Source organism: Corallococcus silvisoli (assembly GCF_009909145.1).
In the GTDB taxonomy this organism is placed as follows: Bacteria; Myxococcota; Myxococcia; order Myxococcales; family Myxococcaceae; genus Corallococcus; species Corallococcus silvisoli.
This window is the reverse complement of record NZ_JAAAPJ010000004.1, coordinates 1-55,506: the sequence shown is the minus strand read 5'-3', so window position 1 is coordinate 55,506 and position 55,506 is coordinate 1. Positions and strand designations below refer to the sequence as shown.

At 70.9% G+C, this 55,506-nt stretch carries 46 protein-coding genes and 1 pseudogene; 29 read left to right on the top strand and 18 right to left on the bottom strand.

The window, feature by feature from the left end; all coding sequences use genetic code 11:
• Positions 1-35: 35 nt before the first annotated feature.
• Both GTY96_RS08970 and ftsZ read left to right on the top strand, forming a co-directional pair.
• Positions 36-5,612, top strand: coding sequence for an Ig-like domain-containing protein (locus GTY96_RS08970; protein WP_328700812.1), 5,577 nt, complete (start codon positions 36-38; stop codon positions 5,610-5,612).
• Between the two features lie 341 nt (positions 5,613-5,953).
• Positions 5,954-7,189, top strand: coding sequence for a cell division protein FtsZ (gene ftsZ / locus GTY96_RS08965; protein WP_143899757.1), 1,236 nt, complete (start codon positions 5,954-5,956; stop codon positions 7,187-7,189).
• 12 nt (positions 7,190-7,201) lie between these two features.
• Here the strand turns inward: ftsZ and GTY96_RS08960 are convergent, their stop codons facing one another.
• Complete coding sequence (locus GTY96_RS08960) at positions 7,202-7,546, bottom strand: hypothetical protein (RefSeq protein WP_255442009.1); 345 nt, start codon at positions 7,544-7,546, stop codon at positions 7,202-7,204.
• Positions 7,547-7,719: 173 nt separating this feature from the next.
• On the opposite strand from GTY96_RS08960, the gene GTY96_RS08955 reads away from it, so the two are divergent.
• From GTY96_RS08955 to GTY96_RS08945, 3 genes are read left to right on the top strand one after another with little or no spacing between them, the layout of a single operon-like run.
• A complete protein-coding gene (locus GTY96_RS08955; protein WP_161664474.1) occupies positions 7,720-9,069 on the top strand; it encodes an acetyl-CoA carboxylase biotin carboxylase subunit in 1,350 nt (449 codons plus the stop codon).
• 50 nt (positions 9,070-9,119) lie between these two features.
• Positions 9,120-9,332 carry a biotin/lipoyl-binding carrier protein gene (locus GTY96_RS08950; RefSeq protein ID WP_143899751.1) on the top strand — a complete coding sequence of 71 codons (213 nt, stop codon included), beginning with the start codon at positions 9,120-9,122 and terminating at the stop codon, positions 9,330-9,332.
• 37 nt (positions 9,333-9,369) lie between these two features.
• A complete protein-coding gene (locus GTY96_RS08945) occupies positions 9,370-10,134 on the top strand; it encodes an enoyl-CoA hydratase/isomerase family protein (RefSeq protein ID WP_161664473.1) in 765 nt (254 codons plus the stop codon).
• Here GTY96_RS08945 and GTY96_RS08940 read toward each other — a convergent pair.
• Positions 10,131-10,724 carry a response regulator gene (locus GTY96_RS08940; protein WP_014398871.1) on the bottom strand — a complete coding sequence of 198 codons (594 nt, stop codon included), beginning with the start codon at positions 10,722-10,724 and terminating at the stop codon, positions 10,131-10,133. The genes GTY96_RS08945 and GTY96_RS08940 overlap by 4 nt on opposite strands.
• A 42-nt stretch (positions 10,725-10,766) precedes the next feature.
• On the bottom strand, positions 10,767-12,575 hold the full coding sequence (locus tag GTY96_RS08935; protein WP_143899746.1) for an FHA domain-containing protein: 1,809 nt from the start codon (positions 12,573-12,575) through the stop codon (positions 10,767-10,769).
• 228 nt (positions 12,576-12,803) lie between these two features.
• Between GTY96_RS08935 and GTY96_RS08930 the strand changes: the two genes are divergently transcribed.
• Complete coding sequence (locus GTY96_RS08930) at positions 12,804-14,237, top strand: rhomboid family intramembrane serine protease (RefSeq protein WP_304503203.1); 1,434 nt, start codon at positions 12,804-12,806, stop codon at positions 14,235-14,237.
• A gap of 47 nt (positions 14,238-14,284) precedes the next feature.
• Here GTY96_RS08930 and GTY96_RS08925 read toward each other — a convergent pair whose 3' ends face one another.
• Together GTY96_RS08925 and GTY96_RS08920 are read right to left on the bottom strand one after the other, a co-directional pair.
• Positions 14,285-15,148: a hypothetical protein gene (locus GTY96_RS08925; RefSeq protein WP_143899742.1), complete on the bottom strand. Its 864-nt coding sequence runs from the start codon at positions 15,146-15,148 to the stop codon at positions 14,285-14,287.
• Positions 15,149-15,155: 7 nt separating this feature from the next.
• The gene (locus GTY96_RS08920) at positions 15,156-16,502 is read right to left on the bottom strand and encodes a hypothetical protein (RefSeq protein WP_161664472.1); all 1,347 of its coding nucleotides are present in this window, start codon (positions 16,500-16,502) and stop codon (positions 15,156-15,158) included.
• Positions 16,503-16,789: 287 nt separating this feature from the next.
• Here GTY96_RS08920 and GTY96_RS08915 point away from each other — a divergent pair, with 287 nt between their 5' ends.
• The 4 genes from GTY96_RS08915 to GTY96_RS08900 all read left to right on the top strand — a co-directional run bounded on the left by GTY96_RS08915 (position 16,790) and on the right by GTY96_RS08900 (position 22,102).
• A complete protein-coding gene (locus GTY96_RS08915) occupies positions 16,790-19,102 on the top strand; it encodes an ArnT family glycosyltransferase (RefSeq protein WP_143899738.1) in 2,313 nt (770 codons plus the stop codon).
• A 14-nt stretch (positions 19,103-19,116) separates the two neighbouring features.
• Entirely contained in the window at positions 19,117-20,058 is a 942-nt protein-coding gene (locus GTY96_RS08910) for an ABC transporter ATP-binding protein (protein ID WP_161664477.1), read from the top strand.
• Positions 20,059-20,060: 2 nt separating this feature from the next.
• Positions 20,061-20,861 carry an ABC transporter permease subunit gene (locus GTY96_RS08905; RefSeq protein ID WP_143899736.1) on the top strand — a complete coding sequence of 267 codons (801 nt, stop codon included), beginning with the start codon at positions 20,061-20,063 and terminating at the stop codon, positions 20,859-20,861.
• 197 nt (positions 20,862-21,058) lie between these two features.
• Positions 21,059-22,102: an SPFH domain-containing protein gene (locus GTY96_RS08900; RefSeq protein ID WP_143899735.1), complete on the top strand. Its 1,044-nt coding sequence runs from the start codon at positions 21,059-21,061 to the stop codon at positions 22,100-22,102.
• Between the two features lie 65 nt (positions 22,103-22,167).
• Here the strand turns inward: GTY96_RS08900 and GTY96_RS08895 are convergent, their stop codons facing one another.
• Together GTY96_RS08895 and GTY96_RS08890 are read right to left on the bottom strand one after the other, a co-directional pair.
• Complete coding sequence (locus tag GTY96_RS08895; RefSeq protein ID WP_143899733.1) at positions 22,168-22,707, bottom strand: FHA domain-containing protein; 540 nt, start codon at positions 22,705-22,707, stop codon at positions 22,168-22,170.
• Between the two features lie 60 nt (positions 22,708-22,767).
• The gene (locus tag GTY96_RS08890; protein ID WP_161664471.1) at positions 22,768-24,507 is read right to left on the bottom strand and encodes a chromosome segregation protein SMC; all 1,740 of its coding nucleotides are present in this window, start codon (positions 24,505-24,507) and stop codon (positions 22,768-22,770) included.
• A gap of 30 nt (positions 24,508-24,537) precedes the next feature.
• Here GTY96_RS08890 and epmA point away from each other — a divergent pair, with 30 nt between their 5' ends.
• The 3 genes from epmA to GTY96_RS08875 are packed head-to-tail and all read left to right on the top strand — an operon-like array spanning position 24,538 to position 27,064.
• Positions 24,538-25,551: an EF-P lysine aminoacylase EpmA gene (gene epmA / locus GTY96_RS08885; RefSeq protein WP_143899730.1), complete on the top strand. Its 1,014-nt coding sequence runs from the start codon at positions 24,538-24,540 to the stop codon at positions 25,549-25,551.
• Complete coding sequence (locus GTY96_RS08880; RefSeq protein WP_235685486.1) at positions 25,551-26,288, top strand: lysophospholipid acyltransferase family protein; 738 nt, start codon at positions 25,551-25,553, stop codon at positions 26,286-26,288. Before epmA ends, GTY96_RS08880 begins: the two co-directional genes overlap by 1 nt.
• Complete coding sequence (locus GTY96_RS08875; protein ID WP_143899726.1) at positions 26,285-27,064, top strand: inorganic pyrophosphatase; 780 nt, start codon at positions 26,285-26,287, stop codon at positions 27,062-27,064. The genes GTY96_RS08880 and GTY96_RS08875 overlap by 4 nt, the downstream gene beginning before the upstream one ends.
• An 80-nt stretch (positions 27,065-27,144) precedes the next feature.
• On the opposite strand, the gene GTY96_RS08870 is transcribed toward GTY96_RS08875, so the two are convergent.
• A complete protein-coding gene (locus GTY96_RS08870; protein ID WP_161664470.1) occupies positions 27,145-27,798 on the bottom strand; it encodes an MmcQ/YjbR family DNA-binding protein in 654 nt (217 codons plus the stop codon).
• A 199-nt stretch (positions 27,799-27,997) separates the two neighbouring features.
• Here GTY96_RS08870 and GTY96_RS08865 point away from each other — a divergent pair, with 199 nt between their 5' ends.
• Positions 27,998-29,443, top strand: a complete 1,446-nt coding sequence (locus GTY96_RS08865; RefSeq protein ID WP_143899723.1) for a nicotinate phosphoribosyltransferase — start codon at positions 27,998-28,000, stop codon at positions 29,441-29,443.
• A 53-nt stretch (positions 29,444-29,496) separates the two neighbouring features.
• The gene (locus GTY96_RS08860) at positions 29,497-30,468 is read left to right on the top strand and encodes a nicotinamidase (protein ID WP_143899721.1); all 972 of its coding nucleotides are present in this window, start codon (positions 29,497-29,499) and stop codon (positions 30,466-30,468) included.
• A gap of 56 nt (positions 30,469-30,524) precedes the next feature.
• Here GTY96_RS08860 and GTY96_RS08855 read toward each other — a convergent pair whose 3' ends face one another.
• The 3 genes from GTY96_RS08855 to GTY96_RS08845 all read right to left on the bottom strand — a co-directional run bounded on the left by GTY96_RS08855 (position 30,525) and on the right by GTY96_RS08845 (position 33,624).
• Positions 30,525-31,637 carry a glycerate kinase gene (locus GTY96_RS08855; RefSeq protein WP_143899719.1) on the bottom strand — a complete coding sequence of 371 codons (1,113 nt, stop codon included), beginning with the start codon at positions 31,635-31,637 and terminating at the stop codon, positions 30,525-30,527.
• Positions 31,638-31,779: 142 nt separating this feature from the next.
• Positions 31,780-32,274 carry a YkgJ family cysteine cluster protein gene (locus tag GTY96_RS08850; RefSeq protein WP_143899717.1) on the bottom strand — a complete coding sequence of 165 codons (495 nt, stop codon included), beginning with the start codon at positions 32,272-32,274 and terminating at the stop codon, positions 31,780-31,782.
• A 60-nt stretch (positions 32,275-32,334) separates the two neighbouring features.
• Positions 32,335-33,624: a class I SAM-dependent rRNA methyltransferase gene (locus tag GTY96_RS08845; RefSeq protein WP_201755956.1), complete on the bottom strand. Its 1,290-nt coding sequence runs from the start codon at positions 33,622-33,624 to the stop codon at positions 32,335-32,337.
• A 60-nt stretch (positions 33,625-33,684) separates the two neighbouring features.
• On the opposite strand from GTY96_RS08845, the gene GTY96_RS08840 reads away from it, so the two are divergent.
• Positions 33,685-34,233: a hypothetical protein gene (locus GTY96_RS08840; protein ID WP_161664469.1), complete on the top strand. Its 549-nt coding sequence runs from the start codon at positions 33,685-33,687 to the stop codon at positions 34,231-34,233.
• Positions 34,234-34,354: 121 nt separating this feature from the next.
• On the top strand, positions 34,355-34,924 hold the full coding sequence (locus GTY96_RS08835) for an FxsA family protein (protein WP_143899713.1): 570 nt from the start codon (positions 34,355-34,357) through the stop codon (positions 34,922-34,924).
• Here GTY96_RS08835 and GTY96_RS08830 read toward each other — a convergent pair.
• The gene (locus GTY96_RS08830; RefSeq protein ID WP_161664468.1) at positions 34,896-36,845 is read right to left on the bottom strand and encodes a FecR domain-containing protein; all 1,950 of its coding nucleotides are present in this window, start codon (positions 36,843-36,845) and stop codon (positions 34,896-34,898) included. The genes GTY96_RS08835 and GTY96_RS08830 overlap by 29 nt on opposite strands.
• Positions 36,832-37,500: an RNA polymerase sigma factor gene (locus GTY96_RS08825; RefSeq protein ID WP_143899709.1), complete on the bottom strand. Its 669-nt coding sequence runs from the start codon at positions 37,498-37,500 to the stop codon at positions 36,832-36,834. The genes GTY96_RS08830 and GTY96_RS08825 overlap by 14 nt, the downstream gene beginning before the upstream one ends.
• A 235-nt stretch (positions 37,501-37,735) precedes the next feature.
• Between GTY96_RS08825 and GTY96_RS08820 the strand changes: the two genes are divergently transcribed.
• Complete coding sequence (locus tag GTY96_RS08820) at positions 37,736-38,962, top strand: hypothetical protein (RefSeq protein ID WP_161664467.1); 1,227 nt, start codon at positions 37,736-37,738, stop codon at positions 38,960-38,962.
• A gap of 20 nt (positions 38,963-38,982) precedes the next feature.
• Here the strand turns inward: GTY96_RS08820 and GTY96_RS08815 are convergent, their stop codons facing one another.
• On the bottom strand, positions 38,983-39,969 hold the full coding sequence (locus tag GTY96_RS08815; RefSeq protein WP_186001831.1) for a class I SAM-dependent methyltransferase: 987 nt from the start codon (positions 39,967-39,969) through the stop codon (positions 38,983-38,985).
• A gap of 85 nt (positions 39,970-40,054) precedes the next feature.
• Here GTY96_RS08815 and GTY96_RS08810 point away from each other — a divergent pair, with 85 nt between their 5' ends.
• From GTY96_RS08810 to GTY96_RS08780, 7 genes are all read left to right on the top strand, one after another.
• A complete protein-coding gene (locus GTY96_RS08810) occupies positions 40,055-40,816 on the top strand; it encodes a crotonase/enoyl-CoA hydratase family protein (RefSeq protein WP_161664466.1) in 762 nt (253 codons plus the stop codon).
• 49 nt (positions 40,817-40,865) lie between these two features.
• Positions 40,866-42,011, top strand: coding sequence for a cystathionine gamma-synthase (locus GTY96_RS08805; protein WP_143899704.1), 1,146 nt, complete (start codon positions 40,866-40,868; stop codon positions 42,009-42,011).
• 151 nt (positions 42,012-42,162) lie between these two features.
• The gene (locus tag GTY96_RS08800; protein WP_328700810.1) at positions 42,163-43,599 is read left to right on the top strand and encodes a purple acid phosphatase family protein; all 1,437 of its coding nucleotides are present in this window, start codon (positions 42,163-42,165) and stop codon (positions 43,597-43,599) included.
• A gap of 93 nt (positions 43,600-43,692) precedes the next feature.
• Positions 43,693-44,139 carry a MaoC family dehydratase gene (locus tag GTY96_RS08795; protein ID WP_143899702.1) on the top strand — a complete coding sequence of 149 codons (447 nt, stop codon included), beginning with the start codon at positions 43,693-43,695 and terminating at the stop codon, positions 44,137-44,139.
• A gap of 106 nt (positions 44,140-44,245) precedes the next feature.
• The gene (locus GTY96_RS08790; RefSeq protein ID WP_143899700.1) at positions 44,246-44,704 is read left to right on the top strand and encodes a hypothetical protein; all 459 of its coding nucleotides are present in this window, start codon (positions 44,246-44,248) and stop codon (positions 44,702-44,704) included.
• Between the two features lie 152 nt (positions 44,705-44,856).
• Positions 44,857-45,255, top strand: a complete 399-nt coding sequence (locus tag GTY96_RS08785) for a hypothetical protein (protein WP_143899698.1) — start codon at positions 44,857-44,859, stop codon at positions 45,253-45,255.
• A 3-nt stretch (positions 45,256-45,258) separates the two neighbouring features.
• Entirely contained in the window at positions 45,259-45,654 is a 396-nt protein-coding gene (locus GTY96_RS08780; RefSeq protein ID WP_143899696.1) for a hypothetical protein, read from the top strand.
• A gap of 86 nt (positions 45,655-45,740) precedes the next feature.
• Here the strand turns inward: GTY96_RS08780 and GTY96_RS08775 are convergent, their stop codons facing one another.
• The gene (locus tag GTY96_RS08775) at positions 45,741-47,108 is read right to left on the bottom strand and encodes a pyridoxal-phosphate dependent enzyme (protein WP_143899694.1); all 1,368 of its coding nucleotides are present in this window, start codon (positions 47,106-47,108) and stop codon (positions 45,741-45,743) included.
• A gap of 302 nt (positions 47,109-47,410) precedes the next feature.
• Between GTY96_RS08775 and GTY96_RS08770 the strand changes: the two genes are divergently transcribed.
• On the top strand, positions 47,411-48,451 hold the full coding sequence (locus GTY96_RS08770) for an aminoglycoside phosphotransferase family protein (RefSeq protein ID WP_161664464.1): 1,041 nt from the start codon (positions 47,411-47,413) through the stop codon (positions 48,449-48,451).
• 4 nt (positions 48,452-48,455) lie between these two features.
• The gene (locus GTY96_RS08765) at positions 48,456-49,484 is read left to right on the top strand and encodes a nucleotidyltransferase family protein (protein WP_161664463.1); all 1,029 of its coding nucleotides are present in this window, start codon (positions 48,456-48,458) and stop codon (positions 49,482-49,484) included.
• A 10-nt stretch (positions 49,485-49,494) separates the two neighbouring features.
• Here GTY96_RS08765 and GTY96_RS08760 read toward each other — a convergent pair whose 3' ends face one another.
• The 3 genes from GTY96_RS08760 to GTY96_RS08750 form a co-directional block, all read right to left on the bottom strand.
• Entirely contained in the window at positions 49,495-50,982 is a 1,488-nt protein-coding gene (locus GTY96_RS08760; RefSeq protein WP_161664462.1) for a hypothetical protein, read from the bottom strand.
• Between the two features lie 83 nt (positions 50,983-51,065).
• Positions 51,066-51,830 carry a Stp1/IreP family PP2C-type Ser/Thr phosphatase gene (locus GTY96_RS08755; protein ID WP_143899685.1) on the bottom strand — a complete coding sequence of 255 codons (765 nt, stop codon included), beginning with the start codon at positions 51,828-51,830 and terminating at the stop codon, positions 51,066-51,068.
• Between the two features lie 146 nt (positions 51,831-51,976).
• Positions 51,977-52,345, bottom strand: a complete 369-nt coding sequence (locus tag GTY96_RS08750; RefSeq protein WP_161664461.1) for a DUF192 domain-containing protein — start codon at positions 52,343-52,345, stop codon at positions 51,977-51,979.
• Positions 52,346-52,362: 17 nt separating this feature from the next.
• On the opposite strand from GTY96_RS08750, the gene GTY96_RS08745 reads away from it, so the two are divergent.
• Together GTY96_RS08745 and GTY96_RS37145 are read left to right on the top strand one after the other, a co-directional pair.
• Positions 52,363-52,866, top strand: a complete 504-nt coding sequence (locus GTY96_RS08745) for a tRNA (cytidine(34)-2'-O)-methyltransferase (RefSeq protein ID WP_143899681.1) — start codon at positions 52,363-52,365, stop codon at positions 52,864-52,866.
• A 154-nt stretch (positions 52,867-53,020) separates the two neighbouring features.
• A pseudogene (locus GTY96_RS37145) lies at positions 53,021-55,506 on the top strand (molecular chaperone DnaJ); the annotation flags it as partial.

The following is a 55,506-nucleotide window of genomic DNA, read 5'->3' as shown; positions in this document are numbered from 1 at the left end:
CGACCACGAGCACGCAGGCCTCCTCCACCTTCACGGTGGCCGGGCCGACGGTGGCCATCACCACGCCGGCCAACGGCTCGACGATCAGCACCTCCTCGGTGACGGTGACGGGCACGGCCGCGAACGCGACCACGGTGACGGTGACGTTCCAGGGGACGAACTACGGCCCCATCACGGTGACGGGTGGCAACTGGACCTACTCGCTGCCGGGCAACCTGACCAATGGCACGTACACCGTGACCGCGGTCTCCTCGAACGGCACCACCAGCAGCACCACGGCCTCCTCCACTTTCACGGTGAACGTGGCGGCGCCGACGGTGGCCATCAGCACTCCGGCCAACGGCTCGCTGCTCAACACCCCCAACGTGACGGTGACGGGTACCTCCACGAACGCGGCGTCCGTGACGGTCACCTTCCAGGGGACGAACTACGGCCCCATCACGGTGAATGGTGCGGGTAACTGGAGCCAGGCGCTGCCGGGTCCCCTGGCCGATGGCACGTACACCGTGACCGCCGTGTCCTCCAACAGCGCGGGCACCAACAGCACCCCGGCGAGCACCACCTTCACGGTGGACCAGACGCCTCCGACGGTGGCCATCAGCACGCCGGTCAACGGCTCCACCATCAACACCCCCAATGTGACGGTGACGGGCACCTCCTCCGGCGCGTCGTACGTGACGCTGACCTTCGAGGGCGCCAGCTACGGCCCCATCTCCGTGGATGCCTCCGGCAACTGGAGCTACGCGCTGCCCGGCCCGCTGGCCGAGGGCGACTACACGGTGACCGCGGTGGCGGTGGACGCGGCGGGCAACACCAGCACGCCCGCGACCTCCACCTTCACGGTGGACGTGACGGCTCCGACCGTGGCCATCAGCTCGCCGGCCAACGGCTCCGTCGTTGGCACCAACACGGTGACGGTGACGGGCACCTCCTCCGGCGCGACGTCCGTCACGCTGACCTACAACGGGACGAACTACGGCCCCATCCCGGTGGATGCCTCCGGCAACTGGACCTACGCGCTGCCCGTCACCCTGGCGGAGGGCACGTACACCGTGACCGCGACGGCCACGGATGCGGCGGGCAACATCAGCACGCCCGCGACCACCACCTTCGACGTGGACCTCACGGTCCCCACCGTGGCCATCAGCACGCCGGCCAACGGCACGTCGGTGAACACGAGCACCGTGACGGTCACCGGCACGACCACGAACGCGACGTCCGTGACGCTCACCTTCGATGGCGCCAGCTACGGCCCCATCGCGGTGGATGGCTCCGGCCACTGGAGCTACGCGCTGCCCGGCCCCCTGGCCGAGGGCTCGTACACCGTGACCGCCGTGTCCATGAACGGCGCGGGCACGAACAGCGCCACGGCGAGCTCCACCTTCACGGTGGACCTGACCCCGCCGACGGTGGCCATCACCACGCCGGGTGACGGCTCCACGATTGGCACCGACACGGTGACGATCACGGGTACGTCCACGGGCGCCACGTCCGTGACCGTGACCTACAACGGGACCACCTATGGCCCCATCCCGGTGGATGGCTCCGGCAACTGGAGCTACACGCTGCCGGTGTCCCTGACCGACGGCACGTACACCGTGACCGCGACGGCCACGGACGCGGCGGGCAACACCAGCACCACGGATGACACCACCTTCACCGTGGACCTCACGGATCCGGAGGTCGGCATCACCACGCCGGCCAACGGCGCCACGCTTGGCACCGACACGGTGACCGTCACCGGTACCTCCGTGGGCGCGACGTTCGTCACGCTCACCTTCGAGGGCACCAGCTACGGCCCCATCTCCGTGGATGGCAACGGCCACTGGAGCTACACGCTGCCCGGCCCGCTGGCGGAAGGCTCGTACACGGTGACGGCGGTGGCCACGGACGCGGCGGGCAACACCAGCACGCCCGCGACCTCCACCTTCACGGTGGATCTCACCGCGCCGACGGTGGCCATCACTGCTCCGGCCAACGGCTCCACGGTGCTCACCAACACGGTGACCGTGACGGGCACGTCCACGGGGGCGACGTCCGTGTCGCTCGTCTTCGACGGGACGAGCTACGGCCCCATCTCCGTGGATGGCTCCGGCAACTGGAGCTTCACGCCGCCGGTCACCCTGACCCAGCGCGCGTACACGGTGACGGCGGTGTCCTCGGACGCGGCGGGCAACACCAGCGCGACCGCGACCTCCACCTTCAACGTGAACCTGACCGTGCTGGCGGTGGCCATCAACGCGCCGGCCAACGGCGCCACGGTCACCACCCCCAACGTGACGGTCTCCGGTTCGACCTCGGGCGGCGCCACGTCCGTGACGCTGACCTTCCAGGGCACCAACTACGGCCCCATCGCCGTGGACGGCTCCGGCAACTGGACCTTCGCGCTGCCGGGCCCGCTGGCGGAAGGCTCGTACTCGGTGACGGCGGTGGCCTCCAACGGCACCAGCACCAGCGCTCCTGCCTCCACCAGCTTCACGGTGGACCTGCCGGCGCCCACGGTGGCCATCACCACGCCGGTCAACGGCTCGACGATTGGCACCTCTCCGGTGACGGTGTCCGGTACGTCCACGAACGCCACGTCCGTGACGCTGACGCTCGACGGGACGAACTACGGCCCCATCGCCGTGAATGGCTCCGGCAACTGGAGCTACGTGCTGCCCATCACCCTGACCCAGCGCGCGTACACGGTGACGGCGGTGTCCTCGGACGCGGCGGGCAGCACCAGCGCCCCCGCGAGCACCACCTTCAACTGGACGGCGGCGCTGGACTCGGATGGCGACGGCCTGACGGACGCGGAGGAGCTCGCGCTCGGCACGGATCCGTTCAACCCGGACACCGATGGAGACGGCATCCCCGACGGCATCGAGGTCAAGGTCGGCGGCACCGACCCGCTCAACCCGGACACGGACGGTGACGGTCTGCCCGACGGCATCGAGGACGCCAACCACAACGGCATCCTGGACCCCGGTGAGACGAACCCCCTGGATGACGACTCGGATGACGACGGTCTGCTCGACGGCAACGAGGACGCCAACCACAACGGGGTCGTGGACCCCGGTGAGACCGACCCGCGCAACCCGGACACGGACGGCGACGGCCTGACGGACGGCCTGGAGCTGGGCCTCACCCAGCCGCAGGGCTCGGACACCGACCCGACGAAGTTCGTCGCGGATCAGGACCCGAACACGAAGACGGACCCGACCAAGAAGGACACCGACGGCGGCGGCGTGTTCGACGGCATCGAGGACGCGAACCACAACGGCCGCGTGGACGTGCTGGAGACCGACCCGAACAACCCCGCGGACGACAAGGACGCGGACGGTGACGGCATCGACAACGCCACCGAGCTGGAGCTGGGCCTGGATCCGTTCGACAACGACACCGACGATGACGGCGTGCCGGACGGCCTGGACGGCATCAAGGACACGGACGGCGATGGCATCATCGACGCGCTCGACCCCGACAGCGACAACGACGGCATCCTCGACGGCACCGAGATGGGTGTCACCGCGGAGACCGCGCCGTCCGGGACGGACAAGTCGTCGCCGAACTTCAAGCCGGACGCGGACCCGACGACGAAGACGGATCCGAAGAACCCGGACACGGACGGCGATAGCCTGAAGGATGGCGAGGAAGACGCCAACCACGACGGCCGCCGCGACGCGACCGAGACGGACCCGAACATGCGGGACACCGACCTGGGCGGCATCGACGACGGCACGGAGGTGCGCGGTGGCACCGACCCGCTGGACGCCAACGATGACTTCCTGGTTGTGGGCCACGGCTGCAGCACGGGGGAGGGGACCGGCTCGCTGGCGCCCTTCGCGCTCCTGCTGCTGGCCCTGCCCCTGGTGGGCCGCCGCTTCCGCCGCGCCGGGGCGTTCCTGGCGCGAGCGGGTGGGGCGCTGGCCGTGTTCGTGACCGCGCTGTTCGTGGGCACGGACGCCCGCGCGCAGGCCACCGCGGTGTCGCAGGCCATCGACGTGCAGCAGTACAAGCCGGGCCCGGGCATCTCGGACGTGCTCGCCGTGCAGGGCGCCAAGGTGCAGCGGCACCTGGGGTGGAACGTGGGGATGTCGGTCAACTACGCCGACAAGCCGCTCAACTTCTTCGACCCCCGCTCGGACACGTACGTCACCTCCCTGGTGAAGAGCCAGGTGGGCGTGGACCTGATGGGCGCCGTCGGCCTCTTCGACCGCTTCGAAATCGGCGTCGTGCTGCCCATCACCGTCCAGGGTTCGGAGGCTTCGCCGGCCGTGGACTCCTCCTTCGCCAACGGGGTGAGTGGCGGCGGCATCGGGGACCTGCGGCTCATCCCGAAGGCGCGGCTGCTGGACGGTGACAACTACGGCCTGTCGGTGGCGGTGCCCGTGTCGCTGCCCACGGGCGGCGCCTCGAACTTCCTCGGCGGGTCCGGCGTCTCCGTCAACCCGCGCCTGGTGGCGGAGTACGGCACGCGCTTCCGCGTGCTGGCCAACCTGGGCGTGGACATCCGCAAGGCGCAGCAGCTGCGCAACCTGAACGTCGGCAGCGCGCTGGCGTACGGGCTGGGCGCGGAGCTGCCCTTCAAGGTCGGGGATGTGCCCCTCGCGGCGGAGGCTTCGCTCGTCGGCGCGCTGGGCTTCAAGCAGCAGGACGCGGAGGAGCGTCCGCTGGAGCTGCTCGCGGCGCTGAAGTACCGCGCGCAGAGCGGGCTGGGCGTCCACCTGGGCGCGGGCCCAGGGCTGACGCACGGCTACGGCACGCCCACCTTCCGCGTGCTCGCGGGGCTCGCCTACAGCACCCCCGAGCGCGCCCCGGCGCCGCCCCGGCCGGTGTGCCCGGAGGGCCCGGAGGACTACGACGGGTTCCAGGACGAGGATGGCTGCGCGGACCTGGACAACGACAACGACGGCATCCCCGACACGGCGGACAAGTGCCCCAACGAGCCGGAGACGTTCAACGGCTTCGAGGACACGGACGGCTGCCCGGACACCGCGCCCCCGCCGCCTCCGCCCGCGCCGGTGGACTCCGACGGCGATGGCATCATGGATCCGGACGACAAGTGCCCCAACGCGCCCGAGGACTTCGACGGCTTCGAGGACACCGACGGCTGCCCGGATCCGGACAACGACAAGGACGGCATCCCCGACACGCTGGACAAGTGCCCCAACGAGCCGGAGACCATCAACGGCGTGGATGACGAGGACGGCTGCCCGGACAAGGGCAAGGTCAAGGTGCTCGTCGAGGGCGAGCGCATCCTCATCCTGGAGAAGGTCTACTTCGCCACGAACAAGGACGTCATCCTGCCGCGCTCGTTCCCCATCCTGAAGCAGGTGGCCGCCGTGCTGCGCGCCAACCCGCAGGTGGAGCTGCTGCGCATCGAGGGGCACACGGACAGTCAGGGCAACGACGCCGCCAACCTGGACCTGTCCAAGCGCCGCGCCGCCAACGTGCGCGTGTTCCTCATCAACGCGGGCATCGCGGGCGAGCGCCTCGAGTCCGAGGGCTACGGCGAGACGAAGCCGGTGGACTCGAACAAGACGGCCGCGGGCCGGGAGAACAACCGCCGCGTGGAGTTCAACATCGCGAGGATGGCCAAGGTCGAGGTGGAGAAGCCCGCCCCGTAACGCGCCATCGCCGTGAGTGAAGTGGAGAGGCCCGGTCCCCCCAAGGGGGAGCCGGGCCTCTTCGTTCCCGGCGTCCGTCCTGTCACGTCACGCACGCTGAAACGGGGCGTGTGACCGACCACGGCGAGTCACCCGGCGCGAGTCAAGAGGGGGGTTGCGCGGGGGCGCTGTCCGCATGCCCGCTGACGCCAGGCCACGTAAGTGGGCGTCAGGACTCGGTCGCGCAGCAGGGCGCTACAGGCAGGTAGCGGAATACTTGCCAAAGGGCCCGACTTCCTGATGATTGTCGAGGGTGGGTGTTTCCGCGGACGGCGCCGCGGTGCTTCCGCCACGAGGACGACATGGACCAGTTCGAGCAGAACAAGCAGGCCGCGAAGATTCGTGTCGTGGGCGCGGGCGGGGCGGGCTGCAACGCGGTCAACACGATGATTCTGTCGAAGCTCGACCGCGTCGATTTCATCGCCGCCAACACCGATGTCCAGGCGCTCGCCGCGAGCAAGGCGCCCACCCGGTTGCAGCTGGGCCAGGCGCTCACCAAGGGCCTGGGCGCGGGCGCCAACCCGGAGATGGGCCGCGAGGCCGCGCTGGAGTCGCGAGATCAGATCGCCGCGGTGCTGGAAGGCGCCGACATGGTCTTCGTCACCGCGGGCATGGGCGGCGGCACCGGCACGGGCGCCGCGCCCATCATCGCGGACATCGCCAAGAGCCTGGGCTGCCTCACGGTGGGTGTCGTCACCAAGCCGTTCCTCTTCGAAGGCAACAAGCGCCGCAAGCAGGCCGAGCAGGGCATCGTGGAGCTCAAGGCCGCGGTAGACACGCTCATCACCATCCCCAACCAGCGGCTGCTGTCGCTCTCCAATGAGCCCATGCCGCTGCTGGAGACCTTCAAGCGCGCGGACGAAGTCCTGCTCAACGCCGTGCAGGGCATCAGCGACCTCATCCAGTACCACGGCTACATCAACGTGGACTTCGCGGATGTGAAGACCATCATGAGCGACAAGGGCCTGGCGCTGATGGGCACGGGCCACGCCTGCGGCGACCGGCGCGCCATCACCGCCATGCAGCAGGCCATCTCCAGCCCGCTGCTGGAGGACGTCTCCATCGACGGCGCCACCGGCCTGCTCATCAACATCACCGGCGGCCGCGACATGACCCTCCAGGAGGTCAACGAGGCGCTGACGCTGGTGCACGACGCGGCGGACGGCGAGGCGGAGATCATCTTCGGGTCGCTCATCGACGAGCAGATCCAGGACGAGGTGAAGATCACCATCATCGCCACGGGCTTCGTGCACCGGGACGCGCAGAAGGTGCGCCCCATGGCGCAGGTGGTCCAGGTGCCGCTGGTGGGCCGCCCCCCCGCGCCGTCGTCCGTGCTGTCCTCGACGCGCGAGGAGGTGGCGAGCCTGGTGCCCGCGAAGAGCACCCCCCGTCCGACCCTGTCCAGCGTGGAGACCCCGAAGTCCTCCATCCAGAGCGCGCGCACGGCGGTGGTGAAGGACGCGGCGCTGCCCCTGGACGAGGATCAGTTCGACATCCCCACGTTCCTGCGCCGCCAGGGCCAGACGGAGCTGCCGTAGGCCCGCGGGGCGTCAGCCGCGGGGGAGGCGGGCGACGCTCGCCGTGCCCCGGCCGGTGAGGCGGTCACAGCGGGTGAAGAGCCCGTCCACCTCGTCGTAGAGCGCGTCGATGCGCTCCGACGCGCTGGGGGCGGGGAGCAGGCCGTCGCCGGAGAGCTCCTCCAGGCGGGTGCCCGCGCGCTGCAGGAGCTGGAGGGCCTTCAGCAGGGAGCGGCCGTGCTTCGTGCCGTCGGGCGTGAAGAGGGTGCCGCCCTCGTAGAGCGTCACCAGGTTGGCGCGGGTGTCCTGCTGCCGCTGGTTGAGCCGGTTCCGGTACAAGTCCAGACGGCGGGCGCGACGGGCACCATGCAGGTCCACGACGCCTTGCGTTCCTGTCGAGGGAGGCTTCACGTCGGGCAAGGTACGCCAGGGGCTCGCAAGCCCGCAAATTTACGGGACTGTACGGACCTGTTGCGCGCCCGTCCGGACGCTTGTCAGTCAACAGGGTGGGGGTTAGTTTGGCCGCCCTTCGCAACGCCAGGGTGCCCTTCATGTTCCAGAAGCTGCTCATCGCCAACCGGGGTGAAATCGCGCGTCGCATCGGGGCGGTCGCCCGGGGCATGGGCGTCAAGACGGTGGCGGTGCACTCGGACGCGGACGTGGGGTTGCCGTTCGTGAAGGAGGCGGACGAGGCCGTGCGCATTGGCCCGGCGCCGGCGAAGGACAGCTACCTGAGCATCCCGGCCATCCTGGAGGCGGCGAAGAAGACGGGGGCGCAGGCGGTGCACCCCGGCTACGGCTTCCTGTCGGAGAACGGCGACTTCGCGCAGGCGTGCGCGGACGCGGGCCTCGTCTTCGTGGGGCCGCCGCCGGAGGCCATGGCGCGGATGAAGGACAAGAGCCAGGCGCGCAAGCTGGTGGCCGCCGCGGGCGTGCCGGTGGTGCCGGGCAGCGACGGTGTGCTGCCGGACGTTCAGAGCGCCCTGGAGGCCGCGGAGCGCATTGGCTACCCGGTCCTGTGCAAGGCGGCGAGCGGCGGTGGCGGCATCGGCATGGCGGCGGCGAGCAACCCCGCGGAGCTGGAGAAGGTGTACCGCCAGTGCACGGACCGGGCGAAGGCCGCCTTCGGCCGTGAGGGCGTGTACCTGGAGCGCTACTTCCCGGCGCCCCGCCACATCGAGGTCCAGATCCTCGGGGACACCCACGGCCACCTCATCCACGGCCTGGAGCGCGAGTGCTCCATCCAGCGCCGGCACCAGAAGGTGGTGGAGGAGGCCCCGTCGGTTCTGTTCGCCAACGGACGCAACGCGGCGCTGGCCGACACGCTGTTCACGGCGGCGGTCACCGCGGCGAAGACGTTCGGCTACGCCAACGCGGGCACGGTGGAGTTCCTGTACTCGGACGGGCAGGTGTACTTCATCGAGATGAACGCCCGGCTCCAGGTGGAGCACCCGGTGACGGAGCTGACCACGGGCCTGGACCTCATCGGCTGGCAACTGCGCATCGCGGCGGGCGAGAAGCTGACGGTGAAGCAGGAGGACGTGAAGCGGAAGGGCGCGGCGCTGGAGTTCCGCATCTACGCGGAGGACCCGGTGAAGTACTTCCCGTCCCCCGGACCGCTGAAGGTGTTCCAGCCGCCCACGGGCGAGGGCGTGCGCCTGGACTCCGGCTACGCCGAGGGCGACGTGGTGACGCCGAACTACGACCCGATGATCGCCAAGCTCATCATCACCGGCGCCACGCGCGACGAGGCGATTGCCCGCGCGGTGAAGGCCCTGGAGTCCTTCCGCATCGAAGGCATCAAGACGAACATCCCGCTCCACCTGCGCATCCTGAAGGCCCCTGCCTTCAGCGCCGGCGAGCTGGACACGCACTTCCTGGATCATCACGCGAAGCCTTAAGGGGCGCGGGGCACCGCGCTCGTTGTTCCCACCCGAGGAGGGACTGGTTCATGGCGGACGTTGCGGCGCACATCACGGGCACGGTGTGGAAGATCGAAGTGAAGGTGGGCGACACGGTGGAGCCCGGCACCACGCTCGTCATCCTCGAGTCGATGAAGATGGAGATGCCGGTGGAGGCCGAAGAGGGCGGCACCGTGAAGGAGATCCGCTGCAAGGAGTCGCAGGCGGTCAACGAGGGCGACGTCCTCGTGGTGCTCGGCTAGCCACGCGGTCCGAAGGGGACGGGGAGCGACGCGAAGGATGAAGCCCACGCTGGAGGTGGAGGATCGCGAGGGCGGCGTCCGGGTGCTGACCGTCTCCAACCCGTCGCGGCGCAACGCGCTGGATGACGCGTTGCTGGCCCGGCTGGACGCGGCGCTGGAGCCCGCCTCCCACGTGCGCGCGCTGCTGGTGCGCGGGCAGGGAGGGCACTTCTGCGCGGGCTATGACTTGACGCACCTGGGGCCACCGGGCGCGGACGGGCGGCTGCCGGATGACGCGCTGGTGGCGTGCCTGCTGAAGCTGGAGCGGCACCCGGCGCCGTCGGTGGCGCTGGTGCAGGGCGGCGCGGTGGGGGCGGGCTTCGACCTGGCGGCCTCCTGTGACTTCCGCGTGGGCGCGCAGGACGCGTTCTTCCTCATGCCTCCGGCCCGGCTGGGCATCGTGTACTCGCCGGAGGGCCTGGCGCGCGCGGTGCGGCTGGTGGGGCTGTCGCGGGCCAAGCAGCTGTTCCTCACGGCGCGGCGGCTGCCGGCGGCGGAGGCGCTCACGTGGGGGCTGCTGGACGAGTGCCCCGAGGACGCGGAAGCCCGCGCGCTGGCGCTGTGCGCGACGCTGGCCGCGGGGGCGCCAAAGGCGGTGTCGGGGATGAAGGAGGCGTTCGGGCTGCTGTCGCGCTCCGGGGTGTCCCCGGAGGACGTCGCGCGGCTGCGTCAGGTGCGCGGCGAGGCGTTTGGCAGTGACGACGCCAAGGAGGGGCGCGCGGCCTTCCTGGAGAAGCGCGCGCCCCGGTTCACCGGTCGCTAGGTGTCGCCGAACAGCTCGCCCATGCGCAGCTGAAGCGCGGAGGCGATCTTGTAGAGCGACGAGATGGACGCGGAGGACTCCGCGCGTTCAATCTGGGACAGCAGCGACACGGACAGGCCGGTGCGGCGGGCGAGCTGCTTGAGCGTGAGCTCTTGCGTCTTGCGCGCGTCGCGGATGGTGCGGCCAATGGCGCGGTGCAGGTCGGCTTCCGGGTCCTGGGACAGGCCCTTCTTCTGCAACGCGTTGCGCACGGCGGCCGTGAACTGCTCCGGCTCCATGGGCTTCTTCACGTAGTCGGACGCCTGCGCCTTGAGCGACGCGACGGCCGTATCCACGGTGGGGTACGCCGTGGCGACGATGACCGCGATGTCCGTGTCGTACTTGCGGATCAGCTCCAGGACCTCGGTCCCGGACATCTGCGGCATCATCATGTCGAGGATGACGAGGTGGAAGTCGGAGCCCCGGAGGATGTCCACCGTTTGAGTGGGGTCCGTGGTGGTGACCACCTCATAGCCTTCACGGGTCAGCACCAGCTTGAGGTAGTCGCAGTTGTCCTGCTCGTCATCAACTACCAGGATGCGAATCTGCACAGCGTCTCCTCGCTGCAGGGTTGAGGGAAGTGCTGCGGGGGTCTATTCGCCATTGCTTGAGGCGGGGGGATTCTGGGTGGGGGCAGATGTCCCGTTGATCTTGGCCAATGCTTTGATCACCAGATCCCGTTTGGGATAGCCGTCTTCGGTGAGCGTGAGGAACTTCGTGTAGTGGTCCACGCTCATCTTGAAGTCCTTGAGCGTGGCGTACGTCACGCCCAGCATCAGGTGGCACTCGGGGAGATTCGGAGCCAGCGCGGCGCAATCCTTGGCGATCGCCAGCGCTCCATTGGCGTCCTCCTTGAGGACAGCCCGCACCTTGGCCTGGATGTCGCCGATGTCCCGGACGACGTCGGCGGCCTTCTTGTTCTTCATGTACTCGGACGCCAGCTGGGGTGGCTTCGCCGAGGTTGCCGCAGCCTCCGCGGCAAGCCGCTGGGCCTCGTCCGCCTGCTTCTTGACCGTCTCGTAGCGGCTGGCGAAGGCCACCGTGTTCGTCGGGAAGCCCTTGAGCGCGCTGCCGGCGTCGGTGGGCCGGTTGCCCTGGAGCGCCGCCTCCGCGGCGTCGATTTGCTGCTTGGCCTTGGTCTCCACGTCCAGCCGTCGCTGGTAGTCCTTGAGCCGGGCGCCCGGGTAGCCCTTCACCTGCTGGAGGGAGGCGATGGCCGCGCCGGCCTTGTCGAGCTCCGCGGCCGCGAGCGTCTTCTCGAACTCTTGTTCCAGCGCCTTCGGGTCGACCGCGGGTGTCTCCGGGGCGGTCTTGTCCGGGGGCGTGGGACGGGTCGCCACGGTCTCCGGCGGCTTCGGGTCCTGCGCCGGCTCCGGGGGCGTCTGTTGTTCGGCGACCACGGGCGGCGTGGCGTCCGGCGGCTTGGGCAGGAGGTCCTGTCCCTTGACCACGAAGAGCGCCGCGCCCGCGCCAATGGACACGAACGCAATCACCGCGGCCACCAGCATCTTCTTGGAGCCGGAGCGGCCCTGCGCGGCGATGTCCTCCGCCAGCGAGCCCGGACCCACGAAGCGCAGCTTCACGTGGCCCATCTCGATGATGTCGCCGTGCGCCAGCGTCGCCTGGGCGTAGCTCTCGCCGTTGACCGTCAGCCCGTTGGCCGACTGCATGTCGATGACCCGCCACTCCCCCGTCTCCTCGCGCACGATCTTCGCGTGCGTCCGGGACAGCGAGCGGTGGTCCAGCGCGACGTCGTTCTCCGACGTCCGGCCGATCCGCAGCTCCGTGCGGTTGCAGTCGTACTCCTGGCCCTTGAACTCCGTGGGGCCGAGCACGAGCAGCCGGGGCTGCTCGTCCTCCGGGACGCGCTCCACGCGGCGCGGCCGGTCGGCCTCCATCTGGTCCATGCGGATGATGGAGGTCGCGTTGCGGCGCACATCCGCCGCCGACGGGGGCGTGTGGTCGTGCTCGTCGCCGTCGTCGTCCTCCTCCTCCTCGTCCTCCCCATCCGACATGGTGGCGCGAGGGGCGTCGTCCTCCTCCGGCTCTGGCCGGCGGGAGGCGGGCACCTTGGCGGTGATGGCGCCAGCGGGGGGGCCGGCGTTGGCCGCGCCCTCGACCTGCAATGCCAGATCGTAGTCGCCGATCTGGATGAGGTCGCCCTCCTTGAGAGGGAGCTGGCCTGCGACGCGCTCGCCGTTGATCCGGGTGCCGTTGTAGCTCCCCAGGTCTTCGAGCACGACGTGTCCATTGAGGCGCACCAGCCGGGCGTGTCGACGTGACACGTTCCGCTCGGTCAGGCGGATCGTGTTGCCCTCCTGACGGCCAATGGTGATTTCGTCGCGCACGAAGGGAACAACGGTCTTGCGCCCCTCGTCGTCTTCGATGATGAGCTTCAGCACGGGTCCGGTCCGAGTACAGCTATAGCAGAATGCCCTTTGCCGAGACAAGCCATGTATCCCCCGAGAACAACAGGGTTTTTCGCCCATCCCAGGGTGAGGGAGGCACTGTTGTCCATCGGTCGAATGGCCGGAAAGGGTGGGGAAGTCAGGGTACCGTGGCTCACGATAGCGCTGATCGGGCTGCAGGCCATTCTGTACGCGGTGGTTGCGTCCGGGGGGCCACCCGGAGTGGATGCGCTGATCCACTGGGGGGCCAAGTCAGGGCCGCTGGTGACGGACGCGGGCCAGGGCTGGCGGCTCCTGTCCGCCAACCTCCTCCACCGGGACGGGCTGCACCTGGGGCTCAACCTGCTGGTGTTCGCCGGAGTGGGCACCGCGGTGGAGCGAGCGTGCCGGTGGTGGGACTTCGTGGCGCTGCTCACCGTGTCGGGTCTGGCGACGATGACGGGCTCGCTCTGGTGGTCCCCAGCGGTGAGCGTGGGCGCATCCGGGTGGGTGTTCGGCTGCGTGGGCGCGCTGCTGGTGATGGGGCGGCGCGCGCGGTCGGGACCGGGGGCGCGCTTCCGGTGGTTCTCCGGAGAGAACGCGCTTCCCACGGTGCTTGTCTTCCTGTGGCTCGGCTGGACGAGCGTGGGCGTGGACAACGCGGGGCACCTGGGGGGGCTGCTGGCGGGCTTGCTCGTGGGCGTCCTTCCCCGCTCCCGGGCGTGGGGGGCCGGACTCGCGCGGGCGGGGCTGTTGGTGGGGCTCGTGGGGCTGGGCGCGGCGGCGGTGGTGGCGGAGCGCTCGGGGTGGCGCGTGGAGCGTGACGACGGCTTCGGGTTGGCGGTGTCGCTGCCGGACGGGTGGCGCAGGGAGGAGGACGGACAGGGGCGGCGGGCCTTCTCCAACGGACTCTCGGGCCTGGGTCGGGCCTCGCTCTCCGCGGAGGCCATCGAAGCGGGTGAGCCTGGGGACGGCTCCGCGCAGGCCCGGCACTTCCGGGATGAGGCGCTGGTGCCTGGCGTGGCGGGGCCCGAGGGGCGCACGGTGTCGGTGGGCGGAGTGGAGCCCGCGTCGCTGGGCGGCCGACCCGCGCAGCGGATCCGCGCGGAGCTGGAGGGCCCCGGTGGGCGGACGCACCTGATTGCGTGGTTCGTGCCCCGGGGCGAGTGGGTGTACCGGCTGGTCTTCACCTGGCCCCAGGCCTACCCCGCGTATGGACGCGTGGTGGAGCGGATGACGGCGGAGGTGCGCTTCGAGGAGCCCGCGAGCCTGCGCTTCGCCCGGGCCCGTGCACTGCTGGTGCCGGGCGTCGCGGGGCCGCTGCGCGAGCTGGGGCACGCGCTGCGGCGATGGGGGCTGCCAGCGGATGCGGTGGAGCCCCTGGCCTCGGCGGTGCGGCTGGCCCCGGCGGACGTCGACACGCGAGTGGAGCTGGCCCGCGCGTTCTTCGAGTCCGGGCAGGTGGACGAGGGGTGTCACGCGGCGGCCGAAGCGCGGGTGTACGGGCCCTCCGATACGGGCGCGCTGGAGGCGGGGGTTCGGTGTGAGCTGGCGCGGGGGGACACCGCGGGCGCCCTGCTGCGCTTGGAGGAGGCCCGCCGCGTGGATCCTCGCGACGCGCGGCTTCGCGCGGTCGAGGGCGCTCTGAAGGCGGCGCTCGAAACGTCAGAGCCGTAGACAGAGCGTGCCGCATGGCGGAGAGCCCCTGGCGGGCGATGGCTGCTTCATCGCTCGCCGAACGGACGGACCGCGAGCCCCACGCCGAGCAGCGCTTCGTCGCGTCGGAGCAGCCCCGCATCGCTTCGCACGCCCGCGGCCGTGAGCCTCAGGAACACCGGCGCGTCGTTGACCGCGAGGACCACGTGCTCCAGCGCGACCTCCCCCCTCGCTCGGAAACGAGCCCCACCCTCGAAGTCGAAGCTCCATCCCGCGAGCCCCGTCGCGCGCAGCGCCCACCGGCCGTCCTGGGTTTCCCAGCCCGAGTCGAGGAGCAGCGACGTGAAGGGCGACACCTCATGCCGGGTGCCGTCGCGGTCGTGGCTCAGGGCATGGCTCGCGGAGGGCCCCACGGCCAGCCAGCCCCAAGGGGTGTTCGTGCGGAGTGGATCCAACAGCAGGCCCACGCGGCCCGTCTCCAGCGTCCAGCCCGGCCCCTCCCAGACGCGCCGCTCCAGGTGGGCCGCGCGCGCGGACAGCGCCACGTCGAAGGGGAAGGGGATGCGCCGTGGCCGCCCGATGGAGACGAGGAGCGAGCCTTCCTCCACGTGTCTGCGCAGGAGGCCGTCATAGCCCGTGAACGTCAGTCCAGGGCGCGCGCCTCTCCACGCCTCCGTCATGAGCAGGCGGTGTGAGTTGAGCCACAGCGAGTCGGTCTTGCTGCCGCTCGAGCGCTCCGTCCTCACGAGGAAGCCCGTGCGCAGGGCGAGGGCCGCCGCATCGTCCTGCACGCGCAGCGAGGAGCCCAGCACGAAGCCCGTGCCGGGGTCGAAGCAGGTGGGGAACGTCTCCCCGCCGGCTGTCCTGCCCTCGCAGATCACGCCGGGGGCGGGCAGGGTCCCCAGGAGCAGTGCCAACGCGAGCGCGACCATCCCGCGCCTAGCCCTTCCCGCCATGCGACGTCGGAGCGGAGCGCCGCGCTGGAGCCCACAGCGAGAAGCGCAGCCCCGCCTGCGCGGACCACTCCCAGCCCGCTGGCGCGTTCGCCAGGTCGTCGCGCCAGGTCCCTCGCCCGTCCAGCGTCAGGCTCACGGGCTGGTCGTTGATGGCCAGGGCGATGACCTCGTAGCCCGCGCGCAGCCGCAGTCGTTCGGGGCTCGGAGGCCGGCCCTCCACGCGCTGCGCGAGCACGACCTTCTGGGCCTCCACGCCGAAGAGCACGTGGTGGAAGCCGTTCGGGTCCAGCGTGAAGTCCCCCTCCAGCGCCGCGCCGGGCACGAGCGTGTAGAAGGCGTTCGTCAGGTCGCGCTCCACCGAGGGCCCCGTCCTCACGCGCACGTACGACGCGAGGTCCCGCGAGTGCCACAGGTCCAGCGTCACGTGCGTCGCGACCAGGGAGAGGAAGTCCGCCTTCACGTCCTCGCGACGGACCTGCTCCGCGTGGAGCACCTCCATCCAGAAGCCCATGTTGGCGTAGACGTCGAAGCGCCGGGGTTGGCCGTAGAAGGTCGTCACCCGGAAGAGCGGCGCGTCGTGCTCGCTGCGGAAGTCGTAGCGCAGGAGCGTGGCCTCGTACGAGGCCGCGTCCCCCAGGTACAGCTCCGTGTCCAGGATCGTCATCCGGTGCAGCCGGCCGGTTTCTCCCGGCCATTCCAGGTCCACGCCGAAGTCCACCCGGGCGCGCTCGTCGACGCCCTCCGTCGCGCGCACCCACCGCGGCGCCCAGGCCCCACCCACGCGGATCCGCCGGTGCAGGTCGAAGTTGTACTGCAACACGCGGCCGCGCTCGTCGCGGAACCATCCCGGCGGCGCCTCCGCGATGGCCGGCACCAGGTGGTACTCGCGCAGCTTCTCGGCGGGCAGCGGGAGTTGGAGGCAACGGGACACCCTCTGCAGCGGTTGGTCTCCCTCGTGCCCCTCGGAGTCCAGCACCATCGCGGGAGAGACGAGGCACTCCCGCTCCGCCTCGTCACAGCGGGCGCGCCACACCCCCGACGGGACGGCGGGGGTCGGCGGCAGTTGCAGGCACAAGGCTTCTCCCTCGTCGGGCTGCCGGGGAGAGGTCGCGTCCGGGATGGCCATCTGGAAGTTCCAGGGTTCGGGCGCCACGGTCACCCCCACTTCCACCGGAGCGTCCCGGCCCACCACGGGAGCATCCCGGCCCAGCACCGGAGCGTCCCGGCCCACCACGGGAGCATCTCGCGGAGCATCTCGTCCCGCCACGTCCGGCGTCTCCGCCTGCCCGAGCAGGAGGGCACACCCCAGGGTCACCGCTGAAACCAGCATCACTGCTCCTTGATGAGCGGCCCCCCGTGTTCCGGCCATGCGGGCGGGCTTTGGGGGAGGGGCCCTTACAAGGGTCGTGCCCCTGGCGGCTGGACGGGCTTCCGCGGACTTGCCCGTGCGACTGTGCAGGCGCCTGCACAGCGCCTGTGCACGGGACCGCGCGTTGGCGCGAGAACGACGCACCCCGTGTCCGCTCCGGTCGACCGGCGGGGGTGGGGGGGATATAAGCGCCCCGGCCCCGTGCGGTGTGCGCGGGCCCGTCCCGGACGACGAAGGAGCACGCGCGCGTGGCAAGCGACGGCGAAAAGGTTTCGCAGGGGGAATCCACCTTCACCCAGGCCATCCTGGGCGAGGAAACCCTGACGACGGCATGGGCGAAGCGGTGGCAGGCCCTGCCCTTCAGCGCTCGCATGGTCCTGGCGACCGCGGGCTTCGCGGCGCTGCTCTTCGTGCCCTACCTGGGCGCGGTCGGCCTGTGGGACCCCTGGGAGACGCACTACGGCGAAGTGGGCCGGGAGATGATCCAGCGCGGCGACTACGTCTATCCCTTCTGGGAGAACGCGTGGTTCTTCTCCAAGCCGCCCCTCACCATGTGGCTGCAGGCCCTGGGGATGAACATCGTCGGCGCGCTGAAGAGCGACGGCGCCATGGGCCTCTACACGGAGTGGGGCATGCGCATGCCCTTCGCCATCCTCAGCATCACCGCCGTGGCGCTGCTGTCCCTGGCGGTGGCGCGGGTGGTGAGCGCGCGGGCGGGGTTGGCCACGGGCTTCGTGCTGTCCACCATGCCGCTGTACTTCCTGCTCACGCGGCAGACCGTCACCGACACGCCGTTCGTCACCACCTTCGTGTGCGCCATGGCGTGCGCGCTCATCGCCCAGTTGGATGACACGACGAAGCACCGCGCCGGCTGGTGGTACGCCTTCTACGTGTTCGCGGGGCTGGCCACGCTGGCCAAGGGCCTGCTGGGCGTGGGGCTGCCGGCGGTCATCCTGGTGCTGTACGCGGTCGCCGCCGTCATCCCGTGGACCCGCGAGAGCCTGGAGGCGCACCTGAGCTGGCTCTTCAGCGGGGAGGCCCGCGCCCAGGTGCGCGCGGGCACCCGGGCGATGCCGGTGCTGTGGGCGCAGATGTACCGGATGAAGCTGGGCACGGGCATCCTCACCTTCGCGGCCGTGGCGGTGCCCTGGTACCTGACGCTGTGCCTCTTCAACGGCGTGGACGACGAGGGCAAGCTGTTCTGGTACCGCTTCTTCATCCACGACCACCTGAACCGCCTCACCGCGGGCGTGTACACCACCACGCCGGGCGGGTCGTTCACCTACTTCATCGAGCAGGGCGGCTTCGCCATCTTCCCGTGGGTGGCGCTGGTGCCCGGCGCGTTCGCGGTCGTGTCGCGCCTCAAGCTGCGGTCCCGGGACAAGGCGGACCACCTGGCGCTCATCGCCGTCCTGTGGGTGGCGTTCGCGTTCTACCTGCTGGCCTCCAGCGCGACGAAGTTCCACCACTACGTGTTCCCGGTGCTGCCGGGGCTGGCCATCCTCATCGCGCTGTTCGTGGACCGGCTGTGGAAGGACGGCGTCGCCGAGCACTCGGTGAGCCTCATCTTCGGGCTGGTGCTGTTCATCCTGGTGGGCAAGGACCTGGCGGAGAACCCCAAGGACTTCACCGACCTGTTCGTCTTCAACTACGACCGGCCCTATCCGCAGGACCTGGTCACCAAGCCCATCGCGTTCTTCTCCTCGCGCGCCCTGTGGATGGGCGACCTGGTGACGCTGGTGCTGCTGGCGTTCGGCGTGTACCTGGCCTTCGAGGCCTTCTCCTCCAAGAGCAAGGCGGAGCGCCCGGCCGCCGCGCGCGCGGTGGCGCTGGGGCTGCTGCTCACCGGCGTGGCCTCGCTGGTCGCGGTGGCCACGCAGGGGCAGGTGTCCGCGATGGGGCTGTGGGGCGTGGCGCTGGCGCTGCTCGCGGGCTTCCTCTTCTGGCAGGCGTCGCGGCCGGAGGAGGCGCCGGGGCGCACGGTGCTCCAGACGGTGGGCTTCGGCCTCGCGCTCGTGGGCGTGATGCTGGCGGTGCGCGGCTTCAAGGGCCCGCCCGCGTCGGACGCGCTCTTCAAGGCCTTCTCCGGCACCGTCAACGTGAAGGTGGGCCTGGGCTTCGCGTTCGGCGTGGCCGGCATGCTGGCGGTGGTGGCCGCGCTGCAGCGCTCGCGCGTGCTGCTGTTCAGCACGTTCTGGGGGCTGGCCGCGGGCCTGGCGCTCTGGTTCAACTGGGGCCACTGGGTGGACCTGTCCCACCACTGGACGCAGCGCGACCTGTTCTGGCGCTACTACGCCCAGCGGCAGCCGGGGGAGCCCATCGCCGCGTACATGATGAACTGGCGCGGAGAGACGTTCTACTCGCGCAACACGGTGGAGCAGTTCCGCGCGGGTGACGCCAACACGCGCATGCGCCAGTTCGCGTCGCGGCCCGGCCGTGAGTGGGCGCTGGTGGAGCACAACCGTTTGTCGCTGCTGCGCAACGCGGTGGGCTCCGACAAGACCGTCACCCTCATCGACCGGGACATCAACAACAAGTTCGTCCTGGTGACCATCGAGTGAGCATCGTCATCCCGATGCCGCGCGTGGACGCCCCCGTGGAGGGGGGCCTGCGCGTGCGCGGACTGGCGAAGCGCTTCGGCGAGCGCACCGCCGTGGAGGACCTCACCTTCGACGTGCGGCCCGGGGAGGTGTTCGGCCTCCTGGGCCCCAACGGCGCGGGCAAGACGACGACGGTGCGCATGCTGACGGGGCTGCTCAAGCCCTCCAGCGGCGACGCGGAGGTGTGGGGCCACTCCGTCACGTACGACGGTGAAGCCCTGCGCAAGGTGGTGGGCCTGCTGACCGAACAGCCCGGGCTCTACGACCGCCTCACCGCCCGGGAGAACCTGCGCTTCTTCATCAAGCTGCACGAGCTGGACGACGCCACCGCGTGGCCCCGGGCGCAGCACTACCTGGAGCGGTTCGGGCTGGGGGGCCGCGAGGACGACCCGTGCGGGGGCTTCAGCAAGGGCATGCGCCAGAAGCTGGCCATCGTGCGCACGCTGGTGCACGACCCGCGCGTCATCTTCCTGGACGAGCCCACGAGCGGCCTGGATCCGGAGTCCGCGCGCACCGTGCGCGACGCGGTGGCGGAGCTGGCCTCCGAGGGGCGCACCATCGTCCTGTGCTCGCACAACCTGGCGGAGGTGGAGCGGCTGTGCGAGCGCGTGGCCGTGGTGCGCCGCCGGCTGCTCGCGCTGGGGCCGGTGCGCGAGCTGCGCCGCTCGGGACAGGCGCTGGACGTGCGCGTGGAGGGGGACGCGGAGTCGTTCCGGCCCGCGCTGGCGAGGCTGCCCTTCGCGCCCAACGTGCTGCTGGAGGGCGGGCGCCTGCGGGTGATGCTGGCGGATGAAGCGCATGCGCCGGACGTGGTGGCGTGCCTGGTGGCGGCGGGCGCGCGCGTGCACAGCGTGGTGCCCGCGCAGCGGCCGCTGGAAGAGGTGTACCTGGACCTGCTGCGCGCAGGGGAGGGGTGACCATGGCCTTCCGGCCGCGACGGGCGCTGGCGGTGTTCTGGAAGGACTCGCTGGACCTGCGCAAGAACGTGGGCCTGCTGCTGTCCATGGCGGTGCTGCCGCTGGTGATGGTGACGGTGCCCATTGGCGTGGTGTGGTCGTACGTGCGGCAGCCGGACCACTCCGACCTGCGCACGGTGGCGCTCTTCTACGACCCCACGCTGCCCCTGGGCGCGAGCGCGGCGCGCTTCCTCATCGACAAGTCGCTCACCGACTGGTTCGGCATGTTCCTGGTGATGCCCGTCTTCATCCCCATCCTCATCGCGTCCCAGAGCGTGGCGGGGGAGAAGGAGCGCCGCACGCTGGAGCCGCTGCTCTCGTCGCCGGTGTCCGCGTCGGAGCTGGTGGCGGGCAAGAGCCTGGCGGCGCTGGTGCCCGCGGTGGTGATGACCTGGATCGCGTTCGCCTTGTTCTGCGTGGGCGTGGACTGGGTGGCGTGGCCGCTGGTGGGGGCGCCGCTGATGCCCAACGCGCTGTGGGGCTTTGGCGTGTTCGTGCTGGCGCCGCTGTTCGCCTTCTTCGGCAACGGCGTCGCGGTGCTCATCTCCGCCCGCGTGAGCGAGGCGCGCATGGCGCAGCAGCTGTCCGCACTGGTGGTGCTGCCGCTGGTGGGGCTGGTGGGCGGCCAGGTCGCGGGCGTGCTCAAGGCCGGCCTGGGGTACTACGCCATCCAGGGCGCGGTGGTGCTGGTGCTGGACTTCGTCCTCTTGTGGGCCAGCATTCGCCTCCTCGACCGGGAACGTCTGGTCAGCCGCTGGGGTTGAGTCACTGGCGGGTGGGAGACGGGGCCGCCAGGGGGCCGGGCGGGCGGGCAGGGGCCCGTGAAGCTGTTATGTTCCGGGAAGGACGCCGGGGCGGAAGCGGTCGCGCTTTCGCGCCGGAGACCCTGCATTTAAGGGCTGGGGTTACGGAAGCTTTGAAGACCTGCCGCCCAGGCGGCCACGGAGGCGCTGAAACAGACATGGGGATCTTCGACAGCATCAAGGGCGAGGCGCAGCGGAACTTCATCGCCCGCGCGGACAGCGCGAAGGGTGAAATCGTCTACAAGTATCCGGAGAAGAACGTCCGGATGAAGACGCAGCTCACCGTGGACGCGGATGAGGTGGCGCTGTTCGTCAAGGACGGCAAGGTGGAGGGGAAGCTGGGCCCCGGTCGCCACACGCTGGACACGAACAACATCCCGTTCCTGTCGCGGCTCCTGGAGGGCTTCACCGGCGGCAACATGTTCATGGCGGAGATCTTCTTCGTCTCCAACCGCGAGCACACGGGCGTGAAGTTCGGCGGCCCCATTGGCGACGTGCGCGACCCGGAGACGGGCCTGGGCATCGGCACCATGGTGTACGGCGACTTCTCCATCCGCGTGACGGAGCCGGAGAAGCTGGTGGTCGGCCTGGTGGGCATGGGCCGCGCCTCCAACGAGGAGTTCCTGGGCTGGTTCAAGGGCCAGGTGCTCAAGGTGACGCGCGACCGCACCGCCGAGCTGCTGGTGAAGAAGAAGTGGCCGCTGCTGGACGTGACGAGCGGCGCCTACGTGGAGGAGATGGAGCAGGAGATCCTCGCCGGCCTCAAGCCGCACGTGGACGGCTACGGCCTCACCATCGTCCGCATGGGCAACTTCGTCGTCAGCATCAAGCCGGAGGACGAGGTCACGCTGAAGAAGCTGTCCAAGGACGTCGCGTACTCGCGGCTGGCCGGCGGCTTCCAGCAGTACGCCCAGGGCCAGGCGATGCTCGGCGCCTCCGAGGGCATGGCCAAGGGCGGTGGCGGCTCCGACGGCGCCATGCAGGGCATGGGCATGGGCATGGGGTTCGGCATGGCGCAGATGTTCGCCAACCAGCAGGGCCACGCGCAGCAGCGTCCCGCGGAGCCCGCCCAGGCGGCGCCCCCGGCGGACACGCGCAGCCCGGCGCAGCGGCTCAAGGAGATCAAGGAGCTGAAGGACGCGGGCGTGCTCTCCGACGAGGAGTACAACGCCAAGCGCGCGGAGCTGATGAAGCTGCTGTAGTCCCGCCGCTGCCGCGATGAGCCGCGAGGCCCTGTCTCCCCGGTGGGAGGCGGGGCCTTCGTGCTTCAGGGGGCTGGCGTGCCCGGCACGGCGAGCCGCAGGTGTTCGTGCAGCGTCTCCGCGCGCAGGTAGAGGAACTGCACGTCGCCGAAGGCCAGCGTGGCGCCGTCGTGGAGCATCACCTGGGCCTTGAAGGCCAGGGGGGCGCCGTTGATGAACGTGCCGTTCATGGACTGGGCGTCGCGCACGGAGAAGTCCCCGGAGGCCGCGTTCCAGCGCAGGGTGGCGTGGTGCTGGGACACGGACGGCTCCGGCACCATGAGGTCGCACGCGTCGGTGCGGCCCACGGTGAACTCCTCGCCGTCCTGGTTCGGCTGGAGGAAGTGCACCTCCAGGTTGTCGAAGTCGCGCAGCATCGCGAGCAGGCGCTCGCCCATGCGCGAGCGGTGCGCCATGCCCACCGTGCGCGCGCCAATCATGGCGGGGGCCACGTCGCGGAAGACGGCCTCCACGGGCTGCTGGATGAGGGCCACGGAGCCGGACGCGGCCCGGAAGGCTTCCAGCGAAGCGCCCGCGAAGGGGCGGAGCTGTTTCACGGACACCATGTCCCCGACCCTACGTGCAACCGGCGGGGACGGAAAGGGGACGCGAAGGCAGGATGGCCGCTAGGAGGCGGGCGGTGTGGGGACGGTCGGCTTCGTGTCGGGAACCGGGGCCGGTGGGGGCGGCGCCGGAGCCGGCGGCGCGGCGGGCGCCGGGGTGTCGTCCAGCCGGCGCAGGTCCAGCTTCATGGGCACCTGGAGCGTGGTGCTCAGGCGCAGCAGCAGCACGTCCGGTGCGAGTCCGTTCTCACCAATCGCCTGCGTCACCTCGCGCGCGGACGGCGCGCTGCCCCGCGCCCAGAGCTCCTTGAGGAACGCGCCCGCCTCCGGTGCGTGCCACCACGCCGGACCGAAGCGCGCCTTCAGCTGCCCCTGGAGCTGCCCCGCCAGGAACCACGCCCGGAAGCTGTCCGCGGATTGGTAGAAGTCCTCCTGGTCCACGAGGTAGCGCTCCACGTCGTCCTCGGTCATGGGCATGGCGCCGGTGCGCGCCATCAGCGCGCGGTACAGCTCGCGCGGATCCACGGCCGCGCGCCGGTGCAGCTCCAACTGGTAGAGCAGCCGGCCCGCCGCGTGGCGGATGAGGTACAGCTTGTGCGCGCTGGAGGCCGCCAGGAACTGCGCGCGCTTGTCGTTGTCCCCCAGCACGCCCGCGTGCTCCTCCAGCCACACCGGGTCCTCCAGCAGGTCCTCGAAGAGCGCCGAGTACGCCTCGCCCACCGTGGGGTTGCCCAGCCGCGCCAGCTCGAAGCGCGGCTCCTGGGTGAAGGCCGTGTGCAAGAGGTGCCCCATCTCATGCAGCACGCGGCCCTGGTGCAGCACGCCCGTGCCGGGCTTGAACGACAGCCGCACGTCGGCGGGCACCTTCACCGCCAGGGCCAGCGGGCGCGGGTTCTTCTGGGGCAGGTCGCGCGCGTCCACCTTCACGTTGGGCAGCGCGGCCACGTCGATGCCCAGGCCCGCCACGGTGGCCTGCGCCTTCGCGAGCGACTCGCCCTTGGGGAACGCGTCCTCCACCTCTCGCGAGCGGAACAGGCGGGGGATGTCCGCGCGGGTGATCTGCGCGAAGGGCAGCCCCAGCTCGCGCTGGCTCAGCCGCTCCATCACCAGCCGGTACGGCTCCTGCGTGGCCTGGAGCACCTCCTCCGCCAGCTGGGCCAGCCGCTCCAGGTCCGCCTGCCGGAGCTCGCTGCCGAAGGCCTCGTAGGACTCGAAGCCCATCTGCTTCACCAGCTCCTCCGTGCGCGCCTCGCGTCGGAGCAGCGTCTGGTTGAGGCGCGTGAGCGCGGGCGTGGCGGCCGCGTAGAGGGCCTTGCGCTTCAAGGCGCTCTTCTCGTTGGCGAGCAGCCGCTCCAGGTCGTGGTAGCGCACCTCGCGCCCGTCCACGCTCAGCTTGAGCGACGCCTCCAGGTTGGCGGACGCGTCGTTGTACTCCGCCAGCTCGCGCGCCAGGAACTCACCGGCGAAGTGACCGTGGAGCGCGGTGAGCGCACGCAGCTCGCGCGGCTCCTTCGTCAGGTGCCGGAGCCGGTCGATGCGGCGCAGGTTCTCCAGGCTGAAGAGCGGCTCCTTGCCGGTGTACGTCGCCGCGATGTCCACCGCCTTGCCCTCCGTCCAGTAGTCCCAGACGAGCCGGTGCTGTTCCTCCAGGAGGAGGGCCGCCTCCGTGGAGAGGGCGTTCACCTCGCCGGTCAGGAGCTGCTCCTCGCTGGGAGGGGGAGCCACGACCGCGGGGGGCGCCTTATGACAGGCGCTCAGCAAACACACGGTGGCGGCGAGGAGGGACGGAATCCTTGGGGACATGAGGCCGCCCATGTTACTTCCGACCTGCCGATGCCCAACGTAAACCCATGGCGGGCGGCCCGCGGACGCCAGGGCCTGTACTCCGCCCTGCGCCACTTCTTCGCCGGCCAGGGATACCTGGAAGTGGAGACGCCGCTGCTCGTGCCCACCCCCGGCATGGAGCCGTACATCTCCGCCTTCGAGACGCCCTTCGTCCCAGAGACGGACCTGGGCAGGGCCCGCACGCTCTACCTGCACACCAGCCCCGAGTACGCGATGAAGCGCCTGCTCGCGCGGGGGGCCGGTCCGCTGTTCCAGATATGCAAGGTGTTCCGGAACGGCGAGGTGTCCCAGACGCACAATCCGGAGTTCACGCTGCTGGAGTTCTACCGGCCGCACGCGGACTACCACGCCATCATGGACGACCTGGAGGGCGCGCTCGCCCAGGCGGGCCGGGCGGCGGCGGACGCGAAGGAGGGCGAGCCTGGCGCGGACCCCGCGTTCTTCACGCGCACGCCCTATGAGCGGGTGACGGTGCGGGACGCCGTGCTGCGCGCCACGGGCGTGGACCTCCACCAGCACGCGGAGGGCGCGTCGCTCAAGCGGGCGGCGGAGGCGGTGGGCGTGCGCACGGGGGACGCGACGTCGTTCGACGACGTCTTCTTCCACCTGTTCCTGCAGAAGGTGGAGACGGGGCTGGGGCACGAGCGGCCGACGTTCCTCATCGAATACCCGGCGTCCATGGCGGCGCTGTCCCGGCTGAAGCCCGGGGACGGCCGCGTGGCGGAGCGGGTGGAGCTGTACGCGAAGGGGTTGGAGCTGGCGAACGGCTTCTCCGAGCTGACGGACGCGGTGGAGCAGCGCGCGCGGCTGGTGGAGGAGCAGGACTTGCGGCGCAGGCTGGGCCGCTCCGTGTATCCCCTGGACGAGCGCTTCCTAGAGGCGGTGGGCCGCATGCCGCCCTCGGCGGGCATCGCCGTGGGGCTCGACCGAATCCTGATGCTGCTGCTCGGGGTCCAGCGCATCGAGGACGTCCTCCTGTTCCCCGCGCACGGGTTCGTCTGATGCTCAAGGTGCTCCAGACGGTGTTCGCTGGCACGGCCGCGGTGGGGCTCACGGGCGCGGCGTCCGCGGCGGTGTCGGTGCTGTCCGGGTTCGACAACCACCAGGCGGCGGACAAGGTGCTGGGCCTCTGGGCCCGCTCGGGGCTGGCGTCGGCGGGCGTCCGGCATGAAGCCTTCGGGGTGGAGAACATCCCGAAGGAAGGCCATGTCGTCTTCGTGTGCAACCACCAGTCGCACTTCGACGCGATGGTGAACTTCGCGCACATCGACAAGCACACCCGCTACGTGGCCAAGGCGGAGCTCTTCAAGGTGCCGGTGTTCGGCCGGGCCATGCGCCGGGCGGGCAACATCCCCGTGCAGCGCACCGGCGGCGCGGATGACAAGGCGCGGCTGGCGGAGGCCGTGACGGCCCTGCGCGAACGGGTGAGCGTGCTGTTCTACGCCGAGGGCACCCGAAGCCCGGACGGCGAGCTGAAGCCCTTCAAGCGCGGCGCGGCGACGCTGGCCATCCAGGCGCAGGTTCCGGTGGTCCCCATGGCCGTCTCCGGCACCCGGCTCATCCTCCCCAAGGGCGGGCGGGCCATCCAGTGGGGCCAGCGGGTCGCGTTGGTCGTGGGCGAACCGGTGCCCACGCAGGGGCTCACCCTGGACGACCGGGACACCCTCACGCACCGCCTGGAAGAGGCGGTGGCCAGGCTCTACGCCGAGGCGCGACAGCGCTCGGGAGACATTCCATGAAGAAGACGAACCAGACCACGTTCCAGTCCCATCCCTGGCATGGCATCTCGCCCGGGCCGGAGTCCCCCGAGGTCGTCAACGCGTACATCGAGATCGTCCCCACGGACGCGGTGAAGTACGAGTTGGACAAGGAGTCCGGCATCCTCAAGCTGGACCGTCCCCAGCGCTTCAGCAGCCAGTGCCCCACGCTCTACGGCTTCATCCCGCGCACGTACTGCGGCGATCAGGTCGCGAAGCGCTGCGCGGAGCGCACCGGCCTCAAGGACATCCACGGCGACGGGGACCCCATGGACATCTGCGTGCTGACGGAGAAGGTCGTCTCCAACGGCAACCTGCTGGTGCACGCGGTGCCCATTGGCGGCTTCCGGATGGTCGACGGCAACGAGGCCGACGACAAGATCATCGCGGTGCTGGAGTCGGACCTGGTCTACGGCGAGCTCCAGTACATCGCGCAGCTGCCGCGCCCGCTGCTGGACCGCCTGAAGCACTACTTCCTCACCTACAAGCAGATTCCGGGTGAGGGAAAGCGCAGCGTGGAGATCGCGGAGGTCTACGACCGGCCGGAGGCGATGGAGGTCATCCGGCGCAGCATCCGTGACTACGACAAGCTCTTCGTGGAGCCGGAGCCGAAGTCGGCCCGGAAGGCAGCGCCCCGCCGCAAGGCCCCGGCGTCCAAGGCCCCGGCGGTGTCCAAGGCTCCGGCGTCCAGCGCCCCCAGGTTTCCGGCGTCCAGGACCTCCGGGGCCAAGGGCGCTTCCTCTCGCGGCGGGAAGTAGTCCCTGCCCCACGGTGCCCCGAGCGCGGAGGGGAGCGGCTGCTGGCCCCCCTTCCCGCGCGGGTGCCCGCGCTCGCCTTGCTAGGAGCGGCGGGCGCGCTTGGGCGCGGGGGTGGCGCGCTTGCCACGGGCGGGCTTCGCGGCCTTGCGCGCCGGCTTCTTGGCGGACGGGGCCGGCTTCGCGGCCTTCTTCGCGGTGGCCTTCTTGGCCACGGACTTCACCCGCGCGGCGGCCTTCTTGGCCACGGACTTCACGCGGGCCACGACCTTCTTCGCGGCCTTCTTCACCGGGGCCACGGCCTTGGGCGAGGCGGGCTTCTTGCCCGTGGACCGGGACGGCTTCGAGGCGGGGCCGGGGACGGCGGTGCCGCGCGCGGGGAGCTGATCCACGAACTTGCGGGGCGCGATGGCGCGGTAGCTCTCGTCGATCCACGCCTTGATGACGGGCACCGGCACCTGCGAGGCCTCGTCGAAGTGGGCCGTCACCCAGCCGCTCTTTCCCAGGCCGTACTCGGTGGGCTCGGTGAAGGGCAGCGTGAGGGCGGCGTCCTTGGAGTCGGGCAGCTTGGCGGAGAGGTTCAGCTTCTCGCCGTCCACGGTCATGAAGAGGAAGGTCTTGTCATTGACCTTCATCGCGCGGTGGCCCCAGGGGAAGTCCTCGTGGGCGCCGGGGTAGCTCATCGCATGTTCGCGCAGTACCGCTTCGACCTTCTGCGTCTCGTTCTCTGCGGGCATGGGCACCTTGCTTCGTTGTGTGTCGTGACAGCTTAACCGGACCTGTCGCATCCGGCGTATTCCCCAATGTGTCAGTCCAACTTGCGACGGCGGGTGACAGCCACCCCGTGGCTTCCCGCATCCTCCCGGACCCTTGTCCCTAGGTCCCGGCGCGGCCCCGCGCATAGTCTCTGGGTCAACGATAAGGAGTCGTCTCCCGATGCCCCAGTCGCTGCTCGCCACGGATGGCTACAAGTTCAGCATGGCGGAGGCCGGCTGGCCCCTGCGGAAGGAGACCTTCTACTATTCGCACCGCAAGGGCGGCCCCCAGGTGATGCCGTTGGACCTGGAGGCGTGGGTTCGCCAGCTTCTGCCGGTGCCCCAGCCAGAGGACTACGCGTTCCTCGCCCAGCACGACTACGAGATGGGCGTCGGCTTCAAGGCGTCCATCCTGCGCACGGAGCGGCTCTCCGTGCGCGCCATTCCCCGGGGCGCGGTGTTCCTGCCGCGCGAGCCCATCCTCACGCTCACGGGGCCCTCCTCGCTGGTGTCGTGGTTGGAGCCGCTGCTGTTGCAGCTCAACTATCGCATCCAGGTGGCCACCCAGGCGCTCCAGGACCGCGACGCCCTGGCCCGGGCCCTCGCCACGGTGACGTGCGAGGAGGAGAAGCGCATCGCCCTGGAGACGTTGGACCAGGTGGGCGTGCGGGCGGTGCCCATCCGGGTGGACTCGGAGGGCTACCAGCAGCGCGTGCGGGCGCAGGTGAAGGAGCTGGTGGACATCGTCGAAGACCCCGCCCGCATCTTCGAGGTGGGCCTGCGCGCGGCGACCTGCCTGGAGCAGCACACGCTGGCGCTCCGCGCCTGCCAGGACGTGGGCGTGCAGCGCACGAGCAACGTGGAGGGCGCGCGGGCGCTGGGGATGATCCCCGTGGGCACGATGGGCCACGAGCACGTGCAGCGCTACGGCTCCGACGACGCGGCCTACCGCGCGATGCACGAGCGCCGGCCGCAGCGCTCCAGCTACCTGCTGGACACCTTCGACACGCTCACCTCCGGCATTCCGGCGGCCTTCAAGCTCATCTCCGAGGAGCCGCAGGGCGGGGACTCCATCCGGTTCGATTCCGGCAACAAGCGGCTCCAGTACCTGTACGCGGTGACGCGCGCGAAGGACCTGGACATCCGGCCGGTCATCATCCTGGAGGACGGCCTGGACGCGCAGATGACGCGCGACTTCGAGGAGCTGCGCAAGCAGGTGGGCTGGGAGCCGACCGCGCAGTTCTACGGCTACGGGGGCCACATCGTGGCGCGGACCTTGTCCCACGCGCTGACGCGTGACCGGGTGGCGGCCATCTACAAGCTGTCGTGTTCAGGGGCGACGCCGGTGATGAAGTTCGGCAACGAGCTGGCGGAGGGCAAGCAGAGCGTGCCGGGCACGCCGGTCCTCTTCCGCCGCCGCACCGGCTCCGGGCCGCTGGGGCTGGTGGGGCAGGCAGGGGAGGCGACGCCCCAGGGCTACTTCCCCCTGATGGAGGCGGCCGCCGCGGCGCCGTCGCTGATGGGCGCCGAAGGCCTCACGGCGGAGGAGCAGCGCATCGGCTACACTTCGGCCACGACGGCGCTGGTGGAGTCGATTACCCGGCGCCACTTCCCGCAGGGCCGCTGACGCTTCCCGGGGTCCGGGAGTGGGCGGCTCCAGGCGGTCCTGGAGAGGACGTCATGTCGCTGCCCCCACCCCGGTTCCACGACGACGCGCGAGCGGGCCAGCTCTACCTGGAGCGCGTGGCCGAGGTCTCCGAGGAGGCCCTGCGCTACGCCGCCGAGCACCGCGTCCGTCCGGCCCGAGAGGACGGCCTGCGCATCGCGGCGTTCGGCATCGACGCGCAGGTGGCCTTCTGCACGCCCGGCGCGAGCCTCTTCGTGCCGGGCGCGGTGGAGGACACGCAGCGCACGCTGCGCTGGCTGTACGCGAACCTGGACCGGCTCACGGGGCTGGTGTTCTCGCTGGACACGCACCGGGCCTTCCAGATCTTCCATCCGGCGTGGTGGCGGGACGCGCGGGGACGCCCGCCCCCGCCCATGACGGTCATCACCGCGCGGGACGTGCGGGACGGCCGCTGGACGGCGACGCGCTTCCCGGAGGAGAGCCTGGCGTACTGCGAGGCGCTGGAGGCGAGTGGACGGTACGTGCTGACCATCTGGCCGTACCACGCGCTGCTGGGCGGACAGAGCCACGCGCTGGTGCCGGCGATGTACGAGGCGAGCCTCTTCCACGCGCTCGTGCGGGACACGCCCACGCACTTCGAGCTGAAGGGCGAGCACCCGCTGACCGAGAACTACTCCGTGATGGCGCCGGAGGTGACGGAGGTGAAGGGCCAGCGCGTGGGCGAGTTCAACGCGCGGCTGCTGGAGCACCTGCTGTCGTTCGACCGCGTGTATGTCTTCGGGCAGGCCAGCTCCCACTGCGTGCTGTCCACGCTGCGGGACCTGCAGCAGTCCCTGGAGCGCACGGATCCGTCGAAGCTCCAGCGCATCCACATCCTGGAGGACGCGATGAGCCCCGTGCCCGCGCCGCCGTTGGAGCCGCTGCCCGCGGGCCTGGACTTCCCCCGCGTGGCGAAGGAGGCGCTGGAGGGCTTCCGGGCCGCCGGGATGCGCGTGGTGCGGACGACGGATCCCCTGGCGCCGTAGCGCGAGCGCGGCGTCCATCGGATGGGGCTGGAGGGGCGCCCCTGTCCGACGCGCCGCTACCGGCCCAGCCGCGCGAGCGCCCAGCGCGCGGTGGCCTCGCGCAGCGTCTCCCGCGCGTCGGCGCCAGGGCGGGCCTGTCCGCTCAGCTCCACCACCTCCTGGAACAGGGACAGCTCCGGACCGTTGTCGCGCTGCACGGTGCCCGCGAAGAGCACCACGTGGGTGCCCTGCGCGCGCGCCAGCCTCGCGAGCGCCACGGGGCCCTTGCCCAGCGCGGTCTGCCGGTCGAACCGGCCTTCCCCGGTGAGCACCAGGTCCGCGAGCAGCACCCGCCGCTCCAGCCCCAGCGCCCGCGCCACCAGGTCGTAGCCGGACGTCAGCTTCCCGCCCGCGAGCGCCGCCAGCCCATACCCCAGCCCGCCCGCCGCGCCCGCGCCAGGGAGGGCCGCGGCGCCTTCGTCCACGAGACGGCAGAACGTCGCCAGCGCCGCCTCCAGCTCCTGCACCGCGGCGGCATCCGCGCCCTTCTGCGGACCGAAGAGGCGCGCGGCGCCGTCCTCGCCCAGCAGGGGCGTCGTGACGTCCGTGGCCACCAGGAACTCCACCTGCCCCAGGCGCGGGTGCTTCCCGTCCGCCTCCACGCGCGCGAGCCGGGCGAGGCTCGCTCCTCCCGGCGGAAGGGGCGCCCCGTCCGCGTCCAGGAAGCGGAAGCCCAGGGCCTCCAGCGCGCCCTTGCCTCCATCCGTGGTGGCGCTGCCACCCAGGCCGACGATGAGCCGCTCGCAGCCCGCGTCCAGCGCCGCGCGCATCAGCTCCCCGGTGCCGTGGGTGCATGCGGCCCGCGCGTCCCGCTGCTCCGGCGGCACCAGGGCGAGGCCCGACGCCTGCGCCATCTCCACCACCGCCGTGCGCCCGTCGTCCAGCCGCGCCCAGCAGGCCTCCACCGGCGCGCCCAGGGGACCGCGCACCGTGAGCCGCCGCCGCTCACCCCGAGCCCCCGCGAGCAGCGCATCCAGCGTCCCCGGACCTCCGTCCGCCAGCGGCGCCACGTCCAGCACCACGTCCAGGGAGGCCTCACGCAGCCCCTCCGCCATGGCGTCCGCGGCCTCGGCCGCGCTCAGGGTGCCCTTGAACTCCTGGGGCGCGAGGAGCCAGCGTGGGCGGATCACGTTCGGACACCCACGGGCTCGGACCGCGTGGAGCAGGCCTGCCGCGAACACGGCGCCGCGGGCGCGCGACGGGCGCGGTACGTCCTCGCGGACACGGGGGGACTGAGGTGGGCGTTCCGCCACCGCGTCAGCAGCATGGACTTCATGGTTCCTCCCGGGCCGGGGCGGTGTTGACCCCCGCATACCATTCCAGGAGGGGCCGTGGGCCCTGGAGCGACGGCATGACGCGTTGCGAGATCCGCTCCAGCCGCAGGAGCAGCCGCGTCACCTCATCGGAGGGCTGACGGGCGGGGCCCTGGATGCGCGAACAGAAGAACGTCCGGCAGCCGAAGGGCCGGTCCGCGTACACCGTGCAGCGCTTGCCCGCGGCGTCCAGGAATGGACAGCCGCCGTCGGCGCGGAGCGGCGGGAGGGGGCGTCCCCGCGTGAGCACCTCCCACTCCGGGAGCCACAACCAGGGCTGTCGCTTCGTCACGGCCAGCTGGCAGCACTCGCCGCTCGCCGCGCACGAGTACGGGGCGTAGGCCGCGTCCGCCTGACGGTAGACGGTGCGCGTCTCCTGCATGGCACGCTCCAGCGCCCGCGTACCGGTCGCGGGGGCCTCGTCGTCTGCGTCGTCCCATTCCCCGCGTGCCATGCCTGAACCATTCTCGCACGTCGGGGCCCGGTGGGCGGACCCCATGGGTCGTACCCTAACTCACAGCATGCGCAGCACGAAACATTTGAGGTACCGCGTCTCGCGCAGGTTGAGGAGGACGGGGTGGTCGCGGCCCGCGCCCCGGCGCTCGATGATCTGCACCCGGCGCTTCGCGTCCGACGCCGCGGAGGCGAGCATCTCCTCGAAGGACTGCTCGTCCACGTGGTACGTGCAGCTCGCGGTCACCAGGATGCCGCCGGGGCGCAGGAGCTGGAAGGCGCGCAGGTTGAGTTCCTTGTAGCCGCGCACCGCCGCCGGGATGGCGTCCTTGTTCTTCGCGAACGAGGGCGGATCCAACACGATGGTGTCGTAGCGCTTGCCCTCGTCCACCGCGTCGCGCAGGAAGTCGAACGCGTTGGCCGTCACCACGTCCAGGTTGGTGAGCTTGTTGGCCTGGGCGTTGTCGCGCAGCTGCGCGGAGGCCGCGTCCGAGATCTCCACCGCCGTGACGTGCCTGGCGCGAGTGGCCAGCTGGAGCGCGAACCCGCCCACGTAGCTGAAGCAGTCCAGCGCGTCGCCGAAGGCGTAGTGCGCCGCCATCACGTGGTTCTCACGCTGGTCCAGGAAGGCGCCCGTCTTCTGGCCGTCGAGGAGGTCGGCGCGCATGCGCACCAGGCCCTCGTCGAAGGAGACGGGGCCCGGGGGCAGGGCGCCTCGCAGCAGGCCCTTCTCCGGCGTGAGGCCCTCCAGGTGGCGCACGCTCACGTCGGAGCGGTTGACGATGCCCTTGGGGTGGAACTGCTCCTCCAGCAGGTCCGCGATGAGCGCCTTGCGCTGCTCCATCGCGGGGACCAGGAACTGCACGCTCAGGTAGTCGCCGTAGCGGTCCACCACGAGCCCGGGCAGGCCGTCCGCCTCGCCGTGCACCAGCCGGTACGTCGTCTCACCGGGCAGCGCCAGCTTGCGCAGCCGCTCCGCGGACTGGAGGCGCTGGCGGAAGAAGTCCTCGTCCACCGCGACGTCGTCGTTGGTGAGCCAGCGCAGGGAGATCTTCGACTGCTTCGAATAGAAGGCCTTGCCCATGAACCAGCCGCGGCCGTCCACCACGCGCACGACCTCGCCGCCCTGGAGGCCGGGGTCGCCGTTGAGGTCCGCGCGGTAGATCCACGGCGGGCCCGCGAGCCACCGGTCCGACCCGCGGCGCAGCAGCATCACCTGGGGCGTGCCGTCCGGCCCCAGCTCGGGCGAGGTGCGGTCCGCGCGCATCTTCTCCGGGCGCTGACCGGGCTTCCCGCGTCCGGGGGGAGGGGCACCGGGGCGGCCGGAGCGAGGGGGAGGGGAGGGCTTCATCGAGGCGTTCTCTGAGGAAAAGGGCGGGGAGGGACCGCGCGGCGTATACTCGCAACCCGCGTGAGATACGAGTTGGTCCTTCAGGCGGGGGCGCCAGGCGCCCCCTTCGACGCGGGACGGGTGGATGCCCTGCTGGCGGCGCGCCCAGGGGCCGTCCGCCCGGAGGGCGTGCGCGAGTGGCTCCTGGCGCATGGCGGCGTCGAGGTGCTCCCGCTGCGCGATGGAAAGCGCGTGGTGGGCACGGAGCTGCGCGTGCCGTTGGAGGCCCGGCCGGACCTCCTCCGCGAGGTCCTGGCGGAGGCCGCCATCCTGGCCCGCGAGGCGGGGGCGCGCCTGTTTGATCCACAGCTGGGACAGGTCCTGACGGCCGCGGACACCGAGCAGGTCGTGGCGCAGTACCTGCGCACGGAGGCGTACGCGCGCACCGCGAAGCCCATGGAGACCACCCCCGGCCTGGCGGAGGCGATGGCCCGGGCGGAGCGGTTGGACCGGCGCCTGTCGTCCGAGGGCATGGCGATGCCGACGCGGCTGGTGCTCTTCGCGGTGGGCGGCTTCGCCATCCTCTTCTTCGTGATGCGGTACCTGATGGACAAGCTCAACGGGGAGTGAGTCCGGGGGGCCTGGCCCTGGAGGGGGCGGCGAGGACCCTGGTGGGCGCTCGGGGACGCGGGAGCACGGAGTGTCCGTCTGACAATGGGCGCGGGAGTGAATCTGGCGTTAACGTGCCAGCGTGCTCAAGGTCCTCGTCATCGGTTGCATCCTGTTGCCCCTGGCGGAGCTGTATCTGCTCATCACGCTCGGGCATCACATCGGGCTGGGGTCCACGCTCGCGCTGCTGGCGGCCTCCGCCGTGCTGGGGAGCCTCATCGCCCGGAGGCAGGGCGAGCGGGTGTTCCGCAACTGGCGTGAAGCCATGGCCGGAGGCGGCGTGCCCGAGGAGGGGTTGCTCAACGGCGTGCTGGTGATGGTGGGCGGTGCGCTGCTCATCGCGCCGGGGTTCATCTCGGACGTGATGGGGCTGGCGCTGATGGTGCCGCCGGTGCGCCGGTGGGTGACGGCGCGGGTGCGGCGCTCCCTGGAGAAGACCCTCTTGTCGGGCTCCGTGCGCTTCACCCAGGTCGGTGGCGTCGGGCCGGTTCCGGGCGAGGACCCCTTCCAGGACGGGCGGCGCTTCGAGACGCAGGAGACGCCCGCCAAGGTGGAGCCCGCCGCGGAGGGCCCCGACACCTTCCGCCGCCCCCGGAGTGAGGGGGGCGAGGTGGACGCGGAGTTCACCAGCGACGAGGAACCCCGGGGCTGACGGGCACCTGCTGGGGCGCGCCCGTTCCTCCGTTCCACCGGGGCGGGGTGGGCGTGGGTGCCGGGAGCGGCGCGGGGGGCTGCGGGGGCGTGGAAGGCGGAGCCTCGGCGGACATCCCCAGGGCGGTGCGCGCCTCGGTGGCGTAGCGGCCGGTGGGGAACTCGCGAAGGTATTGGCGGAACTCGTCCTCGGCGTCCGAGGGCTGGTGGAGTTTCGTGAAGCATCGGCCGCGCAGGACGCGGGCCTGTTCCCGGTGGCTCATGCGTGGGCTGGCCTGGGCAATCTCCCCGAGTCCGACGAGGAAACGGCCGCAGGTCGAGCCGGACGACTGCACCTTGGCGTATCCGAGGAAGCGCTCATCCGAGTCCTCCGACAGGAGGCCCCCTGGAACGAGCGCGCCCAGCGTCTTGCGCTTGCGCGGCTCCACGGGAGTGGAGGGGGCGATCGACGGAGCCCGCACGTCACCCGGCGTCGGCAGGGGCGAGGAGGCCGCGAGCGCGGCACCTGTCGAGCCGGGGTAGGGCACGAAGTCATCGGCCGGGGACGGGGCGCTCGGAGGCGCGGCCACGGTGCGGTCCGGCGGCGGCGCGGGCTTCGGGCTGCTGGCGATGGCCTGGGGAGTCTCGGAGGGGGCCACCGTGTCCCGCTGTTCCGGGGCGGAGGCCGCATCCTCCGCGCCGGGCGCGGGCGTTGAGCCATCCTGAGTGGGGGACCTGGTGGCGACGGACGGGTGAAGTGCCGCGTCGCTTGCCGGCGCGTGGGACGGCGCCTCCATGGGATTGGCACCCGTACCAACGGATTGGCGTGGCGCGGTGCTCGTGCCCACCCGGGACGGAGCCTTCGGCAGGGGCGCGAGGCTCACGACCACGGGGCCCGGCTCGGCGGCCCGCAGGTCGCGGAACGCCTGCCGGTCCTCGGCGGAGAGCGTGCGAGGCTTCATTACTCCCTGCGCGCCGGAGAGCTCCACGCGCTCGCCCGCGTCCACGAAGCGCGGCGGCTGCCCATCCGCATCCACGCGCACGCGCCCTTCGAGCACCGCCACCGCGGCGCCACGCACGGTGCGCTCCACCGAGAAGACCGTCCCCACGACGGAGACGCGCAGGCCCGCGGACTCCACGAGGAACACCTCCCGCTTCACGTGCGAAGCGCTGACGGAGAGTCGTCCCTGGTGGACGGTCAGGTGCACCGCGTTCGACTCCGCGCGGGCGAACACGACGTCCGACCCCGCGGACAGCCGCACCCGGCTTTCGTCCGGAAGCCGCAGCACCGCCGACGCCTTCGGCTGCGTCCGCACCGCCATGCCCGAGCGCAGGCGCATGCCCGGCGTCAGCACGTGTTCAGCGCCCGTGGCCTCTCGCAGCACCGCGCCGGTGGCGCGCTCCGCCTCCGTGGTGGGGGCGGTTCCCGCCTGCTCCGCGCTCGCCACCTGCTGTTCGCCACGGGCCTCCGTCCGGGCCGCGACCGCCTCCTCCTGTCCGCCGACCGCAGGCCGCGCCGGTCCGCCCGGGGCCGCGCCCTCTGGGGGCGTGGGGGGGGGCCTGGAGGTCGGCCCGTTCGCGACGGCCTCCGGAGCCCTCGTCTCACGCGGAGGCCGATTCGCGAGCGAAACGCCCAGCCACAGCACCAGCACGGCGGCGCAGGCCCCCGCGAACGTGAGCGCCCAGGGCGACAGGAACCGCCGTTCGGGCGAGGCCATCCGCTTCGCCGCCGCCGCCTTCAGCCGCGCGCCCGTCTCGTCCCACCGCACGGCGGGCTCCACCTCGCGCGCCGCGTGCAACAGCGCCCGGGCCTCCACCACCCGCCCCAACTCCGCCGCGCAGGCGCCACAGGCCGCCACGTGCGCCTCGACCCGGGCCTTCCCGGCCGCGTCCAGCTCGCCCGCGGCCAGGGCCCACAGGGCCTGGGTCTCATGGCTGGCCATGGGGACCCCCCACGGGCCGGGCGACGACCAGACGCTGCATGGCTTCGGTGAACTCCAATCTCGCGTGGTGCAGCCGGCTGCGCACGGTGTTGGCCGAGCTTCCCACGGCGAGGGCGATCTCGTCCGGGCTCATGCCGCACAGCTCGTGGTAGACGAAGACGATGCGCTTCTTGGGCTTGAGCTTCTCCAGCGCCGCCTCCACCAACCGGGCGGCCTGACGGCGCTCCGCGGCGCGCTCCGGGTCCTCGCCCGGGGCCACGACCTCTGGCGGGTCCGCGAACGGGTCCTCCGGCCGGCGCCGCTTCCACCTCAAGTGGCTGAGCGCCACGTTGGCGCAGACCCGGTAGAGGAACGTCTTGAAGCGCGACTCGCCCCGGAAGCCCTTCACCGCCGTGAGCAGCCGCAGGTACGTCTCCTGGAGCAGGTCCTCCACCTCCACGCGGTTGCCGACCAGGTGGCGCAGGGTTCGCGCCGCGTCCAGCCGCGTGGCCTCGTAGAGCTGCTCGAAGGCGGCCAGGTCCCCGTCCTGGAGCCGGCGGACCAGGAGCCGCAGGTGGGCCTCGTCCGAAGCGGAGGGAATGCGCGCGCCCGCCACGTCCACGCCGGACTCCGGCGGGGCCGTGGACGCCCACGTGCGTGCTCCTCGGCTGGACACCAGCGCTTCTCCTTCGCGGGGACGCAGGACGCCCCCACCCTCCAGGAACGCCCTCCAGTCTGTGTCGGTGGTCCAGACGAGCACACTGCCTCCGTGCCCCTGGGTCTCCGGACAGACGAAAAAAGATCAAAATTATTTGATCATTCCGGACCCGTCTTGCGTCGAAGGCTCTCGAAATCGGATGACCCCCCGGTGGCCGGTCCGGACACATCCCATTCTTTTGGAGCCCCCACTCATGAGGAACACCACGCTTCGCGGCATGCTGGTCGTGCCGTTCCTTGCGCTGTTAGGCCTGTTGTCGGGTTGCATCCTCGAGACGAACGGCAACGGCTGGCCCGACGAGGACTATAACCCCAGCTACGGGTGCTCCTCCTCGTCCGACTGCGGCTCGAACCAGTACTGTCGCTCCGGCAATTGCTGGAACCTGGATTCCAACTCCCAGCAGTGCGTGTTCTCCTCCGAGTGTCCCGGCGCGCAGACGTGCATCAATGGCTGGTGCGCCCAGTCCTGCTACCGCGACTCGGAATGCGGCGTGGGCAACCGCTGCAAGGACAACTTCTGCACCTCCAGCACCGGAACCCAGACGGATGCCGGCACCAAGGCGGACGGCGGCACGAAGCCTGACGCGGGCACCGACGGCGGCACCAAGCCGGACGCGGGCACCGACGGCGGCACGAAGCCGGATGCGGGCTCTGACGGCGGCACGAAGCCGGACGCGGGCATCGACGGTGGCTCCGCCCCGGTCTGCCGGGTCAATTCCGACTGCGGTGCGGACAGCTACTGCATCAACGGCACCTGCCGCACCGGTTGCGACACGGATGCCAAGTGCGGCCCGAGCGGCGTCTGCGTCCAGGGCCTGTGCCAGCCGCGCCAGCAGGACCCGAACGCTTGCACCACGGAGGCCCAGTGCCCGGCGGGCCGCGACTGCGTGGATGGCCAGTGCCGCGCGCCGTGCACCTCCACGACGGAGTGCTCGGCGGACACCAAGTGTGAGATTGGCTACTGCCTGCCCATTCCTTCCGGGGGCACGTGCAAGGCCAACTGCGAGTGCCCGGCGGGCCAGGTCTGCACCAGCGGTCAGTGCAAGTCGCCGCAGCCGGATCCGGGCCAGGCGTGCCAGGCCAACTGTGATTGCCCGTCCGGTCAGGTCTGCAATGGCGGTCATTGCAAGTCGCCCACGCCGGACGCGGGGTCGGGCAGCAACATCTCCTGCACGGTGAACTGCGAGTGCCCGTCCGGCGAGGTCTGCACCAGCGGCAAGTGCAAGCTGCCCCCGACGCAGCCGGCGGTGGACGCGGGCACCTCCGGCACGGTGTGCCGCGCCAACTGCGAGTGCCCGGCGGGGCAGGTCTGCGCCAGCGGCCAGTGCAAGCCGGTGAACCAGGGCTCCGGCAAGCCCTGCCAGGCCAACTGCGAGTGCCCGTCCGGCGAGCGCTGCCAGGAGAACGTCTGCTGGCTGTAGCCGCTAAAGGCTGACGCCGCTCATCGCGAGGGGGCCACCATGCGCCAGCAGCGGTGGATCTCCTTGCGGTGGAAGTCCTCGGGGATGGAGCGGGGGGTGAGCTCCTCCACCTGCTCCATGCCCCGGGTCGCGGAGTCCTTCAGCTCGAAGCCCAGGAAGTTGGTGGAGAAGTAGAGGACGCCTCCGGGGGCCATGAGCGCTCGGAGGTGTTCCAGCATCCGCACGTGGTCGCGCTGCACGTCGAACGTGCCCGACATCTTCTTCGACGTGGAGAACGACGGCGGGTCGCAGACGATGAGATCGAACTGCGTGTCTCCGTGCCGGGCCTGCTCCTCCAGCCACGCCTTCGCGTCCGCGCGGATGAGCACGTGGCGCGGATCCGCCAGCCCGTTGAGGACCAGGTTGTCCTCCGCCCAGTCCAGGTACGTGTTGGACAGGTCCACGCTCACGCTGCCCGCCGCGCCGCCTGCCGCCGCGTACACCGTGAACGCGCCCGTGTAGGCGAAGAGGTTGAGGAAGTGCTTGCCCTTCGCCTCGGTGCGCACGCGTGCCCGGGTGTTGCGGTGGTCCATGAAGAGGCCGGTGTCCAGGTAGTCACCCAGGTTCACCCAGAACTTGAGGCCCTGTTCTTCCACCACCAGCCGTTCGCTGCCCTCACCCACGCGGCCGTACTGCGAGCGGCCCCAGGGCTGGGGGGTGTGGGTCTTCACGGAGGTGCGCTCCGGCGGCACGCCCAGCACGCTGGTGACGGCGGCCAGGACCTCCGCGCGGTCCGCGTCCGCGTTCGCGCCCTTCGCGTGGGCCTTGCGGCGCGGGAACTCCACGACGTGGGCGTGGTCGCCGTAGAGGTCCACGGCGTAGGAGTACTCGGGGATGTCCCGGTCGTAGACGCGGAAGGCGGTGAGCCCCTGCGCGCGAGCCCACTTGCGCAGGCGCTTCGCGTTCTTGCGCAGGCGGTTCTCGAACATGCCCGTGCCCTGCGTCCGCTGATTGCCTTCGTCGGCCATGCCCCGTCGGTCCTTCCTGTTTCGCACCCGCGCGCCGTCCCTCATATTGCAGGCGGGCCGGGGGGCGGGGGAAAACACGGGGGCCATGAGCGTGCGCGTCGAGAAGAGCGGCCCCGTCACCACCGTCATCCTCCACCGGCCGGAGGTCCGCAACGCCGTGGACGCCGACACGGCCCGCGAGCTGGCGGACGCCTTCCGAGCCTTCGACGCGGACCCGGACGCGCGCGTGGGCGTCCTCTTCGGCGACGCGGGCACGTTCTGCGCGGGCGCGGACCTGAAGGCCGTGTCGGAAGGGCGCCTGCTGCGCCTGGAGCCGGACGGCGATGGCCCCATGGGCCCCTCCCGCCTCCAGCTGTCCAAGCCCGTGGTGGCGGCCATCAGCGGCCACGCGGTGGCGGGGGGGCTGGAGCTGGCCCTGTGGTGTGACCTGCGCGTGGTGGAGGAGGACGCGGTGCTGGGCGTCTTCTGCCGCCGCTGGGGTGTGCCGCTCATCGACGGGGGCACGGTGCGGCTGCCCCGGCTGATTGGCCTGTCCCGAGCCCTGGACCTCATCCTCACGGGCCGGCCCGTGGCGGCCAGCGAGGCGCTCGGCATGGGCCTGGTCAACCGCGTGGTGCCCAAGGGCGAGGCCCGGAGCGCGGCGGAGGCGCTGGCCGCCCAGATCGCCGGCTTCCCCCAGGGGTGCATGAAGGCGGACCGGGCGTCCGCCTATGCCCAGGCGGACCGGACCTTTGAAGACGCGATGCGCCAGGAGTTCCTGGCCGGGGTGAAGGTGCTCCAGACGGAGTCCATCGCTGGGGCCACCCGCTTCGCGAAGGGCGCGGGCCGGCACGGCCGCTTCGAGTAGGACCCCAGGAGCGCTGCGCCGCCCGCGGGAGTGTGTTAGTTCGCGAGCCATGCGCTTCGACACGCTCGCCATCCATGCCGGCCAGGAGCCGGACCCCACCACGGGCGCCATCATGACGCCCGTCTACCTGACCTCCACCTACGTCCAGGACGGGCCGGGGGAGCACAAGGGCTACGAGTACAGCCGCACGCAGAACCCCACGCGCAAGGCGCTGCAGGACTGCCTGGCCGCGCTGGAGGGCGCCAAGTACGGCGCCGCGTTCGCGTCCGGCCTCGCCGGCACCGACATGCTGATGCACATGCTGGAGTCCGGTGACCACGTCATCGTCTCCGACGACGTGTACGGCGGCACCTTCCGGCTCTTCGACAAGGTGTGGAAGCGCTCGGGCATCACGTACTCCTTCGTGGACCTCTCCAAGCCGGAGAACTTCGAGGCGGCCATCACCCCGAAGACGAAGATGGTCTGGGTGGAGACGCCGACGAACCCGATGCTCAAGCTCATCGACCTGGGCCGCATCGCGGAGATCGCCAAGAAGCACGGCATCCTGTCCGTCGCGGACAACACGTTCATGACGCCGTACTTCCAGAAGCCCCTGTCGCTGGGCTTCGACGTCGTCGCGCACTCCACGACCAAGTACCTCAACGGCCACAGCGACGTGGTGGGCGGCTTCGTCTGCACCAGCCGCGACGACATCGCGGAGCGGATGTACTTCCTGCAGAACGCGGTGGGCGGCGTGTCCGGCGCCTTCGACAGCTTCCTCGTTCTGCGCGGCGTGAAGACGCTGCACGTGCGCATGGACCGCCACGCGCACAACGCGATGAAGGTCGCCCAGTACCTGTCCACGCACAAGCAGGTGAAGAAGGTCACCTACCCGGGCCTGGAGACGCACCCGCAGCACGCCCTGGCGCGCCAGCAGATGACCGGCTTCGGCGGCATGCTGACGTTCGACATCCACGGCGGCCTGGAGGCGGCGCGCACCTTCCTCAAGACGGTCAAGGTCTTCGCCTGCGCCGAGTCCCTGGGGGGTGTCGAGTCCCTCATCGAGCACCCCGCCATCATGACCCACGCCTCCGTCCCCAAGGAGACGCGGGAGAAGCTGGGCATCGCGGACGGCTTCATCCGCCTGTCCGTCGGCATCGAGGACGCCCAGGACCTCATCGACGACCTCGCGCAGGCGCTCGACCGCGTGAAGTAGTCCCCACGCGCAGTGGCCGCTTCATGACAGGGCCTTCCCGCTCCGCATCCCGGGGGCGTGGAGGCCCTGGTCATTTCCGGCCCCAGGATGTGAAACCTGCCTGTTCACGCTCGGGCGGCCCGGGAGGCCCCCCATGCAGGAGGGATGTGGAGTGGTGCACAACGTTCATGGCGCGATGCGGACTCGACGGCGTGTCTCCACCTGCCTCGTGGGCGCGTGGCTCCTGGGCGCTTGCGCGTCGCCGGCCTCCACGCCCGACTGCAACAGCCCCGCCTCCGCCGACTCCCGGGGGTGCGCCGTATCGCCGTCCCTGACGGACTCCGGCCCCGCGCTGCCGCGTTGGCCGTATCTGCAGAGCGTGCATCAAACGTCCGCCATCGTGGCCTTCCGCACCGAGAGCGACTGTCTGCCCACGGTGCGCTACGGCGAGGGCAACACCCTCACGTCCTCCGTCAGCGCGGGCCTGTCCGGCACGCACCACGCGGTGACGCTGACCGGTCTGTCCGCGGGCCACACGTATGGCTACGTGGTGGACGCATGCGGCAGCACCACGGGCCTGCGCAGCTTCCAGACGGCCACGGGCACCTCGTCCCTGCAGACGCACTTCACCGCCATGGGCGACTTCGGCACGGGCGGTGCCATGCAGAAGAAGGTGCTGGAGGTGATGGCCATGCCCCAGTGGCGTTCGGAGCTGCTGCTGACCCTGGGCGACAACGCCTACCCGTCCGGCACGGAAGCGGAGCTCCAGGCGCACCTCTTCACGCCCATGGCCCCGCTGCTGCGCGAGGTGCCCATGTTCGCCACGCCCGGCAACCACGAGTACGTGACGGCCCAGGCGCAGCCCTACCTGGACAACATGTACCTGCCCACCAACAACCCGCAGGGCTCCGAGCGCTACTACTCCTTCGACTGGGGGCCGGTGCACTTCCTCGCGCTGGACTCCAACTGCGCGGTGGGGCTGGCTTCGCCGGACCGGTGCACGCTCGCGGCGCAGAAGGCCTGGGCGGAGGCCGACCTGATCGCGAGCTCCCGCTTGTGGAAGGTGGCCTTCTTCCACCACCCGTCCTGGTCCAGTGGCGTGCACGGCTCGCAGCTCACCATGCGCCGCCAGTTCGGCCCGCTGTTCGAGAAGTACGGCGTGGACCTGGTCCTCACCGGCCATGACCATGACTACGAGCGCAGCAAGCCCATGCATGGCGACGCCGAGGCGTCCTACGGCCAGCGCGGCATCCCGTACCTCGTGGTGGGCAGCGGCGGCGCCACGCTGCGCCCCTTCTCCTCCCCCCAGCCCGCCTGGACCGAGGTGCGCGACGCCGCGGCCTATGGCTTCCTGGACGTGCTGGTTGACGGCAGCACGCTCACGGCGCGGTTCATCACCTCCAACAACACCGTGCGCGACACGCTGATCCTGAAGAAGCCGGTGGTCGCCGTCGCTCCTGGCGTCCAGGAGGCGGCCCTGGACGCGGGGACCGAGTCGCGGCCGGGACCCATGGACGGCCGCGTCGCGCCGGAGCTCCAGGGCCCCGTGCCGCCCGCGGACACGCCGGAGTCCGTGGCCGACCCCGAGGAGCCGCTTCCGCCGCGTTAGCCCCCGATGCGCGCCGGACGGTGGTAGGGAAGGGCGGCGACGCCGCTCCACGCTTCTTGAACCGCCGGCGGGCCCGGCACCGGAAGGGACACCATGCGCTACTTCGAGGACTTCCCCATCGGCGAGGTGATGGAGCGGGGGCCGTACGTGGTGACGCGCGAGGAGATCCTCGCGTTCGCGCGCCAGTTCGACCCCCAGCCCTTCCACGTCGACGAGGACGCCGCCCGGCAGAGCATCTATGGCGGCATCATCGCCAGCGGCTGGCACACCGCCGCCATCTGCCACAAGCTCCTGGTGGAGGGACTGCTCGGTCAGGCCGCCAGCATGGGCTCCCCGGGCCTGGACGAGCTGCGCTGGAAGAAGCCGGTGCGCCCCGGGGACGCGCTCTCCGTGCGCATCGAGACGCTGGAGGCCCGGCCCTCCGCCAGCAAGCCGGACCGGGGCGCGCTCAAGTTCCGCTTCGAGGTCGTCAACCAGCACGGCGACGTGGTGATGACGGAGATCGCCAACGCGCTCTTCGCCCGCCGCCCGGCCCCTTGACGCCCACGGGGGCCTGGGGAGCGGGCCGCGCCGTGGCCCTTCCAGGGGCCCCCACTTTGAGTTCCGGGGCTGACCTGGGTTAGCAATAGGCCCAAAGGAGAAGCCCATGTCCAACCCCAACGAGGTGGTTCCTCCCCCGGCGCCCAGCCGGCTGAAGCGTCCCGTGGAAGTGGTGCGCGCGGAGCTGCTGGCCGACACGGACGTGCAGCAGCAGGCGGAGATGCTGAAGATCCCCGTCGCGCAGTACGTGGAGAAGATCCTCGACTACGCCATCCACCCCGACAAGCCGCCCCAGCTGGAGATCATCCCGGATGAGGAGCTGAAGGCGCGCGACCCGAAGATCGCCACGGTGGCGGAGATCGAAACCCACCTGCAGAAGATCATCGACGGGGAGATCGCCATCAGCCCGGCGCAGCAGCGCGACGGCTTCAGCAGCGACAAGAGCCACGAGCAGCGCTACAGCGCCGCGCTGGGGGCGACCAACAAGGGCGGCCAGACGGTGGCCCCCAAGACGGGCGCCGCCGTGGATCCGGCGGAGGCGAAGAAGGGCCCCATCCGGGGCTAAATCCCTTCGCCAAGGCCCCGGAACTCCGGGGCTTTTTCCGGCGGGCGGCGGATAATCCCGACACCGGAAACTTCTTCGCCGACCTTCCGACAATCCTACTGTCAGTCTCACTTCGGGGGCCCAGGCGGCTCCCCACGAAAAGGATCACGACCATGGGTGGCATCGGCAAGGCTCTCGGCAAGGTGATGGACATCGTCAAGCCGTTCGTGACGATGGTGAACCCGCTTCTGGGCGCGGCGATGAGCTTCGCCAGCGGCCTGATGCAGGGCAAGAACCCCATCCAGTCGCTCCTGGGCGCGGCCACCGACCTCATCCCGGGCGGCGGCGTGTTCAAGAACGCGCTAGGGGCCTTCGCCAACTCCGGCCTGATGGACGGCGCGGGCGGCAACAGCCTGCTGTCCGGCGCGCTGAACCTGGCCAAGGGCAAGAGCAAGGTCACCGACATCGTCGGCGACCTGTTCAAGTCCACCAAGGCCAACCCGCTCACCAACCTGGGCCTGGGCAACGCGACCGAGCTGGCCGCGCAGCGCATGTCGACGTTCCTCTCCTAGTTCATGAAGCCCGTCCGCTTCGACCCCAAGCTCCACCACGGGTTGCTCGAGCTGTGGCGCAAGCCCTGGAACGAGACCATGACCCCGGAGGCCCTGCCCGAGGTGGGGTACGTGGTGCCGGACAAGGCGGCGGGGTTCCTGTATCGCACGGACAGTTCGGTGGCGTTGATTGAAGGCATCATCGCCGCCCCCGGATTGTCCAAGGAAGTCCGCAACGAGGCCGTCAACGCCATCGTCGCGGCCATCCGGGACGAGGCCCGGCGGCAGGGGTTCAAGCTGCTCCTCGGGTACTCGCAGCTGGACGCCATCGTGGACCGGGCGAAGCGCTTTGGCTTCGTGCACGTGGACAAGGGCTTCCACATGGTGGCCCTGGACCTGACCCGGCCGGATCCGCAGTAGCCGCGCACACCGCTGGAACGCACGACGGGCCCGAAGGGAGGATTCGCTCCTCCTTCCGGGCCCGCGGTGTTTTCAGCGCCAGCCGCTCAGGCGGCGGTGCGGTGCAGGTGGTCGATGAGGTCGATCTTCGTGACGATGGCGATGACCGTCTCGCCGTCCTTCACCACCGCCACGTTGTCGCGCGCGAAGATCTCGCGCAGCCGGTCGATGCTGGCCTCGGCGGAGACGGCGCCCTGGAGCGGGGCGACGATGGGGTCGATGGCGTCCTGGAACTTCACCTTGCTGGCCACCAGGGCGTTGAGCAGGTCGTACTCGTGCACCATGCCCACGGCGCGCCCGTCGTCGGACACCACGGGCATCTGGCTGATGCCGTGGCTGCGCATCGTCTCCACCACGTGGTCCACGCGGTCCCCGCGCTTCGCCGTCTTCAGGTCGCGCGGCTTCGCCCCGATGATGTCGCGCACGGTGCCGGCGCCCTTCTCCTGCATGAAGCCGTTGTCACGCATCCACTCGTCGGAGTGGAACTTGCTGATGTAGCTGCTGCCGGAGTCGGGCAGGACGACGACGATGGTCTTCCCCTTGCCCACTTCCTTGGCCAGCTCCACCGCCACGTGCACCGCGGCGCCGGAGGAGCCGCCCGCGAAGATGCCCTCCTCGCGCGCGAGGCGGCGCGCGGCGTTGAAGCACATGCGGTCATCCACCTGGCGGACGTCGTCCACGACGGAGAAGTCCATCGCGCCGCAGAGCATGTCCTCGCCGATGCCCTCGACCTTGTAGACGTGCGGCTCGGTGAGCTTGCCCGTCTTGAAGTAGCCCTCGTAGACGGAGCCCTCCGGATCCACGCCCACGTTCTTCAGGCCGGGGATCTTCTCCTTCAGGAACTTGCCGGCGCCGCTCATGGTGCCGCCGGTGCCCAGGCCGGACACGAAGTAGTCGAACTTGCCTTCGGTCTGCTGGAAGATCTCCGGACCCGTCGTGTGGTAGTGCGCCTCGATGTTGTCCGGGTTGTGGTACTGGTTCAGCATGAAGGCGCCGGGCGTCTCACGGGCCAGCCGCTTGGAGGTCTCGTAGTAGCTGCGCGGATCCTCGGCGGGGACGTTGGTCGGCGTGACGACGACCTGGGCGCCCATGGCCTTCAGGCGGTTGATCTTCTCCAGGGACATCTTGTCCGGCATGGTGAAGATGCACTTGTAGCCCTTCACCGCCGCCGCCAGCGCCACGCCCATGCCGGTGTTGCCGGACGTGTTCTCCACGATGGTGCCGCCGGGCTTGAGCTTCCCCTCCCGTTCGGCCTTTTCGATGATGTAGAGCGCCATGCGGTCCTTGATGGACGCGCCGGGATTCATGAACTCGCACTTCACGAGGACGGTGGCGTCGTTCGGACCGACGAGCTTGTTGAGCTTCACCAGCGGCGTGTGGCCAATGGCGGTGAGGATGTTCTTTTGGATGTCCATCGTGCGTGGCTTCCCGAAAAGGGGGGTATCGGGGCCTTATACGTGCTCCGCCCCGTCAGGGGGAACATGCCCGGAGGCACGGCCCTTCCTGACGCAGGATGACGGAACGGCCCCGGCGTTCCTCGGGACACGGACTTGGGACGGCGGAGGGGGGCGGGTCAGGGGGCCAGGGCCCCCCGTCGCGTAGGCGACAGGCCGAGCGTCCGCCGGGCGTGCGGCCCACGCGGGCTTTGACCCGCCGCGCCGTGCCTCCGATACTCGCGAGCGCTGTCCCTTCCCCCCGTCTGGAGCACCCGCCCCCCATGGAACTTGAGGCCGCCCTTCGCGACCAGGTGGGACAGGCCATTGGCCGTCCCGTCCCCGATGCCCCCATCAAGAAGCTCAAGGGCGACGCGAGCAACCGCTCCTACTACCGCGTCGGCGCGGCCCCGGAGAGCTGGGTGCTGATGGTGATGCCGCCAGACGCGACGAAGAAGAGCGAGGAGGCCACCAAGGGCGAGCCCCCGAAGGAGCTGCCCTTCATCAACGTGCACCGCTACCTGGACCGGCTGGGCGTGCGCGTGCCGCGCATCCTCCGCTACGACGAGCCCGCCGGCATCATGGTGCTGGAGGACCTGAGCGACATCACCTTCGAGTCCGCGCTGGAGGGGGGGCGTCACAACGAGGCGCTCTACACGCGCGCGGTGGACCTGCTGGCGAAGCTGCGCGTGCAGGCGGAGAAGCAGCGCGACCCGGAGTGCCTGGCCTTCACGCGCGCCTTCGACGAGGACCTGTACGACTGGGAGCTGCACCACTTCCGCGAGTGGGGCCTGGAGGCCTGGAGCGGCAAGCAGCCCACGGACGCGGAGCGCGCGCAGCTGGACGCCACGTTCCGGGACATCGCGAAGCAGCTGGCCGCCGCGCCGCGGGGCTTCACCCACCGCGACTACCAGAGCCGCAACATCATGGTGAAGGAGGGCGAGCTGGTCGTCATCGACTTCCAGGACGCGCTCCAGGGCCCGCGCCAGTACGACCTGGTGGCGCTCCTGCGCGACAGCTACGTGGAGCTGGACCGCGACTTCGTGGACACGATGTTGGACCGCTACATCGCCACGTTCGAGCAGGAGAGCGGGGAGAAGATCGACGCGAAGCAGTTCAAGGCGTTCTTCGACCTGCTCACCATCCAGCGCAAGCTGAAGGACGCGGGGCGCTTCGAGTTCATCCACCGCGTGAAGGGCAACCCGGGCTTCCTCGTGTCCATCCCCGCGTCGCTGCGCTACGTGAAGGCCGCGTTCGCGCGCCGGCCGGAGCTGGCGCCGCTGCAGACGCTGGTGGCGAAGTACGTGCCAGAGCTGGCGGCCTGAGCCCATGAAGGCGATGGTCCTCTGCGCGGGCCTGGGCACGCGCCTGCGTCCGCTCACCGAGCGCTGGCCCAAGCCGGCCATGCCGTTCCTCGGCCAGCCGCTGCTGCGCTACCACCTGGCGGTGCTGAAGGCCGCGGGTGTGACGGCGGTGGGCATCAACACGCACCACCTGCCGGACACGATGGCGGCGGTGGCCCGCGCGGAGTGCGAGCGCGCGGGGCTGCCGCTGCACGTCGTGCACGAGCCCGTCATCCAGGGCACGGGCGGCGGCATCCGAGGCCTGCGCGACTTCCTCTCCGGCGAGGACTTCCTCGTGTTCAACGGGGACATCCTCTTCCCCGTGGACCTCCAGCCGGTGGTCGCGGCGCACCGGGCGTCCGGCGCGGTGGCGACGATGGTGCTCCTGCCCATGCCGCAAGGGGAGAAGTACGCGGCGGTGGAGGCGGACGCGGGCGGGCAGGTGCGCCGCATCGCGGGCCATGGGCCGGGCGGGGACGGGCTCACGCCCTGGCACTTCACCGGCGTGCACGTGATGTCCCCCAGCGTGTTCGACTTCATGACGGCCGAGGGCCCCGAGGACATCAACCGCGAGGTCTACGTGCGGGTGATGCAGGCGGGGCTCGCGGTGCGCGGGCACGCGGTGGACGCGTACTGGTCCGACCTGGGCATGCCTTCGCGATATCTGGCCACGGTGCGGGACGTGCTGGAGGGGCGCGTGCCGCTGGCCGCGCTGGGGAAGGACTCGCCGCTCGCGGGGCTGAAGGCCGGGGCGGACGGGGCGTGGGTGCATCCGGAAGCCCGCGTCGCGGGCACGGTGCGGGGGCCGGCGTACGTGGGCGCGGGGAGCGCCGTGGAGCAGGGCGCGACGGTGGGCCCGGGCGTGTCGGTGGGCCCGGGGGCTCGGGTGGGGCAGGGGGCCCGGCTGGAGCGCTGCGCCGTGTTCGAGGAGACCCAGGTGGCGCCGGGCGAAGCGCTCACCGAGGTGCTCGCGTGGGGACCGCACCGGGTGCCCGCGCCGCTCGCGGGGCGCTGAAGGGCCTGCTTCAGGGCGTGGGGACCGCGGCGGCCTTCACCCCGGAGCCGTCCGGCTTCCAGCCCACCTCCAGGACCGGGCGCGTGCCGAAGGTGATCCGCAGCTTCTGGCCCGGCGTGGCCCAGGTGTACTTCGGATACAGGCCGCCGCCGTCGTCGGGCTGCTTCGCCAGGACGTGCTGCTCCCCATCCTGGATGTCGCTGTCGCAGGTGTTCCAGGTCAGGAGGAGCGTGCGCGTGGGGCCCTGCTTCTCCATGCGCACGAGCCGCAGCGCGATGGTGTCCGCGGCGCCGCAGGCCCCGCTGGTGTAGCGGCCCATCATGGGGCTCGTGACGGCCTCCACGAACCCGGGCGTTCCGTCCTTGAAGCGGAACGTCTCCACCGGGCCCTCGGAGAGGGCGGCGCGCGAGTCCCCCGGCGCGCGGGAGAGGAACAGCGTGGTGGGGGCGTCCCGGGTCTTCATCGGCACCTGGAGGGTGCCCTCGCCCAGGAACGCGGCGGGCGGCCCGAAGGTGGAGGTCTGGGGGCGGTGCTCGGTGACGGCGTCGAAGCGCAGGACACAGGCGCGCAGGCCGAAGGTCTCCGGGACCTCGTGAAGCACCCGCAGGCCCGTCCAGGTGTTCCCGGTGCGCAGGAAGAAGGGCGGGAGCGCGTCGAAGGCCTGCTTCGCGCCCGGGCCCAGGGGGCCGGGCCGGCCCAGCTCCGGCAAGCCCTCCACCAGCTTCACCGGGAGCGGCATGGCGAGCGTGACGGGCTTCAAGGTCTCCGCGTCCGCCCACCTCGGGGCCGGGCTCGTGGAGCGCAGCGACTCCCGGGTGCCCGCCGCGCCCGCGTCGATGGCGTCCACCCGGACGCGCAGCTTGCGCACGCCGTCCCTGGGGACGAACAGCAGCGCGCCGGGCTGGAGCACCGCGCGAATGTGGTAGCCCGTGGGCGTCTTCTGGGCTTCGTAGCGCGCGTCGCCCTCGCCCAGGGCAGGGGAGAGGCCGGCGTAGCGGTCCAGGTCGTAGCGCACGGGCGCGCGGCCATCCGGGAAGAAGCCCAGGTGGGCCAGCCCCACCATCATCCGGACGCGCTTCGCGGGCACGCGGCCCAGCGTCGCGCGCGTGGCCTGGAGGTCGTCCTCGCAGTCGTCCGAGTCGGGCTCCCCGGTCATGCCCGGATCCTGGCCCCGGATGATGGCGTCCAGCGCCTTCGGGTCGTCCTTGCCGCGCACCGTGAAGAGGCTCCCGTCGGGCGCGGTGGTGACGAGCCTCGAGGGCATCAGCGCCTCCGGGGACTCCAGTCCCAGCCACACCTCCACGTGGTCCGAGTGCACCTCATCCGTCGCCTCCGACGGCGTCGTGTCCACCACGTCCTCGTCCAGCACCAGCTGCTGTCCGTCCGAGCGGAGCGTCGCGACCGAGGCGGAGGTCTTCTCTCCGGCGGACAGCAGCGGGGCGGAGAAGTCGGGGGCGGCCGCCGTCACCAGCAGCCCGGTCAGCAGGTTCCAGAACATGGGATGGGGGCTCCTGCGAAAGACGAAGGCCCGTCCTCCTTGGCGGAGCACGGGCCTCGCGGGTCATGGGGGCCGAGGCGGCGTCAGGCGTTGTGCCAGCGCGCCAGCACGCAGGTGACGTTGTCGTTGCCACCCGCCGCGTTGGCCAGGTCGATGAGCTGGCCGCAGGCCTTCTCCAGCTCCGGCGTGCGCGAGAGGATGTCCTGCATCTGCGCGTCGGTGACCATGCCGCTCAGGCCGTCCGAGCACAGCAGGAAGACGTCGTTCTCCAGCGGATCCACGCGGGTGACGTCCACCTGCACCTGCTCCTTCATCCCCAGCGCGCGGACAATCACGTTCTTGTGGGGGAAGTTCTCGATCTCCTCCGGCGAGAGCTTCTTCGCCTTGAGGTAGTCGTTGAGCAGCGAGTGGTCCTCCGTCACCTGCTGGAGCAGGCCGCCGCGGAAGAAGTACACGCGGCTGTCACCGACGTGGCCCACGTAGACCGCGCTGTCGGCGAAGTGCGCGGACACGATGGTGGTGCCCATGCCCTTGTACTTGGAGTCGGCGGTGGCTCGCTCGAAGATGCGCGCGTTGGCCAGCTTGATGCCGGTGGCCAGGCGGTTCTCATCGTAGTTGCGCTGCTTGTCCATCTTGAAGGGCCAGGTGGCTTCCTGGTCCTTGGACGTGAGGCGGAAGAACTCACCCAGCTCATCCACCGCGATGCGGCTGGCGATCTCCCCGGACGAGTGACCGCCCATGCCATCCGCCACGCACACGAGGTTCTCCTCGGTGAGCACGAGGTAGTTGTCCTCGTTGTGGTTCCGCTTCATCCCGACGTGGGTGCTGCCGGCGACCTCGATGCGCATGCGAAGGGACTCTTCCGGGGGAGAGGCGTGAAAATCGGGCCGCGACGTTAACAAAGCGTTCCAAAAGGGGTCAAAAAGCTCGTGTCCGTCAAGATGTCCCCACCCTCCGGGTGCGGGTGGACGGGGAAGCGCCGGGGGCCTGCCCCTCAGGCGCCGGGGTCCTCCGCAGGGGCGAAGACCAGGCGGTCGCCCTCCTGGGTGCCGCTGGCCAGGAGGACGCCCGCGGGCAGCTCCAGGACGGAGCGGGCCTTGCGGTAGAGCGCCGTGGCGCGCCAGGGCGGCAGGGCGGAAAGCTGCTTGACGATGTGCCCCTGCGCGTCCAGGAAGGCGACGTCGATGGGGATGCGCATGAAGAAGGTGTGGATGGAGTCACAGGGTTCGATGTGCATCCCGCCCCCCATGGGCAGCGAGGCGCGGCCCATGAGGCCCTGGAAGCGCTGGACGAAGGACTCGGCGCGTTCGGCCCGGTCCGCGAGCAGCCGCTGCCGCGTTTCGTTGGTCACCCTCCAGTGCATGTCCGGTGTTCTATCCCATGCTTGAGCCGCTGGCGTCCCCCCTGCATCTGGTCCTCGTGTCGCCCCAGATTCCGCCCAACACCGGCAATGTGGCCCGGCTGTGCGCGGTGACGGGGTGCCGGCTCATCCTGGTGGAGCCCCTGGGGTTCTCCATTGACGACCGGAACCTGAAGCGGGCGGGGCTGGACTACTGGGACAAGGTGTTCCTGAAGCTCTACCCGACCTATGGCGCGTACGTGGCGGACTATCCGGCGGCCCGGCGGTGGCTGTTCTCCGCCCGGGCGGAGACGTCGCTGTACGCGGCGCGGTTCGAGGCGGGGGACCACCTGGTGTTCGGCTCGGAGGTCACGGGGCTGTTGCCGGAGGTGATGGAGGGGGGGACGGGGACGGCGGTGACGATTCCGATGCTCCCGGAGCGCCGGAGCTTGAATCTTTCGACGTCGGTGGGGATTGGCGCCTACGAGGCGCTGCGTCAGGTGCAGTTGGGTGCGGCGGGCAGGCAGGCGCCGCCGTCGAATTGAGGGGCGGGCGGGACGGGCTAGACTCCGGGGCCGAATGTCCGCCTCGCAGGTCGCCGAAGCGCTGTACGCCGCCCACAAGTCCCGAGCCACCGGCCGGCTGACGCTGCACGCCGGAGGGCGGGAGTCCGCGCTGTGGCTGCGCGAGGGGGACCTCGTGGGCGCGCGGCTGGGCTTCGGGTACCAGAGCCCGGCGCAGGCGCTCTTCCAGACCGGGCTGTTGGGTGTGGAGGCCCTGGACGCGCTGTGGGCGCGGGGTGGGGCGGCGGCGCCGGACGAGGAGTTGCTGGAGGACAGCGGGCTGAAGCCGGCGGTGGTGCACGAGCAGCAGGTGCTGGCGCAGGTGCGGCGGCTGAGCGTGCTGGCGGAGCGAGCGGACTTCGCGGTGGAGGCGGTGTCGCCCGCGGGAGGGTTCGCGCCGATCGCGGGTGTGCGGGTGGTGCGGGCGGCCCTGGAGCCGGCCCCGAGCGAGCCCGTGCCCGCGAGGGTGTACCGCTGTCCCGAGGTGGCCGCGTGCGAGCCATGGCTGACGGACGCGACCGAGCGGCAGCTCCTGGAGACGCTGGGGGCGTTCCGGCGGCCGGAGGCGCTGACGGGGGCGCAGCAGGCGCTGTTGCGTGTGCTGGAGCGCGAGGGCCGCATCGAAGCGCTGTCGGTGGAGGACTGGGAGGAGCGCGAGCGGCTGCGGCGCGAGGAGGAGCTGCGGCAGGCGGAGGAAGAGGCCTGGAGCATCGAGGAGGCGCGCCGGCGCGAGGAGGCGGAGCGGCGCGCGGAAGAGGCTCGGCTGGCGGAGCTGGCGCGCATCGAGGCGGAGCGGCTGGCGGAGGAGGCACGGCTGGCGGAAGTGGCTCGGCTGGCGGAGCTGGCGCGCATCGAGGCGGAGCGACTGGCGGAGGAGGCTCGGCTTCGGGCGATTGAAGAGGCACGACTGGCGGAGGAGGCACGGCTTCGCGCGATTGAAGAGGCTCGGCTGGCGGAAGAGGCCCGGTTGGCCGAAGAGGCTCGGCTGGCGGAGGAGGCTCGGCTCCGGGCGATTGAAGAGGCTCGGCTGGCGGAAGAGGCCCGGCTCGCGGAAGAGGCTCGGCAGGCCGAAGAGGCTCGGCTGGCGGAAGAGGCTCGGCAGGCGGAAGAGGCTCGGCTGGCCGAAGAGGCTCGGCTGGCTGAAGAGGCTCGACTCGCGGAAGAGGCTCGGCTCGCGGAAGAGGCTCGGCTCGCGGAAGAGGCTCGGCTCGCGGAAGAGGCTCGGCTCGCGGAAGAGGCTCGGCTGGCTGAAGAGGCCCGGCAGGCCGAAGAGGCTCGGCTCGCGGAGGAGGCTCGGCTGGCTGAAGAGGCCCGGCAGGCCGAAGAGGCTCGGCTCGCGGAGGAGGCTCGGCTCGCGGAGGAGGCTCGGCTCGCGGAGGAGGCCCGGCAGGCCGAAGAGGCCCGGCAGGCCGAAGAGGCTCGGCTGGCTGAAGAGGCTCGACTCGCGGAAGAGGCTCGACTCGCAGAAGAGGCTCGGCAGGCCGAAGAGGCTCGGCAGGCCGAAGAGGCTCGACTCGCGGAAGAGGCTCGACTCGCAGAAGAGGCTCGGCAGGCCGAAGAGGCTCGGCTCGCGGAAGAGGCTCGGCAGGCGGAAGAGGCTCGGCTGGCTGAAGAGGCTCGACTCGCGGAAGAGGCTCGACTCGCGGAAGAGGCCCGGCTGGCTGAAGAGGCTCGGCTCGCGGAGGAGGCTCGACAGGCCGAAGAGGCTCGGCTCGCGGAGGAGGCTCGACAGGCCGAAGAGGCTCGGCTCGCGGAGGAGGCTCGGCTGGCTGAAGAGGCCCGGCTGGCTGAAGAGGCTCGGCAGGCCGAAGAGGCTCGACTCGCGGAAGAGGCTCGGCTGGCTGAAGAGGCCCGGCTGGCTGAAGAGGCTCGGCTCGCGGAGGAGGCTCGGCAGGCTGAAGAGGCTCGGCAGGCTGAAGAGGCTCGGCTCGCGGAAGAGGCTCGGCTCGCGGAGGAGGCCCGGCTGGCTGAAGAGGCTCGGCTCGCGGAGGAGGCTCGGCAGGCTGAAGAGGCTCGGCTCGCGGAAGAGGCTCGGCTCGCGGAAGAGGCTCGACTGGCCGAAGAAGCCCGACTCCACGCGGAGGAGGATGAGCGGATCGCAGAGGAGGCTCGTCTTCAGGAGGCGCTCGAAGAGGCTCGCTTGGCGGAGGAGGCCCGCCTCGCCGAAGAAGCCCGTCTCCGTGCGGAGGAGGCCGCGCGACTCGCCGAAGAAGCTCGACTGGCCGAGGAAGCACAGCTGAGGGCTATCGAGGAGGCCCGCCTCGCTGAAGAGGCTCGACTCGCCGAGGAGGCACGGCTCGCGGAAGAGGCGAGACTTGAGGCCATTGAAGCGGCGCGACTGGCCGAGGAGGCACGGCTCGCCGAAGTGGCCAGGCTGGCTGAAGAGGCCCGCCTTCGTGCTGAAGAAGACGCGCGCTTGGCCGAAGTGGCTCGGCTGGAAGAAGAAGCCCGTCTTCGTGAGATCGAGGAGGCGCGCCTCGCCGAGGAGGCGCGGCTGGCCGAAGTGGCCCGCCTTCTTGCGGAGGAAGAGGCTCGGCTGGCGGAGGAGGCCCGGCTTCGCGCGCTCGAAGAGGCTCGTCTCGCGGAAGAAGCTCGACTGCGTGCTGAAGAAGAGGCCCGGCT

Bases quoted from the DNA above. Each gene is read 5' to 3' on its own strand.
- ftsZ (WP_143899757.1), top strand. From the start codon at position 5,954: ATGGACCAGTTCGAGCAGAACAAGCAGGCCGCGAAGATTCGTGTCGTG.
- GTY96_RS08955 (WP_161664474.1), top strand. From the start codon at position 7,720: ATGTTCCAGAAGCTGCTCATCGCCAACCGGGGTGAAATCGCGCGTCGC.
- GTY96_RS08950 (WP_143899751.1), top strand. From the start codon at position 9,120: ATGGCGGACGTTGCGGCGCACATCACGGGCACGGTGTGGAAGATCGAA.
- GTY96_RS08945 (WP_161664473.1), top strand. From the start codon at position 9,370: ATGAAGCCCACGCTGGAGGTGGAGGATCGCGAGGGCGGCGTCCGGGTG.
- GTY96_RS08925 (WP_143899742.1), bottom strand. From the start codon at position 15,148: ATGGTCGCGCTCGCGTTGGCACTGCTCCTGGGGACCCTGCCCGCCCCC.
- GTY96_RS08920 (WP_161664472.1), bottom strand. From the start codon at position 16,502: ATGCTGGTTTCAGCGGTGACCCTGGGGTGTGCCCTCCTGCTCGGGCAG.
- GTY96_RS08910 (WP_161664477.1), top strand. From the start codon at position 19,117: ATGCCGCGCGTGGACGCCCCCGTGGAGGGGGGCCTGCGCGTGCGCGGA.
- GTY96_RS08905 (WP_143899736.1), top strand. From the start codon at position 20,061: ATGGCCTTCCGGCCGCGACGGGCGCTGGCGGTGTTCTGGAAGGACTCG.
- GTY96_RS08900 (WP_143899735.1), top strand. From the start codon at position 21,059: ATGGGGATCTTCGACAGCATCAAGGGCGAGGCGCAGCGGAACTTCATC.
- GTY96_RS08895 (WP_143899733.1), bottom strand. From the start codon at position 22,707: ATGGTGTCCGTGAAACAGCTCCGCCCCTTCGCGGGCGCTTCGCTGGAA.
- GTY96_RS08890 (WP_161664471.1), bottom strand. From the start codon at position 24,507: ATGTCCCCAAGGATTCCGTCCCTCCTCGCCGCCACCGTGTGTTTGCTG.
- epmA (WP_143899730.1), top strand. From the start codon at position 24,538: ATGCCCAACGTAAACCCATGGCGGGCGGCCCGCGGACGCCAGGGCCTG.
- GTY96_RS08880 (WP_235685486.1), top strand. From the start codon at position 25,551: ATGCTCAAGGTGCTCCAGACGGTGTTCGCTGGCACGGCCGCGGTGGGG.
- GTY96_RS08875 (WP_143899726.1), top strand. From the start codon at position 26,285: ATGAAGAAGACGAACCAGACCACGTTCCAGTCCCATCCCTGGCATGGC.
- GTY96_RS08870 (WP_161664470.1), bottom strand. From the start codon at position 27,798: ATGCCCGCAGAGAACGAGACGCAGAAGGTCGAAGCGGTACTGCGCGAA.
- GTY96_RS08865 (WP_143899723.1), top strand. From the start codon at position 27,998: ATGCCCCAGTCGCTGCTCGCCACGGATGGCTACAAGTTCAGCATGGCG.
- GTY96_RS08860 (WP_143899721.1), top strand. From the start codon at position 29,497: ATGTCGCTGCCCCCACCCCGGTTCCACGACGACGCGCGAGCGGGCCAG.
- GTY96_RS08850 (WP_143899717.1), bottom strand. From the start codon at position 32,274: ATGGCACGCGGGGAATGGGACGACGCAGACGACGAGGCCCCCGCGACC.
- GTY96_RS08845 (WP_201755956.1), bottom strand. From the start codon at position 33,624: ATGAAGCCCTCCCCTCCCCCTCGCTCCGGCCGCCCCGGTGCCCCTCCC.
- GTY96_RS08830 (WP_161664468.1), bottom strand. From the start codon at position 36,845: ATGGCCAGCCATGAGACCCAGGCCCTGTGGGCCCTGGCCGCGGGCGAG.
- GTY96_RS08820 (WP_161664467.1), top strand. From the start codon at position 37,736: ATGAGGAACACCACGCTTCGCGGCATGCTGGTCGTGCCGTTCCTTGCG.
- GTY96_RS08815 (WP_186001831.1), bottom strand. From the start codon at position 39,969: ATGGCCGACGAAGGCAATCAGCGGACGCAGGGCACGGGCATGTTCGAG.
- GTY96_RS08810 (WP_161664466.1), top strand. From the start codon at position 40,055: ATGAGCGTGCGCGTCGAGAAGAGCGGCCCCGTCACCACCGTCATCCTC.
- GTY96_RS08805 (WP_143899704.1), top strand. From the start codon at position 40,866: ATGCGCTTCGACACGCTCGCCATCCATGCCGGCCAGGAGCCGGACCCC.
- GTY96_RS08795 (WP_143899702.1), top strand. From the start codon at position 43,693: ATGCGCTACTTCGAGGACTTCCCCATCGGCGAGGTGATGGAGCGGGGG.
- GTY96_RS08790 (WP_143899700.1), top strand. From the start codon at position 44,246: ATGTCCAACCCCAACGAGGTGGTTCCTCCCCCGGCGCCCAGCCGGCTG.
- GTY96_RS08785 (WP_143899698.1), top strand. From the start codon at position 44,857: ATGGGTGGCATCGGCAAGGCTCTCGGCAAGGTGATGGACATCGTCAAG.
- GTY96_RS08780 (WP_143899696.1), top strand. From the start codon at position 45,259: ATGAAGCCCGTCCGCTTCGACCCCAAGCTCCACCACGGGTTGCTCGAG.
- GTY96_RS08775 (WP_143899694.1), bottom strand. From the start codon at position 47,108: ATGGACATCCAAAAGAACATCCTCACCGCCATTGGCCACACGCCGCTG.
- GTY96_RS08770 (WP_161664464.1), top strand. From the start codon at position 47,411: ATGGAACTTGAGGCCGCCCTTCGCGACCAGGTGGGACAGGCCATTGGC.
- GTY96_RS08765 (WP_161664463.1), top strand. From the start codon at position 48,456: ATGAAGGCGATGGTCCTCTGCGCGGGCCTGGGCACGCGCCTGCGTCCG.
- GTY96_RS08760 (WP_161664462.1), bottom strand. From the start codon at position 50,982: ATGTTCTGGAACCTGCTGACCGGGCTGCTGGTGACGGCGGCCGCCCCC.
- GTY96_RS08755 (WP_143899685.1), bottom strand. From the start codon at position 51,830: ATGCGCATCGAGGTCGCCGGCAGCACCCACGTCGGGATGAAGCGGAAC.
- GTY96_RS08750 (WP_161664461.1), bottom strand. From the start codon at position 52,345: ATGCACTGGAGGGTGACCAACGAAACGCGGCAGCGGCTGCTCGCGGAC.
- GTY96_RS08745 (WP_143899681.1), top strand. From the start codon at position 52,363: ATGCTTGAGCCGCTGGCGTCCCCCCTGCATCTGGTCCTCGTGTCGCCC.